Source organism: Hypericibacter sp., assembly GCF_050729195.1.
Lineage (GTDB): Bacteria > Pseudomonadota > Alphaproteobacteria > Dongiales > Dongiaceae > Hypericibacter.
Genome location: NZ_JBOHKS010000277.1, coordinates 1 through 56,128 on the forward strand (window position 1 = coordinate 1; position 56,128 = coordinate 56,128).

At 66.0% G+C, this 56,128-nt stretch carries 53 protein-coding genes and 1 tRNA gene (1 of these 54 cut by a window edge); 27 read left to right on the forward strand and 27 right to left on the reverse strand.

Going from position 1 to position 56,128, the window contains the following annotated elements; translation table 11 throughout:
- Positions 1-35 precede the first annotated feature (35 nt).
- Positions 36-125 (forward strand) — tRNA-Ser (locus tag ACREE8_RS22445).
- 33 nt (positions 126-158) lie between these two features.
- On the opposite strand, the gene ACREE8_RS22450 is transcribed toward ACREE8_RS22445, so the two are convergent.
- Positions 159-779 (reverse strand): TetR/AcrR family transcriptional regulator, encoded by a 621-nt coding sequence (locus tag ACREE8_RS22450; protein ID WP_431575247.1) that lies wholly within the window; start codon positions 777-779, stop codon positions 159-161.
- A 199-nt stretch (positions 780-978) separates the two neighbouring features.
- Here ACREE8_RS22450 and ACREE8_RS22455 point away from each other — a divergent pair, with 199 nt between their 5' ends.
- Together ACREE8_RS22455 and ACREE8_RS22460 are read left to right on the forward strand one after the other, a co-directional pair.
- Positions 979-2,211, forward strand: coding sequence for an aromatic ring-hydroxylating oxygenase subunit alpha (locus tag ACREE8_RS22455; protein ID WP_431575248.1), 1,233 nt, complete (start codon positions 979-981; stop codon positions 2,209-2,211).
- A gap of 27 nt (positions 2,212-2,238) precedes the next feature.
- Positions 2,239-2,373 carry a hypothetical protein gene (locus ACREE8_RS22460; protein ID WP_431575249.1) on the forward strand — a complete coding sequence of 45 codons (135 nt, stop codon included), beginning with the start codon at positions 2,239-2,241 and terminating at the stop codon, positions 2,371-2,373.
- A 56-nt stretch (positions 2,374-2,429) separates the two neighbouring features.
- On the opposite strand, the gene ACREE8_RS22465 is transcribed toward ACREE8_RS22460, so the two are convergent.
- Positions 2,430-2,642: a hypothetical protein gene (locus tag ACREE8_RS22465; RefSeq protein ID WP_431575250.1), complete on the reverse strand. Its 213-nt coding sequence runs from the start codon at positions 2,640-2,642 to the stop codon at positions 2,430-2,432.
- A gap of 365 nt (positions 2,643-3,007) precedes the next feature.
- Between ACREE8_RS22465 and ACREE8_RS22470 the strand changes: the two genes are divergently transcribed.
- From ACREE8_RS22470 to ACREE8_RS22485, 4 genes are all read left to right on the forward strand, one after another.
- Complete coding sequence (locus ACREE8_RS22470) at positions 3,008-5,239, forward strand: acyl-CoA dehydrogenase (protein WP_431575251.1); 2,232 nt, start codon at positions 3,008-3,010, stop codon at positions 5,237-5,239.
- Positions 5,240-5,609: 370 nt separating this feature from the next.
- The gene (locus tag ACREE8_RS22475) at positions 5,610-6,944 is read left to right on the forward strand and encodes an efflux RND transporter periplasmic adaptor subunit (RefSeq protein ID WP_431575252.1); all 1,335 of its coding nucleotides are present in this window, start codon (positions 5,610-5,612) and stop codon (positions 6,942-6,944) included.
- Positions 6,945-6,959: 15 nt separating this feature from the next.
- Positions 6,960-10,151 (forward strand): efflux RND transporter permease subunit, encoded by a 3,192-nt coding sequence (locus ACREE8_RS22480; protein ID WP_431575253.1) that lies wholly within the window; start codon positions 6,960-6,962, stop codon positions 10,149-10,151.
- Positions 10,152-10,273: 122 nt separating this feature from the next.
- Positions 10,274-10,846 carry a TetR/AcrR family transcriptional regulator gene (locus ACREE8_RS22485; protein WP_431575254.1) on the forward strand — a complete coding sequence of 191 codons (573 nt, stop codon included), beginning with the start codon at positions 10,274-10,276 and terminating at the stop codon, positions 10,844-10,846.
- Positions 10,847-10,903: 57 nt separating this feature from the next.
- Here the strand turns inward: ACREE8_RS22485 and ACREE8_RS22490 are convergent, their stop codons facing one another.
- From ACREE8_RS22490 to ACREE8_RS22510, 5 genes are all read right to left on the reverse strand, one after another.
- A complete protein-coding gene (locus ACREE8_RS22490) occupies positions 10,904-11,359 on the reverse strand; it encodes a macro domain-containing protein (protein ID WP_431575255.1) in 456 nt (151 codons plus the stop codon).
- A gap of 73 nt (positions 11,360-11,432) precedes the next feature.
- Positions 11,433-12,566: an aromatic ring-hydroxylating oxygenase subunit alpha gene (locus ACREE8_RS22495; RefSeq protein WP_431575256.1), complete on the reverse strand. Its 1,134-nt coding sequence runs from the start codon at positions 12,564-12,566 to the stop codon at positions 11,433-11,435.
- 92 nt (positions 12,567-12,658) lie between these two features.
- Positions 12,659-13,246 carry a thiamine pyrophosphate-dependent enzyme gene (locus tag ACREE8_RS22500; RefSeq protein ID WP_431575257.1) on the reverse strand — a complete coding sequence of 196 codons (588 nt, stop codon included), beginning with the start codon at positions 13,244-13,246 and terminating at the stop codon, positions 12,659-12,661.
- On the reverse strand, positions 13,243-13,779 hold the full coding sequence (locus ACREE8_RS22505; protein WP_431575258.1) for a phosphonopyruvate decarboxylase: 537 nt from the start codon (positions 13,777-13,779) through the stop codon (positions 13,243-13,245). Before ACREE8_RS22505 ends, ACREE8_RS22500 begins: the two co-directional genes overlap by 4 nt.
- A 301-nt stretch (positions 13,780-14,080) precedes the next feature.
- Positions 14,081-14,977, reverse strand: a complete 897-nt coding sequence (locus ACREE8_RS22510) for an NAD(P)-dependent oxidoreductase (protein WP_431575259.1) — start codon at positions 14,975-14,977, stop codon at positions 14,081-14,083.
- A 212-nt stretch (positions 14,978-15,189) separates the two neighbouring features.
- On the opposite strand from ACREE8_RS22510, the gene ACREE8_RS22515 reads away from it, so the two are divergent.
- Complete coding sequence (locus ACREE8_RS22515) at positions 15,190-15,576, forward strand: VOC family protein (protein WP_431575260.1); 387 nt, start codon at positions 15,190-15,192, stop codon at positions 15,574-15,576.
- 18 nt (positions 15,577-15,594) lie between these two features.
- Here ACREE8_RS22515 and ACREE8_RS22520 read toward each other — a convergent pair whose 3' ends face one another.
- From ACREE8_RS22520 to ACREE8_RS22540, 5 genes are read right to left on the reverse strand one after another with little or no spacing between them, the layout of a single operon-like run.
- Positions 15,595-16,812 carry an NAD(P)/FAD-dependent oxidoreductase gene (locus tag ACREE8_RS22520; protein WP_431575261.1) on the reverse strand — a complete coding sequence of 406 codons (1,218 nt, stop codon included), beginning with the start codon at positions 16,810-16,812 and terminating at the stop codon, positions 15,595-15,597.
- Between the two features lie 60 nt (positions 16,813-16,872).
- Positions 16,873-19,038, reverse strand: a complete 2,166-nt coding sequence (locus ACREE8_RS22525; RefSeq protein ID WP_431575262.1) for a hydantoinase B/oxoprolinase family protein — start codon at positions 19,036-19,038, stop codon at positions 16,873-16,875.
- Positions 19,035-21,143 (reverse strand): hydantoinase/oxoprolinase family protein, encoded by a 2,109-nt coding sequence (locus ACREE8_RS22530; RefSeq protein ID WP_431575263.1) that lies wholly within the window; start codon positions 21,141-21,143, stop codon positions 19,035-19,037. The genes ACREE8_RS22525 and ACREE8_RS22530 overlap by 4 nt, the downstream gene beginning before the upstream one ends.
- A gap of 8 nt (positions 21,144-21,151) precedes the next feature.
- Entirely contained in the window at positions 21,152-22,015 is an 864-nt protein-coding gene (locus ACREE8_RS22535; RefSeq protein WP_431575264.1) for a fumarylacetoacetate hydrolase family protein, read from the reverse strand.
- A gap of 46 nt (positions 22,016-22,061) precedes the next feature.
- Positions 22,062-22,832, reverse strand: a complete 771-nt coding sequence (locus tag ACREE8_RS22540; protein WP_431575265.1) for a 3-ketoacyl-ACP reductase — start codon at positions 22,830-22,832, stop codon at positions 22,062-22,064.
- A 114-nt stretch (positions 22,833-22,946) separates the two neighbouring features.
- Between ACREE8_RS22540 and ACREE8_RS22545 the strand changes: the two genes are divergently transcribed.
- From ACREE8_RS22545 to ACREE8_RS22560, 4 genes are read left to right on the forward strand one after another with little or no spacing between them, the layout of a single operon-like run.
- A complete protein-coding gene (locus ACREE8_RS22545; protein ID WP_431575266.1) occupies positions 22,947-24,083 on the forward strand; it encodes a LacI family DNA-binding transcriptional regulator in 1,137 nt (378 codons plus the stop codon).
- A 59-nt stretch (positions 24,084-24,142) separates the two neighbouring features.
- Positions 24,143-25,069: a DUF6807 family protein gene (locus ACREE8_RS22550; RefSeq protein WP_431575267.1), complete on the forward strand. Its 927-nt coding sequence runs from the start codon at positions 24,143-24,145 to the stop codon at positions 25,067-25,069.
- 14 nt (positions 25,070-25,083) lie between these two features.
- Positions 25,084-25,920 (forward strand): shikimate dehydrogenase family protein, encoded by an 837-nt coding sequence (locus tag ACREE8_RS22555; RefSeq protein WP_431575268.1) that lies wholly within the window; start codon positions 25,084-25,086, stop codon positions 25,918-25,920.
- Between the two features lie 26 nt (positions 25,921-25,946).
- Positions 25,947-26,780, forward strand: a complete 834-nt coding sequence (locus tag ACREE8_RS22560; RefSeq protein WP_431575269.1) for a sugar phosphate isomerase/epimerase family protein — start codon at positions 25,947-25,949, stop codon at positions 26,778-26,780.
- A gap of 17 nt (positions 26,781-26,797) precedes the next feature.
- On the opposite strand, the gene ACREE8_RS22565 is transcribed toward ACREE8_RS22560, so the two are convergent.
- From ACREE8_RS22565 to ACREE8_RS22610, 10 genes are all read right to left on the reverse strand, one after another.
- Entirely contained in the window at positions 26,798-27,418 is a 621-nt protein-coding gene (locus tag ACREE8_RS22565; protein WP_431575270.1) for a glutathione S-transferase family protein, read from the reverse strand.
- A gap of 20 nt (positions 27,419-27,438) precedes the next feature.
- On the reverse strand, positions 27,439-28,989 hold the full coding sequence (locus tag ACREE8_RS22570; protein WP_431575271.1) for a helicase HerA-like domain-containing protein: 1,551 nt from the start codon (positions 28,987-28,989) through the stop codon (positions 27,439-27,441).
- Positions 28,990-29,316: 327 nt separating this feature from the next.
- Entirely contained in the window at positions 29,317-30,483 is a 1,167-nt protein-coding gene (locus ACREE8_RS22575; RefSeq protein WP_431575272.1) for an aromatic ring-hydroxylating oxygenase subunit alpha, read from the reverse strand.
- A gap of 46 nt (positions 30,484-30,529) precedes the next feature.
- Complete coding sequence (locus ACREE8_RS22580; protein WP_431575273.1) at positions 30,530-31,630, reverse strand: ABC transporter ATP-binding protein; 1,101 nt, start codon at positions 31,628-31,630, stop codon at positions 30,530-30,532.
- Positions 31,631-31,646: 16 nt separating this feature from the next.
- Entirely contained in the window at positions 31,647-33,131 is a 1,485-nt protein-coding gene (locus tag ACREE8_RS22585) for an aldehyde dehydrogenase (protein WP_431575274.1), read from the reverse strand.
- A 16-nt stretch (positions 33,132-33,147) separates the two neighbouring features.
- The gene (locus tag ACREE8_RS22590; protein ID WP_431575275.1) at positions 33,148-33,954 is read right to left on the reverse strand and encodes an alpha/beta fold hydrolase; all 807 of its coding nucleotides are present in this window, start codon (positions 33,952-33,954) and stop codon (positions 33,148-33,150) included.
- Positions 33,951-34,544: an amino acid synthesis family protein gene (locus tag ACREE8_RS22595; protein ID WP_431575276.1), complete on the reverse strand. Its 594-nt coding sequence runs from the start codon at positions 34,542-34,544 to the stop codon at positions 33,951-33,953. The genes ACREE8_RS22590 and ACREE8_RS22595 overlap by 4 nt, the downstream gene beginning before the upstream one ends.
- A gap of 127 nt (positions 34,545-34,671) precedes the next feature.
- Positions 34,672-35,472: an ABC transporter permease gene (locus ACREE8_RS22600; protein WP_431575277.1), complete on the reverse strand. Its 801-nt coding sequence runs from the start codon at positions 35,470-35,472 to the stop codon at positions 34,672-34,674.
- A gap of 9 nt (positions 35,473-35,481) precedes the next feature.
- Positions 35,482-36,354, reverse strand: coding sequence for an ABC transporter permease (locus ACREE8_RS22605; protein ID WP_431575278.1), 873 nt, complete (start codon positions 36,352-36,354; stop codon positions 35,482-35,484).
- Positions 36,355-36,432: 78 nt separating this feature from the next.
- Positions 36,433-37,473 (reverse strand): ABC transporter substrate-binding protein, encoded by a 1,041-nt coding sequence (locus ACREE8_RS22610; protein WP_431575279.1) that lies wholly within the window; start codon positions 37,471-37,473, stop codon positions 36,433-36,435.
- A 346-nt stretch (positions 37,474-37,819) separates the two neighbouring features.
- On the opposite strand from ACREE8_RS22610, the gene ACREE8_RS22615 reads away from it, so the two are divergent.
- Positions 37,820-39,970 carry an acetate--CoA ligase family protein gene (locus ACREE8_RS22615; protein WP_431575280.1) on the forward strand — a complete coding sequence of 717 codons (2,151 nt, stop codon included), beginning with the start codon at positions 37,820-37,822 and terminating at the stop codon, positions 39,968-39,970.
- Here the strand turns inward: ACREE8_RS22615 and ACREE8_RS22620 are convergent.
- Positions 39,967-40,443, reverse strand: coding sequence for an acyl-CoA thioesterase (locus tag ACREE8_RS22620; protein WP_431575281.1), 477 nt, complete (start codon positions 40,441-40,443; stop codon positions 39,967-39,969). The two genes, ACREE8_RS22615 and ACREE8_RS22620, sit on opposite strands and share 4 nt — an antisense overlap.
- A 145-nt stretch (positions 40,444-40,588) precedes the next feature.
- Here ACREE8_RS22620 and ACREE8_RS22625 point away from each other — a divergent pair, with 145 nt between their 5' ends.
- The 4 genes from ACREE8_RS22625 (at position 40,589) to ACREE8_RS22640 (ending at position 45,296) form a co-directional block, all read left to right on the forward strand.
- Positions 40,589-42,403: a helix-turn-helix domain-containing protein gene (locus ACREE8_RS22625; RefSeq protein WP_431575282.1), complete on the forward strand. Its 1,815-nt coding sequence runs from the start codon at positions 40,589-40,591 to the stop codon at positions 42,401-42,403.
- Between the two features lie 121 nt (positions 42,404-42,524).
- Complete coding sequence (locus ACREE8_RS22630) at positions 42,525-43,598, forward strand: LLM class flavin-dependent oxidoreductase (protein WP_431575283.1); 1,074 nt, start codon at positions 42,525-42,527, stop codon at positions 43,596-43,598.
- A gap of 123 nt (positions 43,599-43,721) precedes the next feature.
- Entirely contained in the window at positions 43,722-44,432 is a 711-nt protein-coding gene (locus tag ACREE8_RS22635; RefSeq protein WP_431575284.1) for a GntR family transcriptional regulator, read from the forward strand.
- Positions 44,433-44,510: 78 nt separating this feature from the next.
- The gene (locus ACREE8_RS22640; RefSeq protein WP_431575285.1) at positions 44,511-45,296 is read left to right on the forward strand and encodes a carnitinyl-CoA dehydratase; all 786 of its coding nucleotides are present in this window, start codon (positions 44,511-44,513) and stop codon (positions 45,294-45,296) included.
- Between the two features lie 31 nt (positions 45,297-45,327).
- Here ACREE8_RS22640 and ACREE8_RS22645 read toward each other — a convergent pair whose 3' ends face one another.
- Positions 45,328-45,648, reverse strand: coding sequence for a hypothetical protein (locus ACREE8_RS22645; protein ID WP_431575286.1), 321 nt, complete (start codon positions 45,646-45,648; stop codon positions 45,328-45,330).
- 182 nt (positions 45,649-45,830) lie between these two features.
- Here ACREE8_RS22645 and ACREE8_RS22650 point away from each other — a divergent pair, with 182 nt between their 5' ends.
- The 5 genes from ACREE8_RS22650 (at position 45,831) to ACREE8_RS22670 (ending at position 48,822) form a co-directional block, all read left to right on the forward strand.
- Positions 45,831-46,094: a DUF1488 domain-containing protein gene (locus tag ACREE8_RS22650; RefSeq protein WP_431575287.1), complete on the forward strand. Its 264-nt coding sequence runs from the start codon at positions 45,831-45,833 to the stop codon at positions 46,092-46,094.
- A gap of 156 nt (positions 46,095-46,250) precedes the next feature.
- Entirely contained in the window at positions 46,251-46,388 is a 138-nt protein-coding gene (locus ACREE8_RS22655) for a hypothetical protein (protein ID WP_431575288.1), read from the forward strand.
- 494 nt (positions 46,389-46,882) lie between these two features.
- Positions 46,883-47,326, forward strand: coding sequence for a hypothetical protein (locus ACREE8_RS22660; RefSeq protein WP_431575289.1), 444 nt, complete (start codon positions 46,883-46,885; stop codon positions 47,324-47,326).
- A 155-nt stretch (positions 47,327-47,481) separates the two neighbouring features.
- Positions 47,482-48,543 carry a fatty acid desaturase gene (locus ACREE8_RS22665; RefSeq protein WP_431575290.1) on the forward strand — a complete coding sequence of 354 codons (1,062 nt, stop codon included), beginning with the start codon at positions 47,482-47,484 and terminating at the stop codon, positions 48,541-48,543.
- Positions 48,544-48,600: 57 nt separating this feature from the next.
- Entirely contained in the window at positions 48,601-48,822 is a 222-nt protein-coding gene (locus tag ACREE8_RS22670) for a hypothetical protein (RefSeq protein WP_431575291.1), read from the forward strand.
- Positions 48,823-48,836: 14 nt separating this feature from the next.
- On the opposite strand, the gene ACREE8_RS22675 is transcribed toward ACREE8_RS22670, so the two are convergent.
- From ACREE8_RS22675 to ACREE8_RS22685, 3 genes are all read right to left on the reverse strand, one after another.
- Complete coding sequence (locus ACREE8_RS22675; RefSeq protein WP_431575292.1) at positions 48,837-50,429, reverse strand: GMC family oxidoreductase; 1,593 nt, start codon at positions 50,427-50,429, stop codon at positions 48,837-48,839.
- Positions 50,430-50,464: 35 nt separating this feature from the next.
- Positions 50,465-51,307, reverse strand: a complete 843-nt coding sequence (locus ACREE8_RS22680) for a hypothetical protein (protein WP_431575293.1) — start codon at positions 51,305-51,307, stop codon at positions 50,465-50,467.
- 180 nt (positions 51,308-51,487) lie between these two features.
- Positions 51,488-51,943, reverse strand: a complete 456-nt coding sequence (locus ACREE8_RS22685) for a PepSY domain-containing protein (protein ID WP_431575294.1) — start codon at positions 51,941-51,943, stop codon at positions 51,488-51,490.
- A 123-nt stretch (positions 51,944-52,066) separates the two neighbouring features.
- Between ACREE8_RS22685 and ACREE8_RS22690 the strand changes: the two genes are divergently transcribed.
- From ACREE8_RS22690 to ACREE8_RS22710, 5 genes are all read left to right on the forward strand, one after another.
- Positions 52,067-52,381, forward strand: coding sequence for a PepSY domain-containing protein (locus ACREE8_RS22690; RefSeq protein ID WP_431575295.1), 315 nt, complete (start codon positions 52,067-52,069; stop codon positions 52,379-52,381).
- 26 nt (positions 52,382-52,407) lie between these two features.
- Positions 52,408-53,079 (forward strand): response regulator transcription factor, encoded by a 672-nt coding sequence (locus ACREE8_RS22695; RefSeq protein WP_431575296.1) that lies wholly within the window; start codon positions 52,408-52,410, stop codon positions 53,077-53,079.
- Positions 53,080-54,423, forward strand: coding sequence for a sensor histidine kinase (locus tag ACREE8_RS22700; protein WP_431575297.1), 1,344 nt, complete (start codon positions 53,080-53,082; stop codon positions 54,421-54,423).
- 236 nt (positions 54,424-54,659) lie between these two features.
- On the forward strand, positions 54,660-55,151 hold the full coding sequence (locus ACREE8_RS22705; RefSeq protein WP_431575298.1) for an RT0821/Lpp0805 family surface protein: 492 nt from the start codon (positions 54,660-54,662) through the stop codon (positions 55,149-55,151).
- A 47-nt stretch (positions 55,152-55,198) separates the two neighbouring features.
- Positions 55,199-56,128, forward strand: the 5' portion of a protein-coding gene (locus ACREE8_RS22710; protein WP_431575299.1) for a peptidoglycan-binding protein. 111 nt of this gene lie beyond the right edge of the window; the window shows 930 of its 1,041 coding nt (coding positions 1-930); its start codon is at positions 55,199-55,201; the stop codon falls past the right edge of the window.

Consider the following 56,128-nt stretch of genomic DNA (forward strand, 5'->3'; position numbering starts at 1 on the left):
CGGCTCGCGGCGGAACCGCCCCGACCGGGCGCCACGGACGGGTGGCAGAGTGGTTGAATGCACCGCACTCGAAATGCGGCATACTCGCAAGGGTATCGGGAGTTCGAATCTCCCCCCGTCCGCCACAATTTTTGACACGTCGACGCGTCTTCGCGGCCTCAGGGCGTCTGTTTGCCGATCAACCAGCCTTTGAGAATCAAGCGGACCTGGTCTTCCATGATCCGCTTCTCGTCTTCCGCGCTCCTGAACTCGTTCGCGATCATCCTGTAATAGTTCTCGGCCGCGACGGCGTAGAGGACATTGATCATCGCCGGCAGGGGCGTGTCCCTGGCAATCAGGCCATCGCGGTGCAGACGCTGCAGCATCCGCTCGATATGCGCCTCGAAATATTTCTTGATCGCGCGAAATTCGTCATTGGCCTCGTCATGCATGCGCATGAGGGCCGCGGTTGCCTCTCGCCATAGCTTGCGCTCGCTCTTCGAGCGGATGCCGCTGTTGTTGAGATAGAGAAGTCCCGCAACCGCGCTCACGGCATCCCACGCGGCGGATTTCTTGTGAAATTCCTCCAGCGCGCCCGCGAGGCGTTCGCGCTCTTTCCAGAACAGAGCGATCAGGAGCTCGGTTTTCCGGGGGAAGTAGCGATAGAGAGTGGGCGGCGAGATGTCGGCGCGGGCGGCGATCTCCTCCATGGTCGTCTGCTCGTAGCCGTCGCGCTGGAAGAGCGCCATCGCCGCGTCGATGATCGTGTCATTGCGCTCCTGCCGCTTCCGCTCCCTCATCCCCGCCACGTTTTCCCTCCGCATCCGGCCCTACGTCACATATCCAGATCGAGACCGTCGCGCAATGAACCCGGGTCCAGAACGGGGAATGCGGCCGCAATCCCGGCAGGAGCGAGCGGGCGCTCTGCTTGACAGGATCGATATCGTTAGTACACTATCATATATTAGTTTACATACTATACCGCCGTCGGAGCGAATCATGGCAACGCATGCAGGCTACGAAGATCGCGCCAATCTTGGCGTGCTCGAGCCGGAAGACCTCCTGTCTCCGCGCCACTACGCGGCCGTGCGCCGGGACGGGCGGCTGATGCGGGCGTTGCCGCTCTGGTGTTACACGTCGGAGCGCTTCCACCAGGCGGAGAAGGAAAGGATCTTCCTGCGCAGCTGGAACATGCTGGAGCGCGCCGAGATCGTTCCGAATGTCGGCGATTTCCATTCCATGACCTATCTCGGCGTTCCGCTGCTCCTGGCGCGCGGCAAGGACGAGAGGGTCCGCGTGTTCGCCAATACCTGCCGCCATCGCGGCGCGATGGTCGCCACGGGTTCCGGCAACTGCAAGGCCTTTCGCTGCCCGTATCATTTCTGGACCTACGGCCTGGATGGACGCCACATCGGCGCACCGAACTATAACGACCGCGACGGGAAGCCTCTGATCGATGCCACGAACAAGGAAGAGTTCGGGCTGGCCGAGATCGAGAGCGGCACCTGGGGCGGCTTCATCTTCATCCGCTTCAAGGAAGGTCCGCAGACTCTCGAGCAGCATCTCGGCGCGTTTGTCGACACCCTGGCATCGCACAAACTCGAAGACATGGCCTGCGGCCGGAAGGTCGTCTATGAGATGGACGCCAACTGGAAATGCTTCGTCGAGAACTACATCGACGCCTACCACATCCCCTATGTGCATAAGGACTCGCTGGCTCGCTGGCAGACCCAGGAATATGTCAATGTGAAATCGAGGGGCGAGGAGTATCTGACCTTCGCAAAGCATGAGGGAAGCCAGCTGCTGCTGCCGTTCCCCGGCTATGACGGGTTCCCGCCGATGCCCCAGATCGACGAGGACAAGACCGGAGGGACCTATTTCAGCACGCTGCGGCCGGGCGTGATGATGACGCTCGGCAATGACGGCGCGCTGGTCTTCCAGAGCGAGCCGATCTCGGCGAAGAAATCGCGACTGACGGTGAGCTCGCTGTTCCCGAAATCCTATTTCAAGCGCGACGACTTCGAGCGGCTGTCGCAGAACTATTTCCGCCGCAACGACATCGTCGTGGGCGAAGACAAGGATATCGCGCTGCGCCAGTTCGCCGGGATCCAGTCGCCCTATGCCCGGATCGCCCGCCTTTGCGGCGACGAGACGGACCTGAACATCCTCGCCAACTGGATCCTCGACCAAGTCGTGACATCGGACAGCAGCGAGACGATCGCTGCCGAGTAGAGCGACGTCACGCCCGATTTCCAGATATTGGCGAACGGCTTCGGCTGCGAAGCGGTTCGCGTCGCGCGGTTGTCCGATCTTCCCCGGCAGCTGCTCGCCGTCGAACGAAAGACCGCGACCATCATCGAGATCATGGAGCAGGAGTTCGCCGGGAGGGCATAACGGAGCCGGCCCGTCGCCGCTCGGCTGATGCAGCCCGCAATGGCAAGGTTAGGCCGCTAGTCCAGCTCGTTCTCGGCGCCCCAGCCGAGGCTCGCGCCATGAGCCGCGATTTCCTCGCGCACGGCGGTCAAGGCCACCTGGATCGCCACGAGCTCCTGCAAGCCATTGGCAGAGACGGTACCGCTTTTCGCCGCCAGCGCTTCGACGGCCTTGAGACGCGCCTCCTCGAGCTTCATTCGCAGCGCATGGATGGGGTGGTCGTTTGCCATTTCGGTTTCCCTTTCTGATGCCCTCGTCCGCAGCAGGACTATCTGTCCGCTTCCAGCCGTCCCGTCACCCCCCATTGGGCTCACTCGGCGCAGAGAGGGTCGAAATTTGAGCAAGATTGGCCCATCCGCGCTTTGTCCTGGCCAATCGAAGCTCACGATCACGATCTGATGCATCCTGGGGTGAGGGCGGGGGGCGCTCGCGCAGAGATAACAACGCTGCATGAGCGTCCCCGTTCCCGCTTCCAGCGGCGCCGGGCCCTGCTTTGCCGGGTTCAGCAGGGAACCCGACTCTGGCGCCCCCCATTGAGAAGGCTTATGAAGATCGGTGCCGATCCGTCCGCGCCGACTCGATAGCGGAGCCGCCGATGAGCGCGCATAGCTTTCGCCGGGATGTTCTCACCCGGCCGGTCTTTGCCTGGGCGCGCAAGGCGCTCCCCACCATGTCGGATACCGAGCGCGAGGCGCTCGAGGCTGGCGATGTCTGGTGGGATGGGGATCTTTTCACCGGCAATCCCGATTGGTCGAAGCTGCTCGGGACACCCGTCGCCGTCCTGACGCCGGAGGAAGCGGCGTTCCTTTCGGGGCCTGCCGACCAGCTCTGCCGGATGCTCGACGATTGGCGCATCAATTGGGAACTGCGCGACCTTCCGCCCGAGATCTGGAATTTCCTCAAGGCGCATCGATTCTTCGGGATGATCATTCCCAAGGAATATGGCGGCCTCGGCTTCTCGGCCTTCGCCCATTCCGAAGTGATCCGAAAGCTCTCGTCGCGCTCCATCGCCTGCGCCGTGACCGTCATGGTGCCGAACTCGCTCGGGCCCGGCGAGCTGCTGCTGCGGTTCGGCACCAAGGAGCAACGCGAGCATTGGCTGCCGCGCCTGGCCGACAGCCGCGAGATCCCCTGTTTCGGGCTGACCAGCCCCGAGGCCGGTTCCGATGCCGCGTCGATGATCGATCAGGGGGTGGTCTGTCGCAGCGTCGTCGATGGAAAAGACACGCTCGGCATCCGCCTCAACTGGCACAAGCGCTACATCACGCTGGGACCGATCGCGACCGTCCTCGGGCTCGCCTTCAAGCTTTATGACCCCGATCATCTCCTGGGCCAGGAAGAAGAGCTCGGCATCACGGTCGCGCTCGTGCCCACGGACACGCCGGGCGTCGAGATCGGGCGACGGCATCTGCCGTCCTTGCAAGCCTTCCAGAACGGCCCGAACCAGGGTCACGATGTCTTCATTCCGCTCGGCAACATCATCGGCGGGCCCGAGCGCGCCGGCCAAGGCTGGAAGATGCTGATGACGGCGCTGGCCGCCGGCCGCGGCATCTCGCTCCCCTCGCTGTCCGCCGCCGGTGCCGCCTTTGCCGCCTATACGACGGGCGCCTATGCCCGCCTGCGCGAGCAGTTTCATATTCCGATCGGCGAGTTCGAAGGCATCCAGGAGCCGCTGGCCCGCATCGCGGCTACCGCCTATCTGCTGGACGCCGCACGCCGCCTGACTTGCGCGGCGCTGGACCAGGGCCATCATCCGGCCGTCATCGCCGCGATCCTGAAATCCCAGGCGACCGAGCGCATGCGCGTTGTCGTCAACGACGCGATGGACGTGCATGGCGGCAAGGGCGTCATCGACGGTCCGCTGAACTATCTGGGGAACATCTACCGGGCGATCCCGGTCGGCATCACGGTCGAGGGCGCCAACATCCTGACGCGCAACCTGATGGTCTTCGGCCAGGGCGCGATCCGTTGTCATCCCTATCTGCTCGAAGAAATGATGGCGCTGAGCGAGAAGGATCGCGAGAAGGGGCTGGAGCGATTCGACCGCGCCTTCTGGAAACATGTCGGACATAGCTTGTGTACCCTGCTGCGTGCGGGATTTCGAAACTGGACGGGCGGCCGCTTCGCGCCTGCTCCCCTCGCTGGGGCCGCAACCGGCTATTATCGGCAACTGGGCCGCTATTCCGCCGCGTTCGCGCTGCTGACCGACATGGCGCTGCTGACATTGGGCGGCGCGCTCAAGCGCAAGGAGATGTTGTCCGCGCGCCTCGGCGATATTCTGTCCGAGCTCTATCTGCTTTCGGCCATCCTCAAACGCTGGCAGGACGAAGGCCGCCAGGACAGCGATCTCTGCCTCGTCGCCTATGCTGTGGAAAGCGGCTACGAGACCATCGAAACGCGCCTCGATCAGGTGCTGGCGAATCTGCCGAACCGCTTCGTCGCCGCTTTTGCGCGTCTTGTCGTCCTGCCCCTCGGACGGGAGCGCCGGGGGCCGTCGGACAGTCTGAGACAGCGATGCGCCCGGCTTCTTCTCGAACCCTCCGAAACGCGGGACCGGTTGACCGCGGGCGTGTTCCTGGAGGGCGGCGACGATGGGATCGGCCGGCTGGTGCGGGCCTTCACGCTGGTGACGCAAGCCGGCGACATCGCCCGAAGGCTGAGACACGCGCATGTTCGCGACCGCCACATCGCCCGGCAGCAGAACCTGATCACCGACGCCGAGGACCGGCAGTTGGAAGAGATGGAGAAGGCCGTCGCCGCCGTTGTGGCTGTCGACGATTTTGCCGCGGCCGATATTGCATCGGTAACGCCGATGTTGCACCGGTAACCACAAAGACAGGTCTCGAGCACGCCCTCTGATGGCGCCGTCCGTCCGGCGACGATAAGCTCTGTCTGACCGGCATAATCCACTTCCATCGTCGACGACCGCCTTGCCCCTTTCTCGACGTATGACGTGGACCGGTGTCGTTCACGCCTGTCGATCTCGCCGTTCCCGGCTACCGGACAACCCCCTCGGATGTCTTCAGCCTACGGACCCCTTGACGGCTTGCATGTCGATCATCATCTACCTGCGAATATAGATGTTACATGACATCTTATTCCCATGCTGGCGTCAGGGGCTATCGTGTGACGCAAGGCGGATTTCACAACCATCTCGGAAGCCCTCGGGCTCTTCCCGAGGGCTCGGAGGGTGCGGGATGGATGACGGGTTTCAATCGACGAACGAGCGGCAGATCGTCCTCGACGAGCAGGGAGAGCGGGCCTTCGAGGGCCAACAGGGCAGTCCCATGAACGAAATCAGCAAATGGCCTGAGGCCGAGAGCCAACATCTGCCGGCCAAGTCTTCACGGTCGGTCTGGCCGTGGCTGGTGGGCATCGTCGTGATCATGCTCGCCGGCGGCGCCTGGTTCGGTCTCTCGCATCGCGAGGGCGGTCAGACCGCCCAGGCCGCCACTCCCCCGGCACCGGCACCGGTCACGGTGAGCAAGCCGCTCCTGGCCAACATCGACACCCAGATCGGCTTCATCGGCCGGTTCTCGGCTGTCGACCGCGTCGAGCTGCGGGCGCAGGTCGGAGGGACGCTCACCGAGATCCACTTCAAGGATGGGCAGATCGTCCAGCAGGGCGATCTTCTGTTCGTCATCGATTCGCAGCCCTACGAGATCAAGCTGGCCCAGGCCAATGCGCAACTCGAGGCGGCGACCTCGCGCCTGGCGCTGGCGAAAAGCCAGCTTGTCCGCGCCCAGACGCTGAGACGCAGCGATTTCGGCTCTGCCGAGAACGTCGACCAGCGCACCTTCGACCAGGGCGACGCGCAGGCCGCGATCGACGACGCCAAGGCGCAGATCCGAGACGTGCAGTTCGACATCGAGCATTGCCGCATCTACGCGCCCTTCACCGGGCGCATCGGCGAGCATCTGCCGTCGGTCGGCAGCCTGATCGCCGGCAGCCGCTTCGCCAGCAGCCCGACGACCTTGCTGGCGACACTCGTCTCGCTCGATCCGATCCATCTCGATTTCGACATGAGCGAATCCGACTATCTGACCTTCTCGCGTCAGCGGGCGGCCGTTTCGAGTCCGCAAGCGGATCAGGTCGACATCAGTCTCAGCGACGAGAATCAGGTCACGCGGCACGGGACGCTCGAGTTCGTCGACAACAGCATGGATCGCTCGAGCGGCACGATCCACGCCCGGGCCCTGGTTCCCAATCCCGATTTCTTCCTGACGCCCGGCCAGTTCGGGCGGCTTCGTCTCGCGGTCGCCCCTCCTGCGCCGGCTCTCATGGTGCCGGACGCCGCCGTCCTGCTCGACCAGACGCAGCATATCGTGATGACGGTGTCCCCCGACGGAACCGTCCTGCCCAAGCCCGTCGAGACCGGCGACCTGCGCGGCGGGTTGCGGGTCATCCGGTCCGGCCTCGCGCCTGACGACCGCGTGATCATCGACGGCATCGTCCGCGCCATTCCGGGAGGCAAGGTCACGCCGCAGGACGGGGCGATCAGCTACAACGCCGCTGTCGACGGCCAAGGGTAGGACGGGAGCGCCACCATGCGCCTGACGCATTTCTTCATCGATCGGCCGATCTTCGCCACGGTGCTCAGCGTTTTCGTGACGCTCGTCGGGCTGGGTGCACTCTTCATCCTGCCGGTCGCGCAATATCCGGAGATCGTGCCGCCGACGGTGCAGGTGACGACGACCTATCCGGGTGCCTCGGCCGAGACCGTATCGCGGACCGTCGCGACGCCGCTCGAGCAGCAGATCAACGGCGTCGAGAACATGCTCTATATGAGCAGCCAGTCGACCGGCGACGGCAAGCTGACGGTCACGGTGACGTTCCGCATCGGAACCGACCTGAACGTCGCGCAGATGCTGACGCAGAACCGGGTCGAGGACGCGCTGCCACGGCTCCCCGAGGACGTCCAGCGGCAGGGTGTACAGGTCCGCAAAGCCACGCCCAGCATTCTGCTCGCCGTCCATATGTATTCGCCGGATAGTTCGCGCGACGTTCTCTATATGTCGAACTACGCGGTGCTGCATGTGAAGGACGCCCTGGCGCGGTTGCCGGGCGTCGGCGACGTGCAGTTTCAGGGAGCGCGCGAATATGCCATGCGCATCTGGCTCGATCCGGACAAGGTCGCCGCCCGCAATCTCAATGCCGGCGAGGTGCTCGACGCCTTGCGCGCACAGAACCTGCAAGTATCAGCGGGTATACTGAACCAGCCGCCGGTCCCCTCGCACGAGGCCTATCAGATCAATGTCCAGACGCTTGGCCGGCTCTCCAGGCCCGAGCAGTTCGGCGACATCGTCCTCAAATCCGACGATCAGGGGCGGGTGACGCGCCTCAAGGATGTCGGTCGCGTCGAGATCGGGGCTGCGGACTATGGGTCGACGAGCTTCATGGATCGCGTTCCAGGCTTGCCGCTCCTGATCTTCTCCCAACCCGGGGCGAACTCTCTGGCCGTGGAGCAGGAAGTCATCGCCACGATGCAAAGATTGGGGAAGGATTTTCCGCCCGGCCTCGGCTACAAGATCATCTACGACCCCACGATCTTCGTCAGCAAATCCATCGACGAGGTGATCACCACGATCTTTGTCGCGATCCTGCTTGTCGTCGGTGTCGTGTTCCTCTTCCTGCAGAACTGGCGGGCTGCGGTCATCCCGGTCGTGGCCATCCCGGTGTCGCTCGTCGGCACGTTTTCCGTCCTCTACGCGCTGGGAATCTCGCTCAACAATCTGTCGCTGTTCGGCATGGTGCTGGCCGTCGGCATCGTGGTCGACGATGCGATCGTCGTGGTCGAGAATGTCGAGCGCAATCTGCGCCTCGGCATGGCCCCGCGGGCGGCCGCCCACAAGACGATGGACGAGGTCGGCGGCGCACTGATTTCCATCGCGCTGACGCTCTGCGCGGTGTTCGTCCCCTCCGCGTTCCTCTCGGGCATCTCGGGCGAGTTCTTTCGCCAGTTCGCGGTGACGATCGCGGCCTCGACCGTGATCTCCTGCTTCGTCTCGCTGACGCTCAGCCCCGCTCTCTGCGCCGTGCTCTTCAAAGCGCACGATCCGCACAACGAAGCACGGGGCGGTTTGGCGCGCCGCCTTCTGCAAGCCGGCTTCGGCAGGTTCAATCGCGGCTTCGAGTGGCTGTCCAACGGCTATGGCAGCCTGACGCGCCGCCTCATTCGAGGCGCGGTCGTGGTTCTCGTGGTCTATGTGGGATTGATCGGTCTCGCCGGCGTGCAGTTCTCGCGCGCGCCGACGGGCTTCATCCCCGAGCAGGACCTGGGCTACCTCATCACCGTGGTGCAGCTTCCCCCCGGCGCCACGCTGGACCGAACCGAGGCGGTCGTTAAAAAGGCGATCGAGATCATCCTCGGCACGCCGGGCATCGAGCATGTGGCACCCTTCGCGGGTCTCGATGCGACCACCTTCACGGTCGCGTCCAACGCCGGAACGATCTTCTCAGGGTTGCCCTCGCTCTACAATCATTCGATCGACGGCGTCACGGCCAACACGGTGCTGGCCGATCTGCGCAAGCGCCTGTCGGTGATCCAGGATGCCTATGTGCTGACCATCCCGCCGCCGCCCGTGCAGGGCATCGGCAGCACCGGCGGCTTCAAGATGATGCTGCAGGACCAGGCTGGGCTGGGCTCGCAAGCGTTGGCGCATGCGGCGCAGGCCCTGGTCGCTGCCGCCAACAAGGATCCGGCGATCGGGGGCGCGTTTACACTGTTCAGCACCGCCTCGCCCACGGTCTATACCGACATCGACCGCGAGAAGGCCCAGATGGTCGGGCTCACGCCGACCGATGTCTTCTCCACCCTGCAGGTCTATCTGGGCTCGCAATATGTGAACGACTTCAATTATCTCGGCAGGACCTACCAGGTCATCGCGCAGGCCGACGGCGGTTTCCGACAGAACGCGGCGGACATCGCGCGGCTCAAGGCCCGCAACGCCACGGGCGAGATGGTGCCGATCGGTACGGTGGCCCGTTTGAGAGACGAGACGGCACCCTATCGCGTGCCGCGCTACGACCTCTTCCCGGCGGCCGAAATTCTGGGCGCTGCCGCGCCAGGCGTGGCGACGGGAACAGCGCTGCACCGCATGGAGGAACTTGCCCACGAGGTTCTCCCACCCGGCATCGGCTTCGAATGGACCGATCTGGCCTTCCAGCAGCAGCAGCGCGGTACGCCGACGCTGCTGGTGTTCGGCGCTGCCGCGCTCTTCGTGTTTCTCGTCCTGGCTGCACAGTATGAGAGCTGGAAACTGCCGCTGGCGGTGGTGCTGATCGTGCCGATGTGCCTTCTGGCGTCGGTGACGGGCCTGCTCGCGCGCACCATGCCGATCGACATCCTGGCACAGATCGGGTTTGTGGTCCTGGTGGGGCTCGCGGCCAAGAACGCCATCCTGATCGTCGAGTTCGCACGTCAGGCCGAGGAGGAAGGGGCCGCCGCGGCTCAGGCCGCCGTGAGTGCCGCGCGCACGCGGCTCCGCCCTATCCTGATGACGTCCTTCTCGTTCATCTTCGGTGTCGTGCCGCTCGTGGTCGCGACCGGCGCCGGCGCTGAGATGCGTCAGTCGCTCGGCACGGCGGTGTTCTTCGGGATGCTGGGCGTGACCCTGTTCGGCCTGCTGTTCACGCCCGTCTTCTACACGGTCGTCCGCAAGATCGGCGGCCGGCGGCGGGCCCGGCTCGACGCCGCCAGCAACTCGGGAACGCCCCTGATGTCCGCTGGGAATCCTTGAATCGGCCCGATTCAGACCCCGGCGGTTCTGCGAGCGTGAACTTTTCGATGCTGTTACAATCCAACGGTCAAGGGGAGGCCAGAAATCCCAGCGCAAGCGCGGATTGAAGAGAGCGGTGCCTTATGAGGAAGTCGAAACAGGAAGCTGCCAGAACCCGGCAGCGCATCGTCAAGACGGCGGCTGCCGAGTTCCGCCGAAAGGGCATCAGCGAGACGGGCCTGTCCGAGCTGATGGCGGCGGCCGGCCTGACCCATGGCGGCTTCTACCGGCATTTCGACTCGAAGGATCAGCTCGTGGCCGAAGCCTGCGCCGCGGCCGTCGATCCGGAAGTGGGTTCATTGCTGGCCGCCTGTTCCCACAAGGCCAAGGGCAATCCGCTGGAAGCGATCGCAGCAGACTACCTCTCGACGAAGCATAGGGATGACCCGTCCGGCGGCTGCCCGTTTGCGGCCCTCGGCAGCGAACTCGCCCGGGGTGACGATCACACCCGCGCGGCGGCGACGGCGGGCATTCTGAAGCTTGTCGACAGCCTCGCCGAACGGCTGGAAAAGACCAAGCCCGAGGCGGCGAAAAAGCGGGTCCTGGCCGCGCTCTCCCTGATGCTCGGGGCGCTGACCCTGTCCCGGATCGTCATGGACCCGAAGCTGTCGGTCGACATTCTCCGACAAGCCAAAAAACACGTCGCCGATCTGTAACGTCTTGCGGGTTGCTTCTCCTCCCCACGATGCGCCGCGACCGGATGCCATCGCGCCTCATGCTTTGTATTCGACAAAAGCGTGATTTTCGCTCGCGAGCTCATGCTCAATGATGGGAGCGATGATTCCCCAATCGCCTCCCGCAAGACCCGCACCAATCTTTGGGTAACCTATGCTTTTGCCGGCGAACCTGGCCTTGACGGCCCTCATAACGTTCCGGATCGCCTCATAGTCGGCCTTCACCCCGTCACCCCGCCAGTGAAACTGTGTGTAGCCGTTGACGATGTGGAAAGTCCGATTCTCCCGCCTGATTTCCGCCACTGATATCGTTCCGAGCTTGGTCGGATCACCTTTCGATGTTGCGCAATCTGCGGCGTACGCCTCGGGAAAGCGCTGCTTTATCGAAAGAGCAATGCCTTTGCCCATTTGGCATTGGCAATTGCAGCCATGCACGATGATATCGAACCGCCCATCGAGCGCGAATTGAAGCAGATCACCGTGGATGGTCCGCATTGTCACAAGAATCCGGATTCGAAGTCAGGTGGTTTCGCAAGCAACGCGCCGCGTCTGAACGCCTCAGCCGCCGCTAACGATCGAGCGCCGTCTTCACCATGCGGTGAAAATGATGGATGCCATGCTCGCCGATGCCGCTGCGCGCGGGGTCGACGATGATGCGGCCCTGCTTATAGACGCGGGCATGCAGCCCGCGCTGCACCGATTCGCAGAGGTCGTTGTCCTCCGGCCCCAGCACCGTGCGTCCATAGGCGAGCTTGGCGGGGTCGGTTTCGGCCCTGAGGCGGTAGTTGTGCGACCAGAAGACGGATTCCTCGGGTCCCCTGGGCTGCACGACGGCGACCGAGAGCTGGGTGTCGCCCGGCATCATGTTGAAGGTGACGTTCGGCCACATGAACCAGAAGGCGGCATGGGTGACCGGCGCGTCGGGCGAGAACTCGTAGGCGCTGTTCTTCGGCCTCGTGTTGATTCCCAGCTGGCGCGAGACCGGGCCGATGATGTCGTTCTTGTACTCCGTCATCTCGATCATGTCGGCGAAGGCCGGATGCGCCTTCGAGCAGTGATAGCATTCGACATAATTGTCGACGATGACCTTCCAGTTGGCCTTCGTCACCGCGTTCCCGATGGCACGGCCCTCATAGAGCTTGAGATCGTCGAAATCCGGCACATGCTTGTGCAGATCCTCCGCGAGCCAACCGACCTGCTCCGTCATCGGCTTGGCGTCCGGATCGAGATTGACGAACACGAAGCCGGCAAAGAGCTCGACCCGGATCGGCGTCAGCTTGAAGTCCTCGGGGATGAAATCCTTGACCTGCTTGGTGTTGGGCGCGGCCCGCAGGGTCCCGCCGAAATCATAGGTCCAGGCATGGTAGGGGCAGGTGATCGCGGCCGAGCGGAGGCTGCCTTCGCCCTTCAGCAGCTCATGCGCGCGATGCAGGCAGACATTGTAATAGGCCTTGAGCTCGCCCGTGCGGTCCCGCAGGACGAAGACGGGCTGGTCGACGACAGTGCCGGTGATGAAGTCGCCGGGGTTCGCGACCTGGCTCTTATGGCCCAGATATTGCCAGCTCTTGAAGAAGATCTTCTCGCGCTCCGCACCGTAGATGGCGGGGTCGAAGTAGTAGCGCGCGGGCAGGGTCCAGCTGCGCTCGGCATCCTCGCTCAGCGGCCGGTCAAACTCAGGATAGATCACAGTGGCGGTCGGCATGGCGCGTCCCTCCTCAATTCGAATTGTCACCCACCCTACCTGGTCACGAAGACGATATCGGTATCATGGCCGGCCTGGGCCGGCCGGCAAGCTCAAAGCGGCGCCAGCCCCAGCGCGCCCCTCATCCGGTTCTTCAGGAACACCCCGTCGCGCGGCGGCAGGATGCGCGGCAGCGCGGCCGGATCGATCGGCAGGCGCGCGAAGAGCGTGCCATGGCCGGTCGCGTGCACACGCGTCGCCAGGGCGTCGAGATCGGCTTCGCCGGTCACGGTCCGGGCATCGGCGATGCCGCAGCCGCGTGCGACCGCCGGCAGGTCGGTCGGGCCCGAGGTGTGGCTCTCCTGACCGCCGGTCTCGCCATAGAGGCCGTTATCCAGCACCACGATCGAGAGATTGCCCGGATTGCGCAGCGCCACCGTGGCGAGGCCGCCCAGGCCCATCAGCATCTCGCCGTCGCCCGTTACCACCAGCACCGGGATCTTGGGCTGGGCCAGGGCCAGGCCGAGGCCGACCAGCGCCGCACTGCCCATGGCGCCCCAGAGATAGAAATTGCGCTCATGCTCGCCGGCCGCGGCGACGTCATAGCTGGGCGCGCCCAGCCCGCTCACCACCAGGAGATCCTTCCGCCCCGCCAGGAGGCGCGCCACCGCCGGGCGGCGCTGGAACCGGGTTACGGTCATTTCAGGAACTCCTTGGCGCCGATCAGGCGCTGGGCCAGCAGCACCGCCATCGGCGTGCCGCCCTCGAAGGCCATGGAGCAGGCGGCCTGCATCACGGGTGCCACCTCGTCGGGCGTCTCGGCGCGCTGCACCTGGATGCCCATGAGCTGGAAGGCCTGCGCCGTGGTCGAGCCCATCGGCACTTGCCAGGGATTGAACTCGCCCCATTCGCCGCGCATCGTCACCAGCGCCAGGAAGGGCAGCTGGCAGAGCCGCACCAGCGACAGCATGTTGACGCAATTGCCGACGCCGCTGGACTGCATGACCAGGGCGCTGCGCTGCCCGCCCAGCCAGGCGCCGGTCACGACGCCCACACCCTCCTGCTCGCTGGTCAGCAGCACCGGTGTCATGGCCGGGTCGGCATGCACGCGCTGCAGCAGCTCGGTATGGCCGCCGTCGGGGACATAGGCAACTTGTCGTACATCATGTTTCTTGAGCGCGGCATGGATCGCCGCCGGCCAGCCCAAGCTCTCCGTCCTGCCCGCCTCCGCCATGCCGGCGTTCCCCTTCTCCCCGCCCTTGGACCCGATCCTAGTCCTGCCATGCGGCCTTGGCCGATGCCAGAGGGATCTCGGCAACATGTTGCATCGCCACCTCGCTTGATTTTTCTTTCCTCTCCGCCCGCGTAGCGGGGGGAAAGGGCAGGGTGAGGTGGGTGGTTCCGACAGCCCCGCTCTTTCCGCAGAAAGCCCCCTCATCCGGCTCCGGCTAAGTCTCCGCTTCGCTTCGACTAAGCCTGCGCATCCTTCTCCCCCTGGTGGGGGAGAAGAAAGAGAGGCAGCATTTCACCCGACCCTACCGTAGTCGCGGCTTCGCCGCGCCGGAGACCGAGCAGAACCAGTCGACGATGGCAGAAAAGTCGTTGGCGCCATGACCGGCGGTGCGGGCCATGGTGAAGGCCTCGCGCGCCGCCGAAACCATGGGCAACGCCATCGTCTCCGCTTGCGCCGCCGCGATGATCAGCGACAGATCCTTATGCGCCAGGTCGATGGAGAAGCCGGGCGCGGTGTCGCCCGCCAGGACCTTGCCGGGCCAGTTGAGCTTGAGCTGCCCGTTGGTGGCCGTGGTCCCATGGATGACCTCGAGTGTCTTGGCGAGGTCGAGGCCGAGGCGTTGCGACAGGGCCAGGGCTTCCGCATTGAGCTGGCAACCGGCGACGGCCAGCAGATTATTGACCAGCTTGGTGCGGATGCCGCTGCCGACCGGCCCGCAATGATGGATCGTCGTGCCCATCGCCTGGAGCAGCGGCAGCACGCGTTTGAAATCCGCTTCCGTGCCGCCCACCATGAACAGCGATTCGCCGCGGTCGGCATGGCTCGCCAGACGGCCGACCGGCGCATCGACGAAGGCCAGCCCCCGCTTCGCCGCCTCGGCCGCGAGCTTGTCGGTGGTGCGCGGCTCGATGGTGCTCATATCCATGACGAGCTGGCCGGGACGGGCATGGGCGAAGATGCCGTCCGGGCCGGCGGCGATGGCGTCGACCTCGATGCCGCTGGGCAGCATGGTGACGATCACGTCGCTGCCCTCGACCACGCCCGGCACGCCGTTGGCCGGCTTGGCACCCACCTCCACCAGTGCCCGCACCGCGGCGGGGTTGATGTCGTAGACGGCGAGGGGGAAGCCCTTGCGCACGAGATTGCCGGCCATCGGGCGTCCCATGCGGCCCAGCCCTACGAAACCGATCCGCTCCATCGAAAGCTCCCTCCAGATCGTCGATCCTCGCTCCTGGCGGCGGCGAGGGTTCGCGCCCAGGCTAGCCCAGATGCGGAAGATTATCGCGGGTCCCGTCGTTGCTGGAGTCCTCGTCCAGGCCCGCTGCGGCCTTGCGGGAAAAGCCAAGACGGTACATTTTGCCCCCGCAACACCGGTTCAGCCGGGAACTCTCTTTTTCAGGGGACAACAGCATGCTTGCCTACATCATGGTTGGGACCAACAACGTGAAGCGCGCCGCCAAATTCTACGATGCCGCGCTGGCGCCGCTCGGGCTCGTTCAGACGGGTATGGACACCCGCTATGTCGGCTACGGACCGAAGAACGCGCCGGCGAAGTCGCAGTTCTATGTGACCAAGCCCTACAACAAGAAGACGGCGACGTTCGGCAATGGCACGATGATCGCGCTCGCGGCGAAGTCGAAGAAAGCGGTCGACGGGTTCTACGCGGCGGCCCTTGCGAATGGCGGCACGAACGAAGGCAAGCCGGGCCCCCGCCCTGCCGATGGAACCAACTACACGGCCTATGTCCGCGATCTGGACGGCAACAAGATCTGCGCCTACTGCGCCAAGGCGAAGTAGGACGATCGAGAGGCTCGACTATCGCACGGGCGGCTTCTTTTCCCGCAGCCACTGCAGCACGCCATGCCCGGCAGCGACACCCGTCGCCATGCAGCCCTGCAGGAGATAGCCGCCCGTGGGTGCTTCCCAGTCCAGCATCTCGCCGGCGGCGAAGAGGCCGGGCCGGCGGCGCAGCATCAGCCGCTCGTCCAGCTCCGAGCGGGCGATGCCGCCGGCCGTGGAGATCGCGCGCGCCAATCCGAAGGGTGCGGTCAGCCGCAGGGGGAGCGCCTTGATCAGCGCCGCCAACGGTTTGGTTTCACCGGCATGGAGCGCCTCCTGCACCAGGCCGACCGCGACCGGCGGCAGGCCGGCGCGTTTGCGCAGGAAGGTGGAAAGCGAGGCGCTGCCGCGCGATCCGAGCCGTTCGGTGAGCGCCGCGATCGTCACGTCCGGGCGCAAGTCGATATGGAGCAGGGCCGATCCCTCGCGTGAGATCGCGTCACGCAGGGATGCTGCCAACGCATAGACGGCGCCGCCCTCGATCCCCTTCGCGGTGATCATAGCCTCACCCGCGACGGTCAGACCGGCGAAGGCGAGGGCAATCCGCTTCAGCGGCGTGCCGGCATAGCGGCCGCGAAAGGGTGCTGACCACTCGACCGCGAAGCCGCAGTTTGCCGGCCGCAGCGGTGCGATTTCGACATCGGGCAACAGGGCCATCCAGCTTCCATCCGCACCCAGCCGGGGCCAGGAAGCGCCGCCCAGGGCGAGAACGACCGCATCCGCGGCAAAGCGGGTGTCGTCCGCGAAGGTCAGCGCACCGGCCGCGTTCCAACCCGTCCATTGCGTGCGGGTGACGATGCGAACGCCCAGCCCTTCCAACCGACGGACCCAGGCGCGCAGCAAGGGGCTTGCCTTCATCGCCTTGGGAAAGACCCGCCCACTGCTGCCGATGAAGGTCGGTTGTCCCAGCGTCTCGCACCAGTCGATCAGGGCCTTCGGAGGGAAAGCCGCCAGAAGCGGGGTCATCCAGGTTGCCGCCTCGCCATAACGCGCACGGAAACGACCGACAGGCTCGGAATGGGTGAGGTTCAGGCCGCCGCGTCCCGCCATCAGAAGCTTGCGCCCGACATTGGGCATCCGCTCGAACAGGGTCACGGCCAGGCCTGCGCGGGCGATGACCTCGGCGACCATCAGGCCGGCAGGGCCGCCACCGATCACGGCGACGCGATAATCTTTGAGGGCGAGATTGTCCACGCCCCCTTATGCATCGGCGTGGGCCGTGTCATCAACCCGGCGATCCGCGCGGCCTGCGCGTCAGGCGAGGCTGAGGCTCCAGAGCGAGTCCTCGTCCTTGCGGCAGACCTCCAGCTCCAACAGTGTGGCGCAGTCGGGGCAGGAGAACTCCCGCAGCTCGAGCTCGCGATGGGTCCGGACATGAGGGCCGCAGGCGCTGGCCGGCACTTTCCGCATCGCGGCCTTCGGTTTCCAGTCTTCCGAGGTTGGACCCAGATCGGCGCCGCAGGCGCAATGGAAATGGCGGTCCTCGCCGATTCGCATCTCGGCGCTCGCATCGTTGCGGGGCTGCGGGGCGGCTGTCTTCGGCTTTCTGCCGCCAAAGCGCTCGCGCCGGATGGCGTCGCGTTTTGCTTCGGTCGCGGCCAGGTCGATTTCGGCCGATTTGCCGGACGCCACCACGCCATAAAGCGCCGCGGCGCTTTCGACCGTGACATGGCCGTCGCGGATGTCCTGCGCCACGCGCGACGGAGCGCGCAGCAGGGGATCGCCATAACCGCCGCCGCCCTGGAAGGTGTAGCAGAAGACGTCGCCCTGGCCGATGCGGAAGCCGCCGGGCTTGGCGCCCAGATCCTCGACATCGCCGTCCGCCATCACCTGGCCCGCATTCCAATAACGGTCTATGAGCGCGCCCACGCTCTGGTTGCTGCGCTTCAGGAGATGATAGGCGCAGGCGCCCGGCAGCCCGCCATAGAGGCCGGTCGAGTTCGGGACTTCGACCCCATGGCCAATCACCATCGCGTCCAGCCCCTCGACGTCATGCGCCACCAGAGCCAGGCCGGTCGAGCCGCCGCCGCGCATCCGCCCCGGGCCTGCCGTGTCCGGCACGAAAGAACGGAACAGATAGAGGATCGGCCCCGACGCTTCATTGGCCTCGACATTGGCGATGGCGGGACGCGGCACATCATAGTCGCCCGAGCCGTCGAGCCCGTCCTTGTCGATCGAGGCGCCGCCGCCGCCGGCCATGGAATCGAGCAGCAGGGTGCCATAGGCCTCGCCATTGCGATTGAGGCCAGCCAAGGTCAGCACCGACATCTGTCCCTTGGTGACGGCCTGCGCCTCGCGCACCATGTCGGGCGCGCAGCTGACCATGCGCGAGAGGGCGGCGACCGCGACATTCATCACGATCCAGACCGCGCAGACCGTGGCGCCCGAGACCGGCGCCGGCCATTTGGCGTTGCAGAGTGTGCCTTCGGGCGCATGGATGGTGACGGGCCGCAGCACGCCCTCGTTCCAGCGGATGTCGGGCGCCAGGATCGGCAGCAGGCCGGTGAGGAGCGCGCCCTTCATGCCGGACCAGGTGCAGTTGATGAAACCCGGCGCCTGCTCCGAGGTGCCCTCGAGATCGAACTCGAGCGTGTCGCCCCTCTTGTGGATGGCGAGGCAGACCCGGTAGAGCGCGTTGGTATGGCCGTCATGGTCGATATAGTCGCGGGCGCGGTAGACACCGTCCGGAATCTTTCGTAAGCGCTCGCGCATGCGCCGCTCCGAGGCGTCGATCTCGGCGTTCATGACGGAGTCGACCGTCTCCATGCCATAGCGATCGAACAGCTCGGTCAGGCGCTGGATGGCGACGTGGTTCGCCGCGATCATGCCCTTGAGGTCGAGACCCAGATAGTTCGGCAGCCGGGTCATGCTCATGATCATCTGCCACAGATCTTCGCGCAGCTTCCCGCCGTCGATCAGCTTGAGGCCGGTCAGCAGCATCGCTTCCTGCTGCACCTCGGTGGCGCGATAGGCCCAACTGCCGAAGCTCATGCCGCCGACGTCTAGCTGATGGGCGCAGGAGCCGGCCCAGCCGCAATGCCGGCCCTGATAGAAGAAGGGCGCCACGATCGAGACATCGGGCTGGTGGATCGCGCCTTTGTAGGGATCGTTGAGGATGAACATGTCGCCCTCGCGAATCTCGCCGCGCGGCTCGAAATCTTTGATGATGTTGCGGATCACCGTCGACATGGTGCCGGTGTGGAAGATCACCTGCGGGCCCATGGTCACGATCGAGCCGTCGGCCAGATAGAGGCCGTTGTTGAAGTCGGTCGCCTCGGTCACCACTGGCGAGCCCGACACCCGCTTCAGGGTGATGGCCTGCTCCTCGGTGATCGCCTGGAGCTTGTGGCGGATCACCTCGAAGGTGATGGGATCGATGCGGGATGTGTTGTCGGCTTTGAGGACGGTCGCGGCAGTCATCGCTGCACCTCCGCAAGATCGATGGAGAGATTGCCGGTCGAATCGATCAGCGCCGTCTGCCGGACGCCGACATAGACCGTCGTCTCGGGATGCTCGATCACCGCCGGTCCGTCGATCTGGTGACCGACCGGCAGATCGAGCCATTGCCAGACCGGCACCTTGATCTTCGTGCCGACACTGGGCTCGAAGACCAGACGCGAGCCCGGTACCGGCGCATGACGCGCGCCCACCCATTGCGGCGCCGGCGCCATGTTATGGCCGGTCGCCTGCATGCGAAAGGTGCCGAGCTCGACGCCGGCATCGCTGAAGCCGGAGCCGCGGCCATAAAGCCCCTCATAATCGGCCTCGAAGCGCTCGACCGCTTTCCGCACGGCGGCGGCATCCACCGGACCGTCCGGGAAGTTCACGATCAGATCGTGGGTCTGGCGGCGATAGCGCATATCGACGGTCCGCACCACGCTCGCATGCTCGCGCGCGAGGCCGGTGCGTTCCATGCCGGCGATGCAGCGCGCCTCGAGATCGGCGAAGATCTCGGCGACCTGTTCGACATCGATCCCTTCCCAGGGCCGGCGGCCGCTGCCGCCGCCGCGCATGAGCTGCGAGCGCTCGCTCGAATGATGGATGTCGGAGGCCAGCGCCCCATAGGCCGAATGCGCCATGCTGGTGGCGGGAATGAGGATGCGGCTGGCGCCCAGCTCGGCGCCATAGCCGGCGCAATGGGCGGGGCCGGCGCCGCCATAGGCGAAGATCACGAAATCCCGCGGATCGAAGCCGCACCCGATCGAGACCTCGCGCAGCGTGTCGGCCATATGGCCGTTCACGATCCGCACGATGCCGGCGGCCGCCTCCTCGATGCCGAGACCGAGCGGCTCGGCGATCTGGGTTCGGATCGCCTCGCGCGCCGCTTCGAGGTCGAGCTTCATCCGCCCGCCCAGGAAATTGTCGGGCGAGATGATGCCGAGCACGACGTCGGCATCGGTCACGGTCGCCTGCGTGCCACCGCGGCCATAGCAGACGGGGCCGGGTCGCGCGCCGGCACTTTCGGGGCCGACGCGCAAGAGCCCGTCCTCCACCCGCGCGATCGAGCCACCGCCGGCACCCACGGCCAGGATATCGATCATCGGCGTATTCAGGTGATAGCCGCCGGCCTCGTGGCTGGCGGAGACCAGCGGCTTGCCATCGACGATGAGCGAGACGTCGAAGCTGGTGCCGCCCATGTCGGTGGTAATGACGTTGCGATGGCCCAAGGCCTTCGCGAGCTGCAGCGATCCCAGCACGCCGCCGGCCGGGCCGCTGGCGATCAGCAGCACCGGCTTGCGGGCCGCTTCCGAGGCCGGCATCACGCCGCCCGCGCTGTTGAGGATGTAGAACTTGCCGCGGAAACCGTTGTCGCGCAGCACCATTTCAACGCGATCGAGATAGGACACCACCTTGAGGGCGAGATAGCTGTTGAGCGCCGTGGTGGCGGTCCGCTCATACTCGCCGATGATCGGCGAGACCTCGGAGGAGAGGCTCACATAGGCCTTCGGGTGCAGCTCCCGGATCATCTCGCCGATCGCCTGCTCGTGGGCGGGATTGCGGAAGGCCCAGAGCAGGGCGACGGCGAAGGTCTCGACGCCGGCCGCGATCAGTTCCTCGACCGCCGCCCGCGCCGCGCCGCGGTCGAGCGCCAACAGCACGCGGCCTGCGTGATCAACGCGCTCGGGCACCTCGCGGCGAAGCGCGATCGGCACGATCGGGTCGGGATAGCGCCGCCGGCTGTACCAGCCCAGCTGGTCCACGGGAACACCCGCGGAAAACCCAAGCAGCCGCTGCAGGCCGATCGTGTCGATGAAGCCGCGCGTGGTGATGAGGCCGGTGCGGGCGCCCGTCCGCTCGATCAGCGCGTTGGTCGCCTGGGTCGTGCCGTGGCCGAAGATCTTGACCCTCGACAGCAGCTCGCCGACCGACATCGACCGGCTCTGCGCCGCCAGCGAAACGGCGTTCAGCACGCCGGTCTCGAGCTCGCCCGGCGTGCTCAGCGCCTTGGCGGTGCTGAGGGTGCCAGCCTCATCCATCATGACGAGGTCGGTGAAGGTGCCGCCGATATCGACGCCCAGATACATCGCGGCCCCTAGCTCACGCCGTCGGCGTCGGTTTCGGCGCGCACCGGGTTGCGCAGGATGCCGATGCGCTCGACCTCGATCTCGACCACATCGCCGGGCTTGAGCCAGATCGGCGGCTTCCTCGTGAAGCCCACGCCCTGCGGCGTGCCGGTCGCGATGATGTCGCCCGGCGCCAGCGGCGTGAAGGACGAGATATAGGCGACGATCGCGGGGATATCGAAGATGAGGTCGCTGGTATTGCCGTTCTGCAGCTCGACGCCGTTGAGCCGGGTGCGGAGATTGAGCTTGCCCGGCTCCGGAATCTCGTCGGCGGTCACGATCCAGGGCCCGCAGGGGCCGGTCGCGATGAAATTCTTGCCGGCATCGAGCGAGTGCTTGAGCTGGAAGTCGCGCACCGAGGCGTCATGGAAACAGGTATAGCCGGCGATGTAGTCGAAGGCCTTGGCCGCCGGCACATGGCGGCCGGCGCGGCCGATGACGAGGGCGAGCTCGGTCTCGTAATCGAGGTCCGACGAGACGCGGGGCACGATGATGGCGCCGCCATGCCCGACCAGCGTGTTCGCCAGCCTTACGAAAAGCGAGGGATACTCGGGGATCTTCAGGCCCGCTTCCAGCACATGCTCGCGATAATTATTGCCGAAGCAGATGATTTTCTCCGGATCGGGAATCGGCGGCAGCAAGGCCACGGCGTTGAGCGCGACATCGGGCTTTGCCGTCCGGGCCACAGAGGCGATCCGGTCTTGCGCAGCCGCCGCAAGCGCGCTGCGCAGGGTCGGCAGGTCGGCCAAGCGCCGGGCCATGTCGACGATCCCGCCTTCGACAACGACGCCCCAGGAGGGACGTCCCGCATGGATATAGCTCGCCAGCTTCACGATTCCGCTTCCTTCAGTCTGCTCATCTCCGCGTCGGGTCCTCGGATCAGAGACGGAATGTCAGCAATCCGCCATCGATATTGATCACCTGGCCGATGCTGTAGGGCAATGCGCCGGTGGCGAGGCTGGCGACCGCCTTGCCGACCTCGTCGGTCGTGCCCCAGCGCCGGATGGGGGTCAGTCCTTCCCCCATCATCTTGCTATAACGCTCATGCACTGGCCCCGACATCTGGGTCGTGATCAGGCCGGGACGGATCTCGAAGACCGGGATCCCATGCTCGGCCAGCCGGACGGCGAAAAGCTGGGCCGCCATGGAGGCGGCCGATTTGGAGATGCAATAGGCGGCCTTCTCCGGGGACACCATCAGGGCATTGGCCGAGGTGATGGTGACGATGGAGCGGCCGGGACGGTCGGGGCTGTCGGCGATCATGCGCCGCGCCACCACCTGGGTCAGGAAGAAGGTGCCGCGCAGATTGATCCGCCAGAGCCCGTCCAGCTCCTCGGGCGTGGTCTCGAGGATGTCGCCGCGGCGCTGCGCGATCATCCCGGCATTGTTGACCAGGCAATCCAGCCGCCCGAACTCGCGATAGATCTCGTCGAGCAGCCCGCCATGGCCCTCGATCTCGGTGATATCGCCGAGGAGGAAGCGCGAGCGGACCCCCCGGTCGGCCAGGCCGCGCAGGGTGGTCTCGGCGTCGGCATCCCGCTCCAGGTCGTTGAGAACGACATCGAATCCGGCTTCCGCCAGGGCGAAGGCCGAGGCGCGGCCGATGCCGCGCCGGGAACCGGTGATGAAGGCCACTCTGCGTCCGTCCAAGGGCGATTCCCCTCAGGGTGACCTCCGGTCCGGAGGCCTTTGCAATCGATTGCATAGAAAGCCGGCGGCACTGTCAAGCTTGACGGGGGAAAGCGGCGATGGCTAAGCAAGGGCATGCCCAAGCCCAGGAAACGCGGACAGAAACCGGATCCCGGCGCGATCCGCCTCAGCGACGTGGCGCGGCGCGTCGGCTGCTCGACCTCGACCGTGTCGCGCGCCCTCACCATGCCGGCGGTGGTGAACGAGGAGGTGCGGACGCGCATCCATGCCGCGATCGCCGAGCTGGGCTATCTGCGCAACAACGCCGCCGGCGCCTTGCGCACGCGCCGCACCCGGACCATCGGCGCCGTCATCCCGACCCTGGATCACGCGATCTATGCGCGCCTCGTCGAGACCATGCAGAACGCCGCCGGCGAGAACGGCTATTCGCTGCTGGTGACCACCTCGAATTTCGAGGTCGAGCGCGAATGGCGCCAGGCCCGGCTGCTGGTGGAGCGGGGTGCCGAGGGGCTGGTGCTGGTCGGCCATACCCACGCGCCCGAGCTCACGGCTCTGCTCGCCGCCAAGCAGATCCCCTTCATCAACACCTACACCTATCGGCCGAAGAGCGCCCAATCCTCGGTCGGCTTCGATAACCGCGCCGCATCGGCACAAATCGCGCAATATCTCTATGAGCTCGGTCACCGGCAGTTCGGCCTGATCGTCGGCTTCCGCAAGAACAACGATCGCGTGAAGGACCGGATCGACGGCGTGGTCGAGACGCTGGCGGCCCATGGCGTCGAGGTTCAGGACGCTGCGATCGTCGAGGAGCCCTACAGCATCGAAGGCGGGCGCGGCGGTTTGCGCCGTCTTCTCGAGGGCACGCCCAAGCCAACGGCCGTGATCTGCGGCAGCGACGTCCTCGCTTTCGGCGCCGTTATCGAATGCGACGAGCGCGGGATCGCGATCCCGCGCCAGCTCTCGATCGCCGGTTTCGACGATCTGGATTTCGCGGCCCATCTGCGGCCGGCGCTCACCACCGTCCGGGTTCCGGCCGCCGAGATGGGCAAGCGCGCGGCGGAATATCTGATGGCGCGGCTCGACGGCAAGCCCCATGCCGCGCATTACCCGCTCGATACCAGCCTCATTCTGCGCCAATCGACGGCGCCGCCGCGCGCGGCGCGTTCCGCGTCGGATGTGCCGGCGGGAAAAAAGAGGCCTGCGCGGAGCGGCAAGAACAACGCCGGCCGAAGCCGTCGCAAGGCCGTTTGAGCAATCGATTGCAGAGTCGGCCTGGAGCATGATACGCAAAACCATCGGAGAGACCGGAAATGGCCGACCGTTTCATCCTCGCTGACGATCCGATCGCGCTCCCCAAGGGCGCCTGGGCCAAGACCGAGCGGCGCACGCTGCGGCGCGGGTCCCAGCCGGTCTTCAGCCTGACTCAGGGCCGTCACCGGCCCTACCTCTTCCCCGTCTATACGCCGCTGGGCTTCGCGGTCACGTCGGAATGCCCGGCCGATCATCCGCATCACAACTCCTTCTGGATCGCCTCGGACCATGTCGATTGCTGGATGCCGGCCGCGGCAGGCCGCAAGGAGCAGTACACCTACAATTTCTATGTCGACGAGACCTTCCAGGGACGGGCACCGGGCCGGATCCTGCAAACCAGCGCCAGCGGTGCGGAAACGCCAGGCGGCGGCTATCGCATCACCCAGTCGATGGAATGGCGCGGGCCGGTGGAATGGGCGGCGCCCGAGGGACGCTTGGCGGCGCGCGAGCAGCGGCTGCTCGATCTGAAAATGATCGAGGGTGCCTACATCATCGACGTCGAATCGCGGCTTTCGGCCGCCGAATGGGATCTGTCGCTGGGGCCGACGCGCCACGCCTATTTCAATCTGCGGGTCTCCGAATCGATCGCCGTCACCTCCGGCGGAAGGGTGCGGGACGATCGCGGCGGCAGCGGCGGCGAGGCGGTCAGCGGCAGCGGCGCGCGCTGGGTGCATTACAACGGTCCGGTCGGCGGCGGAAACTGGGCGGGCGTGGCGCTCTTCCCCGATCCGCGCGATCACCGCGATCCCTACTGGTTCGTGGCCGATTGGGGCGTCATCACGGTCGGCCCCTTCCGTCTCGAGAAGCGCGACATCAAGCAGGGCGAAACGATGTCGCTGCGCTATCGCGTGTTGCTGCATGACGGCGACCTGCCGCCCGACGCGATCGCCGCGCATTACGCAACCTATCTCGCCGGCTTGCGCTGACCGGAGCGGCCGCCATGCGCAGATCGGGCGGCCCGCGCATCGAGATGATCGGAACGCCGATCGCCCATGTTCGCACGCCGGATCTGCTCAACGGCCTCTTCCAGCGCGACGGCGAGGCGCCGCGCGTCGTCAAGAAGCGGCTGGGCCCGGCGGCGCTGGGCGATCATGTCCGGGCGCTGCGCCAGGATCGCGGCGTCATCGGGCTGGTGGTGACGACGCCCCTCAAGACCGCGATCTGCGATCATCTCGACCGCCGCACGAAGCTCGTGGCGCTGGTCGGCACCGCCAATTGCGTGCGCTTCGATGAGGGCGCCTGGATCGGCGCCAATTTCGACGGGCTGGGATTCGAGGCGGCGCTGACAGAGGCGGGAGTATCGCTGGCTGGCAAACATGTTCTCCTCGCCGGATGTGGTGGCGCCGGCAAGGCGATCGCCGCGCGGGTGGTGGGCGCCCAGGCCGCGGCGCTCGCCATCGAGGACAATGAAGCCGGGAAAGCGGCGGGTTTCCTGCGGCGGCTGCGCCGGATCGCGAAGGGTTGCGAGCTGAGCGCCTGCGCTGACGAGGGGCAGGGTTACCAGATCCTGGTGAACGCGACGACATTGGGAATGCGGCAAGGCGATGCGTCGCCCTTTGCTCCCGAGACGGTCGCGCGTAGCGAGACCGTGGTCGATATCGTGATCGCAGACTCGCCATCATGCCTGCAGCGCGATGTGCGCAAGCTTCGCAAGCGCTTCATCGGCGGCACCGCCATGGTGCAGGGACAGGTCGAGCTGTTCCGGCGGTTCCTGACGACAGCCGCTGCGAGTGAGACCGCGGTGGCGCGGGCGGTAGAACGGAGCCAACGGCGATGAGGGACTTCTCGCGCGATCATCGCTGGATGTCGATTAACACCATCACGCTCGACCGGCAGGGCGATCTGCCGGCGATCTTCGAGGCTTGCGCGCGCCATCGGGTCGCGGCGGTCTGTCCCTGGCGCCATCAGGTCCATCAGGCCGGGCTCGAACGCGCGGCAAAGCTCCTGCGCGATGCGGGATTGAATCTCTCCGGCTATTGCCGCGGCGGCATGATGGTGGCGGACAAGGCCCACCGGCAGTCGGCGCGGGACGACAACCGCCGCGCGGTGGAAGAGGCGGTGACGCTGGGGGCACCCAGCCTCGTGCTGGTCGTGGGCGGGCTGCCGCAATTCTCGCGGCCCGGCAGCGCGCCCAGCAAGGACATCGCCGCCGCGCGTGACATGGTCGCCGAGGAGATCGCGCATCTGCTGGAGTTCGCGTTGCCTGCGAAGATGCCGCTCGCCATCGAGCCGCTTCATCCGATGCATGCCGCCGAGCGCGGCTGCATCAACACGCTGCGCCAGGCGCTCGATCTCTGCGATCGCCTCGATCCGGCGCGCGACCGGGGGCTCGGCGTCGCCGTCGACGTCTATCACTGCTGGTGGGACCCGGAGCTGGCCACGCAGATCGCGCGCGCGGGTGCCGCGCGGCTGATGGCCTTCCATGTCTGCGACTGGCTGGTCCCGACCACGCACCTCCTGACCGATCGCGGGATGATGGGCGACGGCATCGTCGACATCGCGCTCATTCGCGGCTGGATGGAAGCCGCCGGCTATGGCGGCCATGCGGAGGTCGAGATCTTCTCCGAGCGCTGGTGGCGCGAGCCGATGGACAAGGTCCTCGAGACCTGCGTCGAGCGGCACAAGCGCGTGGTCTGAGCGGGCAAGCGACCGGTCTACTTCGTCATCAGCGCGTCGTCGATCTCATTCGCGCGCAACGCTGCCGGGCGCTGGCTGATCCGTTCCCAATAGCGCTCGAAGGCCGGCCGCTTCTCGACCGTGCCGAACCGGAGGCCAAAGCCGATCTGGGCGCCGACATAGACATCGGCGGCGGTGAAACGATCGCCGGCGATATAGTTGCCACCGGAAACAGCCAGCTCCAGCGCCGACATCACCCTGGCGAAGGAACCGTAGCCCGTCATTCGTTCGCGTTCCGGCGGCACTTCGAAGCCCAGGGCCTTGTTGGACACGGCCGCTTCGACGGGACCGGCTGCGAAGAACATCCACCGATAATAGGGAGCGCGCGCAAGATCGCCCGGCGGCGGTGCCAGTCGTGCCTCAGGGAAGACGTCGGCGAGATAGGCGCAGATGGCGGCGCATTCTGTCACCACGGTGTCGCCATGACGGATCGCCGGGACCTTGCCCATGGGATTGATGGCGAGATAGGCCGGTGCCTTCATGGTCGTGCCGTAGTCGAGAATCTCCGTGCGGTAGGGCCGACCGACCTCTTCCAACATCCAGCGGACGATGCGGCCGCGCGACATGGGGTTTGTGTAGAAGACGAGCTCGTCGGCCATGGCGGACAATCTCCTTCAGGCTAGCCCTTGAGGATCGAGCCCAGCACGCCGCGCAGGATCTGACGGCCGAGCGAGCTGCCGATCTGGCGCACGGCGGATTTGGCCATCGCCTCGGCCAGACCCTGGCGGCGGCCGTCGCCGAGGATGATCTTCTCGACCGTGCTCTTTTCCTGCCGCTGCGGCGCTGGTGCCGGCGATGGCGCGGGAGCATTGCCCCACGGGCCCGATGTCGGGGTCCGGGTTTTGACATCGCCCGGCCGCCGCCAGCTGCCGCTGGGTGCGGCCGCAGGCTGGGCGCGGTCGCGCAAAGTTTCGAAGGCGGAGGCGCGGTCGACCGTCTGCTCGTAATGGCCCTTGACCGGACTGGCGGCGATGATCGCCCGGCGCTCGTCCGGCGTGATCGCGCCGAGGCGCGAGCAGGGCGGCAGCACGAAGGCGCGATCGACCATTGCCGGAATGCCGCCGGCCTCGAGGAAGGAGATCAGCGCCTCGCCGACGCCGAGCTCCATGATGACGGTCGCGGTGTCGAGCTTGGGATTCTGCCGGAAGGTCTGGGCCGCCGCCTTGACCGCCTTCTGGTCGCGCGGGGTGAAGGCGCGCAAGGCATGCTGGACGCGGTTGCCGAGCTGGCCCAGCACCGTATCCGGCACATCGAGCGGATTCTGCGTCACGAAGAAGACGCCGACTCCTTTGGAGCGCACCAGCCGCACCACCTGCTCGACCTTCTCGAGGAGCGCCTTGGGCGCGTCGTTGAAGAGCAGATGCGCCTCGTCGAAGAAGAACACCAGCTTCGGGATCTCGGGATCGCCCATCTCGGGCAGGTTCTCGAACAGCTCCGACAACAGCCATAGCAGGAAGGTCGCGTAGAGCCGCGGCGTCTGCATCAACTTGTCGGCAGCCAGGATGTTGATGGCGCCGGTGCCGCTGGGGTCGGTCAGCATCAGGTCGGCCAGCTCCAAAGCCGGCTCGCCGAAGAACTTGTCGCCGGCCTGGCTTTCGAGCTGCAGCAGGCCGCGCTGGATGGTTCCGACCGTCGCCGCGCTGACATTGCCGTAGGTCGTCGTCAGCTCCTTGGCGTTGCTGGCGACGAAGGTCATCATCGCCTGCAGATCCTTGAGATCGAGCAGCAGCAGGCCCTGATCGTCGGCGACCTTGAAGACGAGATTGAGGACGCCGGTTTGCACCTCGTTCAGATCGAGCAGGCGGCCCAGCAGCAGGGGGCCCAGGTCCGACACGGTGGCGCGCACCGGATGGCCCTGCTCGCCGAAGAGATCCCAGAAGATGACCGGAAAGGCGCGGAAGGCGTGATCGGCAATCTCGAGCTTGGTCAAGCGGTCCTGGAGCTTCGGATTCATGGCGCCCGCCTGGCTCAAGCCCGCGAGATCGCCCTTCACATCCGCCATGAAGACCGGCACGCCGCGCGCGGCCAGACCCTCGGCGATGACCTGCAGGGTCACGGTCTTGCCGGTGCCGGTGGCGCCGGTGATCAGGCCGTGGCGGTTGGCATAGCGCGGCAGCAACTCGCGCGGCGCATCGCCCTTGGCGACGAGAATGCCGGAACTGTCGGGCATGGTGACACTTCGCGCCTCTGTGGGGGCTCGGCGAGAGGGCCGAGCCAGAGCCCGTTATCCCTTCGGGCTCTCGCCGGTGTCAAGCGGCGGGGAGAGCGGTGATCGAGAGGATTTGGAGAGATCGAGCAGAACCCCTCCCCCTCCCGCAAGGGGAGGGGGCTAGAAAATAAGAGTCACCTTGCTTTCGAAATGGAGCGGAGCTGGAAAACACAAACCACGCCCCCTCCCCTTGTGGGAGGGGGTAGGGGGAGGGGTTGCATCAGGATAGAGCGACGACGTCGATCATGAGTCGCGCTCGACGCTCAAAACCAGAGCGACGCGATCCCGTCACGATCTCGCGTCCCGGGGCATCTCGACGGCGTGGCGGATCAGCCAGTTGGCGAACATGCCGACGACGGGCTCCAGATGGGAGAGGCGGCCGGGCGAATACTGGTCGGTCTCCAGGCCCTGCTGCTGCAGCTCGAGCACGACGAGATCCTCCTTCATGGAGACATCCCAGCGCTGCTCATAGGCGGCGAATTTCTCCGCGAAATCCTTCCGCGCCACGGTGGAGCGGGGGAAGCACATGTTCATCGCCACGCGCGTCCGCGACGGACCTTCGGGATAGATTTCGAAGAACCACATGCAGTCGATGGTGCAGGCATAGGCGAAGCTCGGATAGAAGAAGAGATAGCGCGTGCCGGCGGCGGCCTTGCCGACCAGCCCCTCGATCGGCGGCAAGGCCAGATGCTGCTCGCCCGTGAGCAGCGCGCTGGTGCCCTGATGCGGATTGAAGATGGTGGCGAAATCGCCGTTGAGGCGCTCCAGCGGCTCCGGTGCCGTATAGGTGCCGGCGATCGAGCTCTTATGCACCGCCTTCAGATGATAGTCCTCCATGAAGACTTCGATGAAGAGCTTCCAGTTGCAGGCGACGGTGAAGACCTTCTGCCGGGCGCAGGTCATGTCGCTCATCTTGTAGGAGGCGACGAGCCCGTCCATGTCGCCCATCGCCTCTTCGAGGCTGGGGCCGCCGGGAATCAGGCGCGCGAAGATGAATCCGTTCCAGAGCGAGACCTCATAGGCCTGCAGGCCGTAATCGCTTTTGCGGAAGCCCTCGGTCTGCTCCATCGCGGGCGCGCCGCGCAGCATGCCGTCCAGGCCGTAGCCCCAGTGATGGAACGGGCAGAGGATGACGTTGGTATTACCGCTGCCCGTCAGCAGCAGCGTGCCCCGGTGGCGGCAGACATTGTCGAGGAGGTTGATCTTGTTTTCGGATGCGCGCACCAGGATCAGCTTCTTGCCGCAGAACTCGAAAGCGCGATAGTCGCCGACCCGCGGTAGCGTGTCCTCGCGGCCGATGCAGATCCAGTTCCTGCTGAAGACCCGCTCGATCTCGCGGCGATAGAATTCCTCGCTGGTGTAGCACCAGCCCGGGAGCGGCTCGGCCTGCAAAGGCGGGCGCAGCACCTTGGCATAAAGCTTCGGATCGAACATCGACCGGGCTTCGGGGTTCATGGTAGCGGTGCTCCCTCTCTCGGATGATCGCTGGCGCAGACGGATTCTAGGACGCAAACAGATGGAGATCGGCTGGGCGCCAAGCCGCATAGGCCTCGGCGCCGACCTCGAACGGTACGACCGGCGCGCCGCTGAAGGATTCGCGAATCGCCAGAGTCTGGCCCCAGCCGGTGACCACGCTGTAATGCAGGCTCTCGCCGAGGAAGGTGATCTCGCGGACGCGGACCTTGATGGCGCAGCCCTCGCCGGTGTCGGCCGCGCTGGCGCAAAGCCGCACGCGTTCGGGGCGGATCATGAGCGAGACCGAGGTGCCGGTGCCCGCCGGCCGCGGCTTGCGGACCACCCAGAGGCCGCCATCGGGCAGCCGCACCGCGGTGCCGTCGCTTCCATTTCCTTCGACGGTACCGGCGATGAAGTTCGAATTGCCGATGAAGCCGGCGACGAAGGCGGTGCTGGGCGCGTGATAGAGATCGAGGCCGGTGCCGACCTGCTCGATGCGGCCATGGCTGAAGACCGCGATGCGGTCGCTGAGGCGCAAGGCCTCTTCCTGGTCATGGGTGACATAGAGGACGGTCACGCCGGTTTCCTGATGGATGCGGCGGATCTCGCCCTGGATCTCCTCGCGCAGCCGCTTGTCGAGCGCAGCCAGCGGCTCGTCCATCAAGAGGAAGCGCGGGCGATAGACGAGGGCGCGGGCGAGCGCCACGCGCTGTTGCTGCCCGCCCGAGAGCTGGCTGGGCTTGCGCTCCGCATAGCTCTCGAGGCGGACCAGGCGCAGCACGTCGCCGACCGCTTTCTGGATCTCCACCTTCGGCCGATGGCGCACCGACAGGGGGAAGGCGACATTCTCATAGACATTGAGATGGGGAAACAGCGTGTAGCGCTGGAACACCATGCCGATATTGCGCTTGTGCGGCGGCACGCCGAGCACCGACTGGCCGTCGATCAGCACATCGCCGCTGGTCGCATCCTCGAAGCCGGCGACGATGAAGAGGGTCGTGGTCTTGCCCGAGCCCGAGGAGCCGAGGAAGGTCAGGAACTCGCCCTCGCCGACCTCGAGCGAAATGCCGTCCACGGCCGTGGTCGTGCCGAACTGCTTGACCAGGTTGCGGAGGCTGACGATTCCCGGGGCCGACGCCGTCATCATGCTGTCCCGCGGCCGCTCATCGCATGATGAAGGGATCGCCCATCGGCTTGGTCGCCGTGTCGATCCACACGGTCTTGGTCCGTGTGTAGTCGAGCAGCGAATCCTGGCCCGCCTCGCGGCCCGAGCCGCTCGATTTGTAGCCGCCGAAGGGGGCGAGCGGCGAGCTCGCGCGATAGGTGTTGATCCAGACGATGCCGGCACGAAGCTGGCGCATGACGCGCAAGGAACGGCCGCTGTTGCGGGTGAAGATGCCGGCCGCCAGGCCGAACTCGGTGTCGTTGGCCGCCGCGATGGCTGCCGCCTCGTCCTTGAAACGGAAGGCGCTCAAGACCGGCCCGAACAGCTCCTGGCGCGCGGAGGGCACGTCCGGATCGGGGCAGGTGAGGATGGTCGGTTCGTAGAACCAGCCGCGCGGATGGGCCGCCGGGCGCGCGCCGCCCGTCACCAGGGTGGCGCCTTCCTTGACCGAGGCCGCCACCACGCGCTCGATGTTGGTGCGCTGCGCCTCGGTCGCCAGCGGTCCCATCTCGCTGGTCTCGTCCAGCGGATTGCCGACGCGGATGCGCTTGGCGCGGTCCGCCACGCGGCCGATGACCTCGTCGAAGACCTCCGATTGGATATAGACGCGGCTGCCGGCGACGCAGCTCTGCCCCGTGGCGCCGAAATTGCCGGCGAGGATGCTGTTGACGGCGCTGTCGAGATCCGCGTCCTCGAAGACCAGGATCGGCGACTTGCCGCCCAGCTCCAGCGAGACCACGCCGAAATTCTCCGCGCTGTTGCGGACGATGTGGCGCGCGGTCGAAGGGCCGCCGGTGAAGGCGATGCGCGCCACCAGCGGGTGGCGCGTCAGGGCCTGGCCGCAAGGATCGCCGAGACCGGTGATCACATTGACCACGCCTGGCGGGATCTCGGCCTCGGCGCAGAGGCGCGCCAGCTCCAGGAGCGGCACCGGGCCATGCTCCGAAGCCTTGATCACGATCGCATTGCCGGTCGCGAGCGCGGGCCCCAGCTTGACCGCCGTCAGCATCAGCTGCGAGTTCCAGGGAACGATGGCGGCCACGACGCCGATCGGCTCGCGCACCGTCATGACGAAGAGGTCGGGCTTGTCGATCGGCAGCGTGGTGCCTTCGAGCTTGTCGGCGGCGCCGGCGAAGTAGTTCAGATATTCGGCGGTATAGCGCGTCTGGCTGCGCGTCTCGCGGATGAGCTTGCCGGTGTCGGTCGTTTCCAGCTTGGCCAGCGCATCGGCCTGCGCGGCCAGAAGGTCCGCGAGCCGACGCAGCTTCTTGCCGCGCTCGGTGGCGGTCATGCGGGCCCAGGGGCCCTCGGTCATGGCGCGGTGCGCGGCCCTGACGGCGTCGTCGACATCGCTGGCACCCGCTTCCGGGAACGAGGCCCAGACCTCGCCGGTCGCCGGATTGATGCTGGTGAGCCGGCGGCCATCCTTCGCATCGACCCATTTGCCGTCGATGAACATCGAGTATTTGACGATCTCGGTCATGCTCTCGTTATCCCTGCTACCGGGCGCCCGGCGCTGGGGCGTCCAGGAACTCGTGGATGATATCGGCCATGCGGTCCGGGGCCTCGATCGGCGTCATATGGCGCTGGCCCGGCAGCAACTGCAACCGGGCGCGGGGCAGCCGCGCGGTCAGGCGGGCCGCCATGTCCGCGGTCGAGCGCCGATCCTCCATGCCCGTGATCACCAGGGTCGGCGCCTGGATCTTGTCGACCTGAGGGGCGAGTTCCGCGTCGGCCGTGGCAAAGACGGTATAGGCGGCGATATAGGCAGGCTGGTCGTTCGTCATCATACGCTGGCGGATGGGCTCGATCATCTGGGGCCGGGCGAGGACGAAGGCGGGGCTGAACCAGCGTTCGATCGCGGCCTCGACGCCCGAGGCATATTCCCCCGACTTCGCGCCGGCGACGCGCGCCATGACGGCGCGGCGTTCCTCGGGATTGCGATCATAGACCGTGTTGACCAGGACCAGGCGGTTCACCAGCGCCGGATGCTCGAGCGCGAAACCCTGGGCCACGAGCCCGCCCATCGAGAAGCCCAGGAGATCGAAGGAAGGAAGCGCCAGATCCTCCGCCAGCCGGCGGAGCTGGCGGACGAAATCCGCCAGCGCATAAGGTCCCGCCGGCTTCTCGCTTTCGCCATGGCCCTGCATGTCATAGGCGATGACGCGGCGATGGCGCGCGAGATGGGTCGCCAGCGGCGTCCACATCTCCAGATCGGCGCCCACGCCGTGGATCAGGACGATCGGCGGGCCTTCACCGACAATGCGAAATCGGGTACCGCGCGGGCTGCCCTCGCGCAGCGTCATGCGCCCTTGCCCTCTTCCGCCATTTCTTTCATGTCGATATAGCGGTTGCCGATGCGCGCATGGGCGCGTCCGCCGGTGGCCGCACCCAGCGCCACCACGATCTCGTCGGGGCCGGGCGCGTCGCCGATGGTGAACTCCACCGTCAGGTAATGCGAGCGCAGGCCTTCATCCAGCTTGTGCATCATCGGGATGGCGATGGCGCAGCTGGGGCCGCCGCGCTTGTTGGTGAAGCTCAGATAGGATTTGCCGCCGACGGCCTCGCGGAAGATGTTGCCGAAGCGCAGGGTGTGGATCAGCGCCGAGGCATGCTCGACCTCGCCGCTGCTCCCCACCACGGCCGCCTTGCCATAGGCCTCGACATGGGCGGGCCCGCCGCAGGCCTCGAGGATCTCGCGCACCAGCATCTCGGCCAGGCCGGGCGCGATCGCCAGGATCTCGGGGCGCAGATTCTCGACGAAACCGCGGCCGGCCCAGGGATTCTGCAGCACGACCGCCGCCGCCACCATGCGCGCCGGCTTCGCGGCCTCCTTGCCGCCCTCGATCAGGATGTCCTCGCTGTAGCGGACCAGCTTGCGAACGCGGTGGGACAAGGCGGTCATCTCCTTCTGGAAAACGGCCGAAGCCGGGCCTGATGGCGTCCGGCCCGGGATCTATCATAATATGGTATCCATAATACAATCGTAGGGTCACCGCGCCAAGCGCAAAGGCCGGGATCGATCATCGGCCGCGCTTCCGCTGCAGGATCATCACCGCGACCAGGATCAAAAGGGTGAGGCCGATCAGCAGGGTCGAGACGGCGGCGATGACGGGCGAAAGGTCGTTGCGCAGCGTGTTCCACATCCGCACCGGCAAGGTCTGCATCTCGGGGCTCGCCATGAAGATGCCGACCACCACCTCGTCCCAGGAGGCGAGGAAGGAGAAGAGCCCGCCGGCGAAGATCCCCATGCGGATCGAGGGCAGCGTGATGCGCCAGATCGCCTGGGCCGGCGAGGCGCCGCAGATCACCGCCGCCTTCTCGATCGATTCGTCGAAGCTCTCGAGCGCGTTGCTGATGCAGATGATCGAGAAGGGCAGTGCGATCACCAGATGGCCGGCGACGAAGCCGATGAAGGTTCCGCTGAGGCCGATGCGGAGGAAGAGCCCGTAGAGCGCGATCGCGAGGATGATCAGGGGCACGATCATCGGCCCGATGAAGAAGGCGCGCAGCAGCTCGCGGCCCCGGAAGCGGCCGCGGACCAGCGCGAAGGAGGCGGGCAGGCCCAGCGCGATCGATGCCGCCATGACGGCGAGCCCGACCCGGATGCTGAGCAGGATGGCGTCGATCCAGCGCGGATCGGCAAAGAGCTCCTGATACCATTGCAGGGTCCAGCCGGGCGGCGGAAAGGCCAGCCAGCGCGAGGCGCCGAAGGAAAGAGCTGCGATGAAGAGGATCGGCAGCAGCAGGAAGGTCATGACCAGGAGACCGATCGCGTAGAGACCGAATCTCCCGGGGCCCATGCGGTTGAGGGAAAGCAGCATGGCGGCGCCCTATTTCAACTGGCCGAAGCCGACCGAGCGCACATAGAGCGCATAGAGCACCAGGGTCACCGACAGCAGGATGAAGGCGGCGGCGCTGCCGAGGCCCCAGTTCAGCAGCGTCTGGACCTGCACGCCGATCAGCTCGGCCAGCATCATGTTGGAGGTGCCGCCCAGCATCGCGGGCGTGACGTAGTAGCCCAGCGCCATGACGAAGACCATCAGGCCGCCGGCATAGATGCCCGGCAGCGACAGCGGCAGCAGCACGCGGAAGAAGACCTGCGAGGGCCGGGCGCCCGAGATCGCGGCCACCTGCATGATGGCGGGATCGAGCGTCGCGAGGCGCGTCTGCAGCGGAAACACCACGAAGGGCAGCATGATGTAGGTCATGCCGATGGTGACGCCGATGAGATTGTTGACCAGCGGGATCGGATGGTCGGTCACGCCGATCGCCATCAGCGCGCGGTTGATCACGCCGGTGCGCTGCAGCAGCACGAGCCAGGCATAGGTGCGGGCGACCAGGTTGGTCCACATCGAGAGCAGCAGGATGGCGAAGAGCCAGCGCGAGACGCGGCTGGGCAGGATCACCAGCAGCCAGGCGACCGGATAGCCCAGCAGAAGCGAGACGACCGTGACGATGCCCGCGACCATGAAGGTATTGAAGAGGACGCGCGCGTAGGTCTCATCCGTCAAGAGCTCGACATAATTGCCGAGTCCGGGCACCGGGTCGGTGACACTGCGCAGCAGCAGGACGGAGAGGGGGACGACGAAGAGGAAGAACAGGAAGAAGAAGGCCGGCAGCGCATGGCGTCCACCGGGGCGCGATGGACGGCGGCTGGCGCCCGCGCGCGCCGTCAGCAGCTCGGCTGAGGCTCCCTGTTGCATATCCGCGTAAGGCTTTCCGGTCCGAGTCCGAAGGCGGCAGCCGGTCCCATGGCCGGCTGCCCCCCGGGCGGCGATCAGTTACTTAGCCTGCCATTCGTACCAGCGCTTGTTGATCGCATCGAGATTCTCTTTCCAATAGTCGAGATCGATGACGATCTGCGAGTCCGTGTGGCTCGAGGGCAAGGCCGGGAGCACATCCGCCGGGATGAGCGGCATGGACAGGGTGTTCACCGGGCCATAGGCCGTCAGCGAGGAATGCGTCGCCTGGCCTTGCGCGCTCACGACCTGGGCGATGAGCTTCATCGCCTCGGCCTTGTGCTTGGAACCCTTCGGGATCACGACATAGTCGGCGGTGACCAGATTCTCCTTCCAGCTCACCGCGACCGGCGCGCCCGATTTCTCGAGCAGATGCGCACGCCCATTCCATAGCATGCCCATCGAAGCCTCGCCGGAAGCGACCTGCTGCTGCGACTGCGCCGCCGTATCCCACCAGACGATGTCCTTCTTGATGGAATCGAATTTTTTGAAGGCGCGGTCGATATCGAGCGGGTAGAGCCTGTCGGGCGGGACGCCGTCGGCCAGCAGGGCCGCTTCCAGCATGCCCGGCGCCAGCCATTTCGTGACCGCGCGGCTGCCCGGATAAGTCTTGGTGTCGAAGAACGCCGCCCACCCCTCGGGGGCCTTATCGCCCAGCACGCTTTTGTTGTAGGCGAGTACCCACGACCAGGTCAGGCTGCCGACGCCGTGATCGAACACGAAGTTCGGATCGAGATCTTTCTTGTCGATGACGCTGAAATCGAGCGGCTCCAGCAGGCCTTCGGCGGCGGCCTTGTAGGCGAAGGCGCCCTCGACGTCGACGACGTCCCAGGAGACATTGCCGCTCTCGACCATGGCTTTGAACTTGCCGTAGTCGGTGGGGCTGTCCTGCAGGACCTTCACGCCGGTGGCGGCCTGGTAGGGGTCGGCCCAGGCCTTCTTCATGGCGTCCTGGCCTTCGCCGCCCCAGCCCGTGAAGGTGACCGTATCCTCCGCTCTTGCCGTGGCGAGCCCGCCCGCCGACACGATCAGCAGCGCGGCCGCGCCGAACAGTAATGCTCCGGTTCGTCTTATGGTCGACATCTCAAACTCCTGACGTTTCCCCTGTGAATGGTTTTTGGCGCTTGGCCTGATCCGCCGGCGCTTCCTGCTTCTTGGGTTGAAGCAATTATCTAATTCTGCATACCCTATGCCATAATACAATCTGGTTGAGATCGAGGGATGCCGAGACGGTCGATGGGGGATAAATCAGCCGGCGACAAAGGTCGGGGCCGCGCGGGGGGAAGGCTGAATTGCACGGTAATAATCTGTATTACACCATCCGCTCAGATGGCGTGGGCAGGGCGGCGGGGCATAGGATCGCGGGTCGCCTCGGCCCGACGCATCCGCGGATTGCCCTGATGCCCGACCGGTTCCTCGAGGAACTTCCGTGACCGCGGCGATCCCGTCCGGCAGCGGCCTGAGCGTCGAGCGGCGCCAGAACCTGCGCCGGCTCTTCGCCCCCCGTCATGTCGCCTTCATCGGCGGCGGCGAAGCCGCGGAAGCGGCGCGGCAATGCCAGAAGATCGGCTTCGGCGGCCCGATGTGGGCGGTCAATCCGAAGCGGCCGGATCTCGCCGGACTTCCCTGCCTGCCCCGCGTCGAGGATCTGCCCGAGGCGCCCGATGCCGTGTTCCTGGCCGTGCCGGCACCGCTCACCGTTAAAACGCTAGCGACTCTGGCGCAACGGGGCGCCGGCGGTGTGGTCTGCTATGCGGCGGGCTTCAAGGAGATCGGCGCCGAAGGCAGGGCGCTCGAACAGGCGCTGATCGAAGCCGCCGGGTCGATGGCGGTGATCGGGCCCAATTGCTATGGCCTGCTCAATTATGTGAAGGGCGTTGCGCTCTGGCCCTATGGGCAACCGGGCCATCTCGTCGAGCGCGGCCCCGCGGTCATCACGCAAAGCGGCATGTTCGCGATCAACCTCACCTTCAGCGAACGCTCGGCCGCCTTCTCGCACATCGTCAGCTCGGGCAACCAGAGCGTCCTCGGCATCGAGGACTATATCGAGTTCCTGCTCGACGACCCGGCGGTCTCGGCGGTGGGCCTGCATATCGAGATGCTGCGCGACATTCCGCGGTTCGCGCGGGTGGCGCTGCAGGCGGCGGCAAAGGGGATCCCGATCGTCGCCTTCAAGACGGGCGCCTCCGAGATCGGCGCGAGGCTCACGATCAGCCATACCGGATCGCTGGCCGGGTCCGACGATGCCTACAATGCGCTGTTCCACCGCCTCGGCATCACGCGTGTCGACACGCCGGCGCAGCTGCTCGAGACCTTGAAGATGTTCACCCATGGCGGCATCCCCGCCGGCCGGCGCCTGGGCGCCTTCACCTGCTCGGGCGGCGATGCCGAGATGGTGGCGGACTGGGCCGAGCATTACGGCCTGCTGCTGCCGCAACCCAGCGACGGCACGCGCCAGCGCCTGGCCGCGCAGCTCGGCTCCTTCGCCACGGTGAGCAATCCGCTCGACTACAACACCGCGATCTGGGGCCATGAGGACCGCGTCGAGGCGGCCCACTCGACCTTCCTCGAGGACGGCTATGACGCCACGGTCCTGATCCAGGATTTTCCGCCGCTGGGCACCGACATCGACCGGATCTCCAACACGGCGGATACGCGCGGCTTCTTCGCCGCGGCGACCAAGGCGAAGCTGCCGGCCGCTGTCTGCAGCACCATTCCCGAATGCCTGACCCAGGATATCCGCGACCTGGCGCTGTCGAAGAAGGCGGCGCCCTTGCAGGGCATCAAGGACGGGCTCTTCGCCATTGCGGCGGCGGCGACCTATGGCGCCCGCCTCAAGATTCTCCGGGCCGCCGCCAGTGGCGAGACCTATCAGCTCGCCCGGCCGAAGCCGGTCACAGGCAAGTCGCGCGTGCTGGATGAAGGGGAAGGCAAGACGCTGGTGCGCGAGGCCGGTATCCCCGTTCCGGTCGGACGGCTCTGCTCTGCCGCCGAAGCGCCGGAGGCCGCGGCGGCGATCGGCTTTCCGGTCGCGGTGAAGCTGATCAGCGCCTCCCTGCCGCATAAGACCGAGGCCGGCGCCGTGCGGCTCAACCTCGCCAGCGCCGCCGCTGTTCGCGAGGCGGTCGAGGCCATCGAAGTTTCGGTGCAGGATTATCTGAAGGTGCCCGCGCCCGACAGTTTCCTGGTCGAGCGCATGGCGCCCAAGCCGGTGGCCGAGATGATGGTCGGCATCCGGCGCGACGAGGGCTTCGGCTATATCCTCGTGCTGGGTGCCGGCGGCATCGGGGTCGAGGTCTCGCGCGATGTCGCGACCTTGCTGCTGCCGCTGACCAAGCCCGATCTCCTGGAAGCGATTGCGAAGCTGCGAATCTCGAAGATCCTCGACGGTTATCGCGGCGCGCCCGCGGGCGATGTGGACGGACTCTGCGATGCCGTGCTCAAGCTCGCCGGCCTGGCGCTGACCCCTGCACGCGGCATCGAGGAGATCGAGCTCAATCCGATCATGGTCCTGGCCCGTGGGCAGGGTGTCGTCGCCGTCGATGCGCTGGTCCGGAGCAGCGATGGCGCCACCGGCTAGCGGCGTGCGGGCAGGGAGGCGGCGAGACAGACCGAAACCGCCGGATCCGACGCCGCGTTCGGATCGAGGGCCGCGGCCATGCGGGCCGCGACACCCGGGTCGAAGGGCCGGACGCGCCGGTCACCGAGATGGAAGCTGAGGCAGAACAGCCCGACCGTGGCGCAGAGCTCGCCTTTGCTGTTGATCTCATGCAGCAGGGTGAAGCGCTTCGCGTCGCAGCCGACGAGGCGCGTCGCCACCGAAAGGGGATCGCCCAACCGCACTTCACGCATATAACGCGCATGGACATCGATGATGGCGAACTCGCCGCCATCGCGCTCGCTCTGCGCGCTGCCGCCGTTCATCTCGTCCCAGAAGGCCATGGTCGCGATATCGGCGACGCGCTGATAGTCGAGATAGCCCATATGGCCGAACTCGTCGATCCATTCGGGCCTGACCTCGCCCTCGAAATAGATGCGGCGGTTCATTGTCATCGGCCTGGCTCTCCCCTTTTCGCGCCGCGGAGCATGATTTGATCCGCGAACCACGGCAAGCCGGTTTCGAATCCCGGCGCGGGGTTGCCGATGTGGTGCTACGATTCCGCGGAAGGCCGAAGGCTGTGCCTATGCAGGAGCGGCGGTGAAGAAGACCCGCGACATGTCCTCCCCTCTGACGAAGCGGCTGCAGAGCCTCGGACAGATCGCGAGCCTGGTGAACTCGGGCACCGAGCTGGGCGATGTCCTCGGCCGGATCGTCTTCGCCGTCTGCCAGAACTCGGTCTGGTCGTCGTCGGCGATCATGGCGCTCGATCGCGAGAGCGGCTACTCGATCCAGGTCGCCCGGCACGATCCCCATTTCAAGGAAACCAAACGCACGCGCCAGCGCTGGCGGCTCGTCACCAGCCCGACGACGCGCGTGCTCGAGGCTGGCACGCCGCTGATCATTCCCGACGCGCAGAAAGCCGCCGAATATCCCGACTATCGACGCGAAGCGCGCGAGCGCGGCTATCGCACGGTCGTGCTGATTCCGCTGCAGGCGCTGGATGAGCGGGGCCGGGGCATGGTGATGTCGGTCCATGCCGGCGACAGCCGCCGCGTCGACAAGGACGAGCTGGTCTTCCTGCAGACGGCGGCCGAGCTCGCCTCGCTCGCGGTCGAGAAGGCGCATCGCCTGGCGGCCGAGCGGCGGCAGGCGGCGGATCTGCGCCGCGCCCTCGACGTCCATGCCGCCTCGATGGAATCCGTGCTGGCGGGGCGCTCGCTCGCGAAGCTGGCCGAGCTGATCGTGGATTTCCTGCCCCATCCGATGCTGATCGTCGACCTAACCTCCAACCAGGTCATCGCTCATCGCTCGCCGGCACCGGCCGGCATGAGCGACGCCGACTGGACCGCCCGCATGAAACAGGGCGCCATCCGCGAGCTCGGCCGCATTCTCCGCTCGGTCAAGCCGACGCATTTTCAGGAGATCCATCCGATCTCGTCCACGGCTTTTGGACTCGACATGACCATCGAGGGGATGGTCGAGCCGCTCATCGTCGACGGCCTGGTGCTGGGCGGCCTGTTCCTGTTTCCGACGGCGGGCAGGATCGAGCCCTTCGAGGCGCTGGTGGCCAACGAGGCGCGCTTCGCGCTGGCGGTACAGCTGATGCGCGCCCATGTGCGCTTCACCACCCAGGCCGAGACCAACAGCGAATTCTTCGGGCGGCTGTTCAGCGGCAATTGGCGCGACGAGGCCGAGACGCGCGCGCGCGCCGGCCATCTGGGCCTTGCGCTCGAGGGGCCGGCACGGCTTCTCATCCTTGCGCCCGGTGCCGCGCAAGGCGGGCCGCCGGACGAGGATGCCCGGGCGATGACGCTGCGCGCGCTGCTGCGCCTGGCAAGCCCGCAGCATCCGGGCGCCGCGGTCTGTTTCGACGCCGATGCCTTCGTGGTCTTCCTGCCGGAACGCGAGGTAGGTGAGAAATCGACGCTGCGGCTGGTCGAGCGGCTGCTGGGCGAAATGGAATGGATCCTGGGGGCGAAGCCGGTCGCGACCTTGAGCCGGGTCTGTCGCGAGCTAAGGGATTACCAGTCGGCCCGGCAGGAGGGCGCGCGTGTCCTCGATCTGGCGCGTCGCCTCGACCGGCGGGGGCTGGTTACCGAGGCCGATTTCGGTCCCTTCGCCCGCCTGCTCGCGACCGCCGACCAGGCGGCGTTGCGCAGCTTCGCCGATGAGACGCTGGCCCCCATCGCTTCCTATGACCGCAAGCATCGCTCGCACTTCCTGCCGACCCTCGACGCGTTCCTGAGCCATGGCTGTCGCTATCAGCCCTGCGCCGATGCGCTGGGGCTTCATGTCACCACGCTGCGCTACCGGCTGCAGCGGCTGGGGGACCTCTTCGGCGTGGATCTCGAGGACCGTGAGACGCGGCTGGCGCTGGAGATCGCCCTGCGGGTCCGGACGGCCCTGGGTTAGGCCAAGGCCGCGTTTCCTCGGAATATAGGATAAGGTGTAAGCCGTTTACTCCGGAACGGCGGAAGAATGGCCCGTCGCCGCTTCCTACCCTTCATGGCATGAACAAGGGAGGACGCCGGCCATGAAATTCACCCTCGTCATCAATATGGAACGCCTCGATCCCAAGATCAGCATGCGCGACGTGGCGCGCGAGGTGCTGGAGATGGTGCAGATGGCCGATGCCGGCGGCTTCGAGATCGCCTGGGCCGCGGAGCATCACGGCATCGAGATGACGGTGTCGCCGGGACCGTTCCAGCTCCTGGCCTGGTGGGCGGCCCATACCTCGCGCATCCGCCTCGGCACGGCCGTGGTGGTGGCGCCCTACTGGCATCCGCTCAAGCTCGCCGGCGAAGCGGCGCTGTTCGATCTCCTGAGCGGCGGCCGGCTCGAGTTCGGCATCGGCCGTGGCGCCTATCAGCGCGAGTTCGATCGCCTGGCGGGCGGCTTGGATCAGCGCGTCGGCGTCGCCTATATGCAGGAGATGCTGCCGGTGCTGAAGCGCCTCTGGGAGGGCGATTACGCGCATCAGGGCCAATATTGGTCATTCCCGACGGCGACCTCGGTGCCGAAGCCGCTCCAGAAGCCCCATCCGCGCGTCTGGGTGGCGGCGCGCGATCCCGGCACCTTCGATTGGGCCGTCAAGAACGAGTGCAGCATCATGACCTGGGCGCTCTCGCGTCCCTTCGCGGAGGTCGAGCTCTACAAGGAGCGTTTCGAGACGGCGCTGAAACAAAATCCCGGGGTCAAGCGGCCGGCCTTCATGACCATGCGCCACACCTCGGTCTATCAGCGGCCCGGCGATTGGGAAGCGCCGGTCAATGCCGCGATGCGCCAGAGCGGGCAGTTCGAGAATCTCTTCAAGAATCTGGGCGGGGTCACGAACGGCTTCGTCGAGACCGTCGATCTCGCCGCCTTCGCCCAGCGCAATGAGTTCGACCCGCTGGCGATGAAGGAGAACCTGATGTTCGGCACGCCCGACGAGGTGATCAAGAAGCTGAAGCGCTATGAAGCGCTCGGCACCGACTATTTCTGCTACTCCTCGGCCTTTGGTCAGCCCATGGTCGACCAGAAGCGCTCGCTGGCACTCTTCATCAAGGAAGTGATGCCGGCCTTCGCCGAGACCCCGGCAAGCCGCCCGCGCGCCGTCGCCATCTGAATCTGGCCTGCGCCGTCATGGGCGAGTATCCTGCTTGTCGCACGACAGGCGGCGGCGGCTCACCTTGCCCGCAAATCCACGGGGTGCTAATAAGAGATAATACGGTATTACGGAGAACGGGATATGGTCGGCAAGGCAGAAGAACCAGAGCTTTCTTCGCTGCGCGTCAAACGCACCAATATCACCCTTCGCCAGCAGGTTCTCGACGTTCTGCGCAATGCCATCCTCGAATTCCGCTTCAAGCCCGGCGACCGCCTGATCGAGCGCGAGCTCTGTGAGCTCACCGGCGTGAGCCGCACCAGCGTGCGCGAGGCGCTGCGCCATCTCGAATCCGAAGGCCTGGTCCATAACGTGCCCAACAAGGGCCCGACGGTTGCAACCGTCACCCTCGAAGAGGCGCAGCAGATCTATGAGGTGCGCGAAGCGCTGGAGGGGCTCGCCGGCCGTCTCTTCGCGACCCGCGCCACCGACCGCGATATCGAACGGCTCCGGAATGCCAATGAGCGCCTCGAGAAGGCGTTCGAGATCGGCGATGTCCGCGGCATCGTCGCGGAGACGACCCATTTCTACGAAGTGTTCCTCGAGGGCTGCGGCAACAATCTGATCCGCGACACGATCCGCTCGCTCAATGCCCGGATCGTCTATCTGCGCGCGACCTCCATGTCGCGCCCGGGACGCTCGCCCGGCAGCCTCGGCGAGATGCGCCGCATCGTCGAGGCCATCGGCAAGCGCGCGCCCGACGCCGCCGAGGAAGCCTGCAAGGATCATGTCCGGCGTGCCTGCAACGCGGCGCTCGAGATGCTGCGCCAGCGCCGCAACGACGGCGTGAACTGAGTCGCCGGCTCCGACGCCGCCGACCGAGATTTCGCCGGCCCACTCATTTCCCGCCGCCCTGAACAGCGAAGGTGCTTCATGTCCTCCGGTCCTCTCCACGTCACCCGCAACGGTCCCGTCCTCGAAGTCGTCCTCGATCGACCGAAGGCGAACGCGATCGACGCGGCCACCAGCCGCGTGATGAGCGAGACCTTCGTCAAGTTCCGCGACGATCCGGACTTGCGTGTCGCCATCGTCACCGGCGGTGGCGAAAAGTTCTTCTGCGCCGGCTGGGACCTGAAGGCCGGGGCCGCGGGCGAAGGGCCCGTCTCCGACTATGGCGAGGGTGGATTCGGCGGCATCCAGGAATTGCCCAATCTCAACAAGCCGATCATCGCGGCGGTGAACGGCATGGCGGTCGGCGGCGGATTCGAGCTGGCGCTCTCGGCCGACATGATCATCGCTGCCGAGCATGCCCGCTTCGCGCTGCCCGAGATCAAGGCCGGCACGCTGGCCGATGCGGCGACGATCAAGCTGCCGCGCCGCATTCCCTATCACGTGGCGATGGATCTGCTGCTGACCGGGCGATGGATGGAAAGTGACGAGGCGCGGATGCGCGGCCTCGTCAATGAGGTCGTTCCCGCCGGCGAGCTCATGACTCGCGCGCGGGCGCTGGCGAAGATGCTGGCCGAGGGCCCGACTCTGGTGTTCGCGGCGATCAAGGAGGTCGTGCGCGAGACCGAGGGCATGCAATTCACCGAGGCGCTCCGGCGCATCAATGAGCGCCGCTTCCGCACGGTCGACATCCTCTATTCGAGCGAGGACCAGCGCGAAGGCGCGATCGCGTTCGCGGAGAAGCGCGCGCCGGTCTGGAAGGGACGATAAGCCTTCGCCATGGAGCGGCGAGCCGCCGGAATCAGATCGGCTTGCCCTTGTCGTTGGCGTTCGCAGCCAGGAGCCGTTCGAAATCGGCCAGCAGTGATTTGATGAGTTGCTGGCGGCGCGGATCCTGGCAGGCCGGAGTCTCGGCGAACAGGCTCAGCAGATAGCGCGTCTTCTCGACGGCTTCGCCCCAGGTCTCGGCCGAGGCCGCCGCCAGATATTTCTCCAGCTCCTCGCGGCGCGCCAGAAGGTCTGAGTGATCCTTCTCGACCTCCATTCGCAGGCGGCGCAGCTCGGTGGCCTTCTGGGCCGCCATGCCGCGATGCGTGTCGAGTTCCGTCGGTTGATCGACCATTGCATCCTCACTCTTGGCTGACGGCACGGGCTTTTTCCCCGCGTCGAGGAAGCATAGGCAGCTTCGCGAGCGATGACCAATCATCGCTCGCCTCCCCGTCGGCCCCCCGAGTCGAGCCGTGCGTCGCAACTGCTTACCCAATTAAATCGGACAGGGTGGGCAAATGAGCCTATGCTCCAGCGATGACGCTGAGCTTCCCCAACAGAAGTCGCAGTTTCGATGCGACGAGACGCGGCGTTCGCTTCTGGGGGCATGACCGGTCGCTCGAGATCCTGTGCTTCGTGGATGAATCCGCCCTGCGCCGGCTCAAGCCGGACGCGAGCGACGACGAGCGCAGTTATCTCGCGGCTTTCGACGTGAATTGCGATAGGATCCACCATGTCGCGAGCGCGCTCTATTCGCGCCGGCATGCCGATTTCCTCTCGCTGGCCGCTTCCGATTTCTAGGAACCCGCGAATCTCGACGACGGCCGTCCGTGCTTTGGACGATCCGCGGCCTCGCGGCCCGGTTGAGGATGCCGTCGATCGTTGCCTCGTCGCCCGTTTTCACCCGATGCGCAGGGGCCATTCCGAGCCCCGGCATCCTCACGAAGGAGACTCTTGATGGCCAAAGGTCAGCAACGCGGGAATCGCGAAGCCAAGAAGCCGAAGCAGCAGAAGACCAAGGCGTCGGCGACGAGCTCGACGCTGGTCTCGATTCAGCCCAAACTGACAAGCTTTCCGTCACCCAAACGCAAATAACGCCGTCAAAACAGGTGGCGGTGGCATCGCGGCGGGCTGGGTTCGAGCCGCCTGTCGCAGGTCCAGCGACGGCGTTGTCGCATAAAGCCCATTGAACTCCGGGCGTCTTTAGCCCATTTATTCTCCAGCAAGCGCCGCTCTGGGGCCTGGTGCCCCTCTGTCCGCTCCGCAGCCGACCGACAACCCGACTTGATTGACCTTCGCCAAGGTGGAGATCCTGGTGCGAAGGTCAGGAATATCGGACGGCAACGTGTCCTCTCCAATGCGCCGAACGCTTCGGCATCATCCCAGCGGATGATGGCCCTTGCAGCCTGTTCGCGCGTTTCGGCGCCATCGATGCCTGGCGGGCTTGCATGGGTCTCATCTGCCTGCCGGCTCTTCGCGACGGCCCGTCATGGGTCTCGAATGGAACCGTTTCTCGCTACCGCGCCCGCCGGCGGTCCGCCGGCTTCGATGACCGGGGCCCTTTGCCGCCTCGATGACGGAGCAGAAACATGAGTCGCAATTCACGCTCGGGAAGAACGACCACCCCGGTCGAAGTCGGTCAGCGCAGCAAGATCGACAAGCTGCGCGCGCTGCGGTTGAACGACGAGGCCGCGCGGCAGGCGGCGGGCACCTGGGGAGAGATGTCGCTGGGCGAGATCACGCATCAGCCCACCGGTGAAGTCTTCGTCTATGTCTGGAAGGGCCGTGCCCCGCCGGAGCTCGAGAAGCTGCCAGGCAAACGCACGACCGTGAAGCGCGCCGACGAGCATACGCTTCTCACCGAATGGCTCTTGAAGCACAAGATGGTGGGCTTCGAGGTCACGCTGCTGGCCTGGAGCCTGAGCGAAGCCGAGGCCGCGCGGTTGCAGCAGGCGCGGCTCGCCGAGCAGAACACCGCCGGCCTCGTCGTCATCAACGCCGTTCCCGCGGCTCCGCAGGCGCTCGCCGGCTGAGCCGGCCGGTTCCGTGGGTTCTCGCTCCGCCGTGCCCCTCATTGGCGTGCCGGGCTTTGCGTTCTCCCGAAGGCGGGACATGCTCTTGTTCGCTTTTCTTCGACAGCATGTTGATCCCGCCGGTTCCCTTGCCTGAGGCATCGCCTCCCTTGGACATGAATCCGTCGACTCGGAACCACGGCGCGACCGCCAGCGCTTCGCTGCGCTCCGCCATCGCCAGCTTCGAATCACCGCTTCCGGCCCGCAGCATCTGGCAACTGGTCAGCTCGATCGGTCTCTATCTGGTTGCCTGGGCCGCGATGTTCGAGCTCATCCATATCTCGGTCCCGCTGGCGCTGCTGCTCGCCATTCCGACCGGTGCGCTGCTGGTGCGGATCTTCATCCTGCAGCATGACTGCGGCCATGGTTCGCTCTTCGCCTCGCGCGCCACGAACAATATCGTCGGCACGGTCTGCGGGTTGCTGACCCTGACGCCCTATGCCAATTGGCGCCGGCATCACGCGGGCCATCACGGCACCTGGAACAATCTCGACCGCCGCCAATCCGGTGCCGACATCTACTCGACCTGCCTGACGGTCAAGGAATACCAGGCGCTGCCCTGGCGCGAGCGGTTCGTCTACCGGACCATGCGCCACCCGCTCATCGCCCATATCATCCTGCCGCCGCTGGTCTTCGTGCTGCTCTATCGCGTGCCCTTCGACACGCCGAAGGAATGGAAGCGCGAGCGGCGCTCGGTCCATGTCACCAACGCCATTCTCGTCGGCGCCCTGGTCGGGCTCGGACTCCTGCTCGGCTTCTGGCAGGTGCTGGTGGTGCAGGCCTTCATCATCGTCGTGGCTTCGATCATCGGCGTCTGGCTCTTCGCCCTCCAGCACCGTTTCGACAATTCGCATTGGGCCCGGCAGGAGGCGTGGAGCTTCTCCTCGGCCTCGCTCGATGGCTCCTCCTGCCTGCGGCTGCCGCGGATCCTGCAGTGGTTCACCGGCAATATCGGTTTCCACCATATCCATCACCTGGCGCCGCGCGTGCCGAACTATCGCCTTCAGGCCTGCTACGAGGCCATTCCGGCGTTGCGCGCCCGGGCGCAGCTGACGCTCTGGGCGGGCTTGCGCTCGGTCTGGCTCTCGCTCTGGGACGAGGATGCGGAGCGCATGGTGGGTTTCTCCCGCCGTCGTCGCAGCGGTGGCGGGCGATCCTCCATCGAAGAATCCGCATGAGACTGCAACGTCGCCGGAGGGTCTTCTCCCGCGGCCTCGCGAATGGAAGGGAACGCCATGATCAATGATCTCGCCAAATGGCTTCGTCTTGGCGGCGACTGTATCGGCGGGCTGTTCCTGCTGATCGGTGGCGGCTATGCGGGCTATGTGCTGGTCGCCGATCGCTCAGGCTCGAGCCCCTGGATTACCGGCCTGGCCGTGGCCATCGCCGGCGCCTTCATCCTCGCCGTCGGGCGGGGCTTGAGCTGGGTCCTGATCGGTGGAACCAGGCGGGCCTGAGGCCGAGCCGGCCGTCACGAAGCCTGCTTGAGCATATCGGCGCATTTCTCGCCGATCATGATACAGGTCGCATTCAGATTGCCGCTGACCACGATGGGCATGATGGAGGCATCGGCGACATAGAGCCCTTCGACGCCCCTCAGCTTCAACCTTTCGTCGACCACCGCCATGCGATCCGAGCCCATCTTGCAGCTTCCCGCCGGATGGTAGAAACCCATCGCCGTCTCGCGCACGAAGGCGCGCCATTCATCGTCGGTCTGCACGTCGCTGCCGGGCTTGAACTCGCCGATCACCTGGCGCGCCATCGGATCGGTCTCGCAGATGCGACGCATGAGGCGGTGGCCGCGAATCAAGGTTTCCCGATCGCCCTCGTCGCCCAGCAGGTTGGGCTGGATTTCGGGCTGCTCGAAGGGATCGGCCGATTTGAGCCGGATCCAGCCGCGCGAGCGCGGACGGTGGATGTTGATCAAGCCGGTGGCCGCCGGGCGGTCGAACAGGATCGGCCCGTTCTCCGTCAGATCGTAACCGGCGGGCGTGAAATGAAACTGGACGTCGCAACGATTGAGCTCTGCTCGCGAGCGGGTGAAGCCGATCACATGGGCATCGGGCGTCGATCCCGGCCCTCGGCCGGCCAGCAGCCACTGCGCGCCATAGAGCATGGATTGAAAGAATCCGCGCTGCACATTGTAGGTTTTGCCCCGGGTCCAGACCGTATGCGAGGTTCCGGGATGGTCGTGAAAGTTTTCTCCGACGCCCGGCAGATCCTGGAGGACAGGAATTCCTTTCGTGCGCAGATGCGCTTCGGGTCCGATGCCCGAGAGCATCAGGATCTGGGGCGAGGCGAGGGCACCCGCACAAAGCACCACCGCGCGCGACGCCTTGGCCGTCAGCTTCCGGCCCGCCACGACATACTCGACGCCCGTCGCGCGCTTGCCGGTGAAGGTGATGCGCTCGACATGGGCGTGGGTGGCGACCCGCAGATTGGACCGCCGTCGCGCAGGCCAGAGATAGGCGCGCGCCGCGCTGCAGCGCCAACCGCCGCGTTGCGTCGCCTGCAGAAAGCCGATGCCGTCCTGGGGCGGACGGTTGATGTCGGTTTTCCGCGGCAGGCCGCTATTCACGCAAGATTGAAGGAAGATCTCTGACAGCGGATGCGCGCTGCGGATGTTCGACACCGAGAGCGGTCCGCCGGCTCCATGATACTCGTCGGCGCCGTTCTCGTTGTCTTCCGCCCGCTTGTAATAAGGCAGGACGCTCGCGAAATCCCAGCCGTGGCATCCCATCTGTGCCCAGACGTCGAAATCCTCGGGTTGTCCGCGGACATAGCACATGCCGTTGATCGAGCTGGTGCCGCCCAGCACCTTGCCGCGCGGCATGAAGTCCCGGCGATCATTGCGCGTCGGGTCGGCGGCGGCCTTGTAGCGCCAGTCATAGCGAGGATTGCCGATCGCAAGGAGATAGGTTGCGGCCGGCATCAGGATCGGCAGCCGGCGGTCGGATCCGCCGGCCTCGAGCAGCAGGACGCGGGCACGACCGTCTTCCGAGAGGCGGCCGGCGACCGCGCATCCCGCCGAGCCGGCGCCAATCACGACGTAATCGAAATCCACACCTGCAGCTTCCGTTCTCGAGGGTGCGGGCGGTGTCATCCGTCCGCTTTCCGATCCACCATGATCTTGATCTGCACGATCAGCAACAGAATGGCAGCGCCGATGCCAGCGACCGCGCCGACCACGGCCATGAAGAGGGGCAGATCGCCCAGCTCGTGATTTTCCTTGAGCAGCAGCCCGCCCGCGAACGAGGCGGCGCAGAGGAGGACGATGATCGACGAGATATTCCGGAAGAGCTTCGGTTTTCGAAAGGCGATCCCCGGCTTCCCGCGCGTCGCCAGCTCCGAGGCTTGGTAATGCGCCACGAGTTTCGCGGCGAGATCCTCGGCGCGGACCGGAATAGGGTAGCGGAGCGCCAGTCGGGTCGGGCTGTATCTCGCGCTGGGGTAATAGAGGTTGAGCTCGATGCAGGCCGACTGGTCGTTGCGGAGGCGGAAGACGCTTTCCACGCGGGGTGTGCCGCGGAACGGCACATGCATGAAATCGCCACCCACCAGGACACCGTCCCTGGCGACGATGATTTCGATGCCCCCGGGCGGCGCTTCCTTCATCAGCGTCAGCTGATTGAGCAGCGCTCCCTTTTCTGCGCTGGCCTGTCGATTGAGCCCGAGAAAGGCCTGCCAGGCGAGCGGATCGATCCGCCAGCGGGCGATGACGCCTTCGCCGCGCAGCAGCCTTTCATGCGCGCGCGCCTCGAAATGCTGCTGGAGCGCCAGGACACCGCCGAACAAGAGCGACATGATGCCGGCGATGAAGAGTGCCGTGTGCCATGCGGTGGGGATCGAGCCGTCCTGGATCAGGAACACGCCGGGAGTCGCGATGAGGCCGAAGATGAAGAATCCAAGCGCGATATTGCGCGCCCGCCGCGGATGACGCATCGGACACTCCCCATCTCATGCCGTGGCGCCGGCATCCCCATGCCGATCGCCGCGGCGTCCCACACTGTCTCCGATGCTACAAACAGGGCACGGCAGATTAAAGTCCTGTTTCTCCACATAAGAAGAGGGGCGGCCCTCGATTGAGGGCCGCCCCCTTTTGTCGCCATTCGTGGCCACCGATCAGTCGCGGCGCACTTTGACGATCTGGCCGGTATAGGCATCGACCGTCAGCTTGACGTCGTGGCCATAACGGTCTTCCGCGCTGACGCGGTAATAGCCATCCTTGAAGCGCCAGTTGTTCAGATCGCGGAACTGCTGATGCTGAAGCCGGGCGCGGATGACCTGCCGGGGCAGCGGCTGATGCTGCTGGTGGCCATAGCCCCAGCTGGGCTGATTATGGCCCGAATCCTGCCAGCCCGAATTATAGCCATAGCCATTGCCGCCGGACCCCTGGGGATTGTTCCAGGGCAGGTTGTTCTGGCGGCCCCAATCGTCGGAGCGATCATCGTTGGCGATCACGATTCGATTCTGATCGTTGCCGGTATGGTCGCTGTTGCCGGGACCCCCGGCGGCGAAGGCCGTGCTGCTCGAAGCGAGAATGCCGGCAAGGCCGGCGATCATCAGGAAGGTACGCATGACTGGTTTCCTTTCCGTGGTTCTGCGATCCTTAGTGATGAGCATTCTGCCTCGCGCCAGTTGAACGCGGCCTGGGCGACCCGTTCATGTCCGGTTCAGCTTCCCGGGAGTAAATCCACCATCATGCGCCGGTATTTTCTTCGCATGGGTCTGGCCTGTCTCCTGGCGCTGACGCTCTTCAGCGCCGCACCCGCCTTTGCCGACAGCGATCAGGACCGGGCGCGGGCCGCGGTCGAGTCGGGCGAAGTGAAGCCGCTGGGCGCCATCCTCAAAACCGTGCGCCAGAAATATAAAGGCCAGGTTCTCGACACCCAGCTGCTCGATCTCGGCGGTCACTGGGTCTATCGGGTCCGGCTCCTGACCCAGGACGGACAGGCGCTGGATATCGGCGTCGATGGCAAAAGCGGCCAGATTATCGATGTTCAAGGCGGCGGCTGATCCGTCGCATCAGGTGAGTTGAAACTTTGCGAATCCTCGTCGTCGAAGATGATCCCGATCTGGCCCGGCAGCTGAAGGCGGCCTTGTCGGAAGCGAGCTACACGGTCGACCTGGCGAAGGACGGCGAGGAAGGCCATTTCCTCGGCGACACCGAACCCTATGACGCGGTGGTGCTCGATCTGGGGCTGCCGGTGGTCGATGGCGTCACGGTGCTGACCCGCTGGCGGCGCGCGGGCCGCACCATGCCGGTGCTGATCCTGACCGCGCGCGATCGCTGGAGCGAGAAGGTCGCGGGCTTCGATGCCGGCGCCGACGATTACGTGACCAAGCCCTTCCAGATGGAGGAGGTGCTGGCCCGACTGCGCGCGCTCATTCGCCGGGCCGCGGGTCATGCCTCGGCCGAGCTCGAATGCGCGGGCTTGCGCATCAACTCCAGCAGCGGCCGCGTCACGGTCGATGGGGTGCCGATCAAGCTGACGGCGCAGGAATTCCGGTTGCTCGATTATCTGATGCATCACCAGGGCAAGATCGTCTCGCGCACCGAGCTGACCGAGCATATCTATGACCAGGATTTCGACCGCGAATCGAACACGATCGAGGTCTTCGTCGGCCGCCTGCGCAAGAAGCTCGGCGCCAATTACATCGCCACGGTGCGAGGCCTCGGCTACCGCCTGGCGCCGCCCGGCAAGGACGAATAGATGGCCGCGCGCTCGCTGGCGCTGCGCCTGATCGTCGGCGCCGGCGTCTGGATCGCGGTGGCCCTGCTGGCGGGCGGCTTCACGCTGTCGCGCCTGTTCGAGGACACGGTCGAGAACAGCTTCGATGCCCGGCTCGTGGTGCTGCTCGAAAGCCTGGTGGCTGTCGCCGAACTGACGCCCGAGGGCCAGCCACAACTGACGCGCAGCGTGGGCGAGCCCCGCTTCGACCAGTCCTATTCCGGCTGGTATTGGGAGATCGCCGAGAACGGCAAGGTGCTGCTACGCTCGCGCTCGCTCTGGGATCAGGATCTGCCGCTGAGCGACAAGACCGCGACCACCGAGGCTTATCGTCACGATGTGATCGGCCCCGATAATCAGCCGCTGCGTCTGGTCGAGCGCGAGATCACGCTGCCGGGCTCGACCCATCGCCTGCGGTTCGGCGTCGCCGGCGAGACCGGCGAGATCGACGCGGCGGTGCGCAGCTTCAATACCACGCTGATCTGGTCGCTGGGCCTGCTGGGGTTGGGCTTGATCGTCGCCCTTCTGATCCAGATCCGGTTCGGCCTGCAGCCGCTGCGCCGGATCCGCCGGGCCATCATCGCCGTGCGCACCGGTCGTGCCCAGCGGCTCGAGGGCGAGTTCCCGCTCGAGATCGCGCCGCTCTCCAACGAGCTCAACGTGCTGATCGAGCATAATGCCGCCGTGCTGGAGCGCGCGCGCACGCAAGTGAGCAATCTTGCCCATGCGCTGAAGACGCCGCTCTCGGTGCTCACCAACGAATCCAACGCCGCCGAAGGGCCGCTGGCCGAGACGGTCAGGCGGCAGACCGCGTCGATGCGCCAGCAGATCGATCACTATCTGGCCCGTGCGCGCACGGCCGCCGCGGCCCGCGTGCTCGGCGTGCGCACCGAGGCCGACGCGGTCGCCGAGGATCTGCGGCGAACGCTCGAGCGCATCCATGTCGATCGGCGGATCCGCATCGAGACAAAATTGCCGGCGGGCCTGGCGTTCCGCGGCGAGCGGCAGGATCTCGAAGAGATGCTGGGCAATCTCGCGGACAATGCCTGCAAATGGGCGAAGAGCCAGGTCTCCATCGCGGGCCGGCGCGAGGGAAGCCGCATCCATCTCATCGTCGACGATGACGGGTCGGGCCTCCTCGCGGCCCAGCGCGATCAGGTCTTCCAGCGCGGCAACCGGCTCGACGAGAGCGTGCCCGGCAGCGGCCATGGGCTGGCCATCGTGCGGGAGATCGCCGAGCTCTATGGCGGCTCGGTCGAGCTCGGCGATTCCCCGACCGGGGGCCTGCGCGCCACCCTCACCTTGCCGGCGGCCGACGCCGCCTGAAGCCGAAGGCACGCGGCCCCGCAGCCCCGGATTTCTGATAACTATTTGAAAAATAGACGAATTCTGTGAGCCGTCGCATGGCTCGCGGAGGCGTCTCCAACCTGAACGGCAGATGAACGGCGCCATCAGAGTGGGTTCAGTCTGGCTTGGGCAGAGTGAGCGCCAAGCTGCAGTGCGAATCGAGTTCGTCAGAGGCACAGGCAGCTCCCTGTCACCCGATGGAGATGGAGCCGAACATGAACCTCAAGAAAATCACCGCCGTCATTCTGCTCGCCTCGACGCTGGGCGCCTGCGCCAATGGTGGCTATGGCGGCACGGGTCTCGGCTCGAAAGAGACGCTGGGCACGCTCGGCGGTGCCGCGCTGGGCGGCTGGGCCGGCTCGAATATCGGCCATGGCACGGGGCAGCTCGTCGCGACCGCGGCGGGCGTGGTGATCGGCGGCTTCATCGGTAATCAGATCGGCCGCGGCCTCGACCAGGCCGACCAGCAATCGGCCTATCGCGCCGAGCAGACCGCGCTCGAGCGCTATCCGGACGGCCAGTATTCGAACTGGCAGAATCCGAACAATGGCAACTCCGGCTACACCGTGCCGCAGAACACCTATCAGGCGCCCTCCGGTCAGTATTGCCGCGAATATCAGACCACGATCGTCGTGAATGGCCGGCCCGAGAGCGCCCATGGCACCGCTTGCCGCGAGCCCGATGGCAGCTGGCGCGTCGCCAGCTGACCTCGCGTCTCGTCGATCACGAATCGATCTTGCGTCCAGGAGGAATCATGACCCGAGAAAAACGGGCGGCGTCGATGCGCCGCCGGCGCTTCGCGGTGCTGTTCGCCGCAGGCGTCTCTCTCGCCAGCCTCGGCTTCGGCGCCGCCGCGCGCGCCGATTTCTACGATGGAATGACGGCCTACCAGAATCGCGACTACGCCGCCGCGATGCAGGAACTGGCGCCGCTGGCCGAGCAGGGCGATGCGCGCGCCCAGGCCCTCGTGGGTGCGATGTATCGCGACGGCCAGGCGGTGCCGCAGGACTATGTCCTGGCGCATCAGTGGTTCAATCTCGCGGCCGCCGGGGGGCAGCAGGATGCGGCTCGGGCGCGCGACGACCTGGCGAAGCGCATGGAACCGTCGCAGATCGCGGAAGCGCAGCAATTGGCCCGGGCCTGGCATCCGAGCCAGGCGGTCGCGTCGAACGAGACCGATGCCGGCGGCAACGTGGTCCCGCCCGGAGCCGACACTCAGCCGGATGGGTCGCTGACCCCCACGCAGATTTCCGATCTGCAATGGCAGCTCGCCATTCACGGCTATGATCCCGGCACTGCCGACGGCGTCGTCGGCTGGCAGACGCAGCAGGCGATCGCCGATTATCAGAAGGATGCGAATCTGCCGGTCGATGGCCAGCCGAGTGCGGCGCTGCTGAGCCATCTGCAATATACCAACCCGCCGGTGCGCAGCGCCCGCATGCTGGCGAGCCTCGGAAGCGGCGCGGCGCCGGTCGCGACCCAACAGCAGCCCGCTCCGGCCTATGACCCGGCCTACGGTTACGACAACGGCGGCGCCGGCAGCGATCTGGCCTCGGTACCGATCAGCCCCGACCTGCTTTTTATCTACACGACCTCGGTGCAGCAGGCGTTGCAGGCCAAGGGCTATCGCCCCGGCATCGCCGACGGGAAGCTGGGTCCGCGCACCCGCGCCGCCATCCGCCGC

What these genes read in the sequence shown, in the direction of transcription:
- ACREE8_RS22450 (WP_431575247.1), bottom strand. Translation starts at nt 779, where the DNA reads ATGAGGGAGCGGAAGCGGCAGGAGCGCAATGACACGATCATCGACGCG.
- ACREE8_RS22455 (WP_431575248.1), top strand. Translation starts at nt 979, where the DNA reads ATGGCAACGCATGCAGGCTACGAAGATCGCGCCAATCTTGGCGTGCTC.
- ACREE8_RS22465 (WP_431575250.1), bottom strand. Translation starts at nt 2,642, where the DNA reads ATGGCAAACGACCACCCCATCCATGCGCTGCGAATGAAGCTCGAGGAG.
- ACREE8_RS22470 (WP_431575251.1), top strand. Translation starts at nt 3,008, where the DNA reads ATGAGCGCGCATAGCTTTCGCCGGGATGTTCTCACCCGGCCGGTCTTT.
- ACREE8_RS22475 (WP_431575252.1), top strand. Translation starts at nt 5,610, where the DNA reads ATGGATGACGGGTTTCAATCGACGAACGAGCGGCAGATCGTCCTCGAC.
- ACREE8_RS22480 (WP_431575253.1), top strand. Translation starts at nt 6,960, where the DNA reads ATGCGCCTGACGCATTTCTTCATCGATCGGCCGATCTTCGCCACGGTG.
- ACREE8_RS22485 (WP_431575254.1), top strand. Translation starts at nt 10,274, where the DNA reads ATGAGGAAGTCGAAACAGGAAGCTGCCAGAACCCGGCAGCGCATCGTC.
- ACREE8_RS22490 (WP_431575255.1), bottom strand. Translation starts at nt 11,359, where the DNA reads ATGCGGACCATCCACGGTGATCTGCTTCAATTCGCGCTCGATGGGCGG.
- ACREE8_RS22495 (WP_431575256.1), bottom strand. Translation starts at nt 12,566, where the DNA reads ATGCCGACCGCCACTGTGATCTATCCTGAGTTTGACCGGCCGCTGAGC.
- ACREE8_RS22500 (WP_431575257.1), bottom strand. Translation starts at nt 13,246, where the DNA reads ATGACCGTAACCCGGTTCCAGCGCCGCCCGGCGGTGGCGCGCCTCCTG.
- ACREE8_RS22505 (WP_431575258.1), bottom strand. Translation starts at nt 13,779, where the DNA reads ATGGCGGAGGCGGGCAGGACGGAGAGCTTGGGCTGGCCGGCGGCGATC.
- ACREE8_RS22510 (WP_431575259.1), bottom strand. Translation starts at nt 14,977, where the DNA reads ATGGAGCGGATCGGTTTCGTAGGGCTGGGCCGCATGGGACGCCCGATG.
- ACREE8_RS22515 (WP_431575260.1), top strand. Translation starts at nt 15,190, where the DNA reads ATGCTTGCCTACATCATGGTTGGGACCAACAACGTGAAGCGCGCCGCC.
- ACREE8_RS22525 (WP_431575262.1), bottom strand. Translation starts at nt 19,038, where the DNA reads ATGACTGCCGCGACCGTCCTCAAAGCCGACAACACATCCCGCATCGAT.
- ACREE8_RS22530 (WP_431575263.1), bottom strand. Translation starts at nt 21,143, where the DNA reads ATGTATCTGGGCGTCGATATCGGCGGCACCTTCACCGACCTCGTCATG.
- ACREE8_RS22545 (WP_431575266.1), top strand. Translation starts at nt 22,947, where the DNA reads ATGCCCAAGCCCAGGAAACGCGGACAGAAACCGGATCCCGGCGCGATC.
- ACREE8_RS22550 (WP_431575267.1), top strand. Translation starts at nt 24,143, where the DNA reads ATGGCCGACCGTTTCATCCTCGCTGACGATCCGATCGCGCTCCCCAAG.
- ACREE8_RS22555 (WP_431575268.1), top strand. Translation starts at nt 25,084, where the DNA reads ATGCGCAGATCGGGCGGCCCGCGCATCGAGATGATCGGAACGCCGATC.
- ACREE8_RS22560 (WP_431575269.1), top strand. Translation starts at nt 25,947, where the DNA reads ATGTCGATTAACACCATCACGCTCGACCGGCAGGGCGATCTGCCGGCG.
- ACREE8_RS22565 (WP_431575270.1), bottom strand. Translation starts at nt 27,418, where the DNA reads ATGGCCGACGAGCTCGTCTTCTACACAAACCCCATGTCGCGCGGCCGC.
- ACREE8_RS22570 (WP_431575271.1), bottom strand. Translation starts at nt 28,989, where the DNA reads ATGCCCGACAGTTCCGGCATTCTCGTCGCCAAGGGCGATGCGCCGCGC.
- ACREE8_RS22575 (WP_431575272.1), bottom strand. Translation starts at nt 30,483, where the DNA reads ATGAACCCCGAAGCCCGGTCGATGTTCGATCCGAAGCTTTATGCCAAG.
- ACREE8_RS22580 (WP_431575273.1), bottom strand. Translation starts at nt 31,630, where the DNA reads ATGATGACGGCGTCGGCCCCGGGAATCGTCAGCCTCCGCAACCTGGTC.
- ACREE8_RS22585 (WP_431575274.1), bottom strand. Translation starts at nt 33,131, where the DNA reads ATGACCGAGATCGTCAAATACTCGATGTTCATCGACGGCAAATGGGTC.
- ACREE8_RS22590 (WP_431575275.1), bottom strand. Translation starts at nt 33,954, where the DNA reads ATGACGCTGCGCGAGGGCAGCCCGCGCGGTACCCGATTTCGCATTGTC.
- ACREE8_RS22600 (WP_431575277.1), bottom strand. Translation starts at nt 35,472, where the DNA reads ATGCTGCTTTCCCTCAACCGCATGGGCCCCGGGAGATTCGGTCTCTAC.
- ACREE8_RS22605 (WP_431575278.1), bottom strand. Translation starts at nt 36,354, where the DNA reads ATGCAACAGGGAGCCTCAGCCGAGCTGCTGACGGCGCGCGCGGGCGCC.
- ACREE8_RS22610 (WP_431575279.1), bottom strand. Translation starts at nt 37,473, where the DNA reads ATGTCGACCATAAGACGAACCGGAGCATTACTGTTCGGCGCGGCCGCG.
- ACREE8_RS22620 (WP_431575281.1), bottom strand. Translation starts at nt 40,443, where the DNA reads ATGACAATGAACCGCCGCATCTATTTCGAGGGCGAGGTCAGGCCCGAA.
- ACREE8_RS22630 (WP_431575283.1), top strand. Translation starts at nt 42,525, where the DNA reads ATGAAATTCACCCTCGTCATCAATATGGAACGCCTCGATCCCAAGATC.
- ACREE8_RS22635 (WP_431575284.1), top strand. Translation starts at nt 43,722, where the DNA reads ATGGTCGGCAAGGCAGAAGAACCAGAGCTTTCTTCGCTGCGCGTCAAA.
- ACREE8_RS22640 (WP_431575285.1), top strand. Translation starts at nt 44,511, where the DNA reads ATGTCCTCCGGTCCTCTCCACGTCACCCGCAACGGTCCCGTCCTCGAA.
- ACREE8_RS22645 (WP_431575286.1), bottom strand. Translation starts at nt 45,648, where the DNA reads ATGGTCGATCAACCGACGGAACTCGACACGCATCGCGGCATGGCGGCC.
- ACREE8_RS22650 (WP_431575287.1), top strand. Translation starts at nt 45,831, where the DNA reads ATGACGCTGAGCTTCCCCAACAGAAGTCGCAGTTTCGATGCGACGAGA.
- ACREE8_RS22655 (WP_431575288.1), top strand. Translation starts at nt 46,251, where the DNA reads ATGGCCAAAGGTCAGCAACGCGGGAATCGCGAAGCCAAGAAGCCGAAG.
- ACREE8_RS22660 (WP_431575289.1), top strand. Translation starts at nt 46,883, where the DNA reads ATGAGTCGCAATTCACGCTCGGGAAGAACGACCACCCCGGTCGAAGTC.
- ACREE8_RS22665 (WP_431575290.1), top strand. Translation starts at nt 47,482, where the DNA reads ATGAATCCGTCGACTCGGAACCACGGCGCGACCGCCAGCGCTTCGCTG.
- ACREE8_RS22670 (WP_431575291.1), top strand. Translation starts at nt 48,601, where the DNA reads ATGATCAATGATCTCGCCAAATGGCTTCGTCTTGGCGGCGACTGTATC.
- ACREE8_RS22680 (WP_431575293.1), bottom strand. Translation starts at nt 51,307, where the DNA reads ATGCGTCATCCGCGGCGGGCGCGCAATATCGCGCTTGGATTCTTCATC.
- ACREE8_RS22685 (WP_431575294.1), bottom strand. Translation starts at nt 51,943, where the DNA reads ATGCGTACCTTCCTGATGATCGCCGGCCTTGCCGGCATTCTCGCTTCG.
- ACREE8_RS22690 (WP_431575295.1), top strand. Translation starts at nt 52,067, where the DNA reads ATGCGCCGGTATTTTCTTCGCATGGGTCTGGCCTGTCTCCTGGCGCTG.
- ACREE8_RS22700 (WP_431575297.1), top strand. Translation starts at nt 53,080, where the DNA reads ATGGCCGCGCGCTCGCTGGCGCTGCGCCTGATCGTCGGCGCCGGCGTC.
- ACREE8_RS22705 (WP_431575298.1), top strand. Translation starts at nt 54,660, where the DNA reads ATGAACCTCAAGAAAATCACCGCCGTCATTCTGCTCGCCTCGACGCTG.